Consider the following 56561-nt stretch of genomic DNA (forward strand, 5'->3'; position numbering starts at 1 on the left):
GGGGGGCGCTCCGGGTTCCGCGCGGCCCCCGCGTGGGCTGTGGTTTCCCGGGAACGCCACCCGCGTCGCGGGCGGCGCCTCTACACGGTCAAAAGCTACCCCTCCCTAGCCCTCCCCTTGGCCTTCGGCCAAAGGGAGGGGACTAAAGCTTTGCCCCTCCCCTTTGGCGTAGCCAAGGGGGAGGTTGGGAGGGGGTTGGTTTTGCTTTGGGCTTTTGAGGCTGCTGCTTAGAGCCCCCCTCCCCAGCCCTCCCCTGCACTTCGTGCAAGGGAGGGAGCCAAGCTACAGCCCTGCGCCGAAGCGGTAGGTCACGCCCAACATCGGGCCGGACAGGGACACGTCCAGGCGCTTGCCCTTGTCGCGGTAATCCAGGCTCTGGTGGCGGTAGCCCATCGATACGAACACGTTGTCCGTTGCCTGGTAGTTGGCCAACGCCAACAGCTGCCAGGTCGAATCCGAACCCACACCGAAACCGCCCACATCCACATAGGCAATGCTGCTCCAGCGCGGGCTCAGCGTCTGCCGCCAGCGCACGCCGGCAATCGGGTCGACGAAGGTGGAATCCGAACGCGCCGACACCAGGCCGGGCACATTCACCGCAGCGTTGATGTCCCAATAACGCGCACCGGCCAGCAGATCGATGCCGGTACGTTCGTTCGCCAACCAGGCATAACCCGCAGTCACCGTTGCCGAGGTCTGCTTCACTTTCACGTTCGCTGCCACGCCAATCGGCAGCGGCGTCGAATCGGAAGTGGATGCATGGGTGAAATCGGCCTGCAGCACGAAGTTGCCACGGCGCGCGGTGCCGGTGACGAAGGCTGCAGCGTCGAGGTTGTCCATCAACTCGGAGAAGGACTTGTGCACGTCCGCCATCGGGGCGCTGCGGAACGGCCTCACCTGCCCTTCCATGCCGCTCATCCACACATAAGGGGTGGCCTGGAAGCGCCAGCTGTCGTCGTTGTCGTTGCTCTGTGCGTGCGCGAGCGGCATGCCGCCCATTGCCAGCAGCAGGCACAGGTAGTTGCGGGTGAATCGGGTTTTCATTGAAGCTCCATATGATGCGTGCCCGCTTGCACGGGCACGCCGATTGCTCGCCTTATACGCCCAGGAAACGGAAGGGCTTGGCGTCCTTGAACTGGGCGTTGGCTTCACCCGAGTAGATGGTGCGCTGCTGGTTGCCAAGGTCCAAACGCTTCACCTTGCCACGCTCGCTGAAATCAATCTTCTTCAGATCCACCCAGAACACATTGGGTGCCAGCGCGGATTCGAAGTAATAACGCATGCGCGACTGGTCCGACACCGTGCGCCAGCGCGTCGAGGAAATATTCGGCTGGTCCGGGGTGGTGATGCCGTACGGCACCGATACATTGCGGATCACGCCGAACACGCTGGCGGTGGATTCCACCGGGTCGGTCGACTTGGGAATGGCGTCGATATAGAAGGCAGCGCGCGCGAAGCGGTCCGAAGCACGGTTGGTGCCCGGCAACATCACCGTGCCGCCGATCTGCCGCCAGTAGGTTTCCAGTGCCAGCTGCTCTTCGAAGATCGGCGAGTTGGTCATCACCTTGTAGTCGCGGCTGTGATGGATGACCTGCTTGCCCTTGATGTACTCGATGATGGCGCTGTCGCCACTGGCGTCGGAGATGGACAGGTGCAAGGTGGCCAGGCGCTGCTCGCCGGGCGCTGCATCGCTGACCAGGGTGAAGGGCTCGGCGCTCAGGACCTTCACCGCTTCCTCGACGGTGGCGAAGTTGTCGAGCATGTACTGCGTCCACACCGAGATGGCCAGGCCGGGCTTGCTGCTGTTGCGCTCGGGGTATTCGGACTCGGCCAGCCACAGCAGGTTGGCGACCAGGCCGGCTTCGTTCATGCCGTCGGTGGTGGAAATATCGTAAGCGCTGGCAATGACGCTGCCGTAGCGCGAGGTCCACTTCAGCGTGTCCGGGCCGGTCTCGCCGCTGCGCTGCATGCCACGCGGGAACATCCACAGATGGGTACCGGTATCGATCTTGTAGTCCATCGAACGGCCAGTGAAGATTTCATTGCCAGCACCGTGGTACACAAAACGGGTGCAGGCATCGGCCTCGGTCTGCACACCCGCCATACCGAAAAGTACGGTGGCACAGGCGGCAATGATGGATCGCTTGGCTGATTTCATGGGGTTAGCTTCCTTTGCTGGATCAGATCAGAGATGCAATCGGAATGATCCTAACAGCCATTCATTGTCCTATCGCGACTTGGTTGGCAGTCCTGAAAAACCGCAACCAGACAATTGGCCGCTGCTATGCTCAGCGCATATTCGAACGGAGGAACTGCCCCATGCCTCAAATCACACCACATCACACCGCTGCCTTCCTCCGCCCCTTGTTGGTTGGTGGCCTGTTGAGCATCGCCTTGAGCGGCTGCCTGAGTGCACCGCCGGTTTCCGATGATCCCAACTTCGGCCGCTGCAGCGACGCCTCGCTGCAATGGGCGGTGGGCACGGTGAATGACGAAGCCACCGTGCGTCGCCTGAAGACCGAGAGCGGTGCAGGCCTGGTCAATCCGATCAGCCCGACCACGATTGTTTCCCGCGATATCCGCCAGGACCGCCTGCGCGTCTACACCGATGCCAACAACGTCATCACCAAGGTGCGTTGCGAGTAACACCAGCGCGCTGCGGCCTGCCGCACAATACGCGCACAAACACGAACGGCAGGGTTTCCCCTGCCGTTCGTCGTTTCACACGCTCACAAGTGCGAGCGCTTGTTTCAAGCCCGCTTACTTCAAACCGCGGTTGTGCAGCAGCGGCTCGACGCTCGGGTCCTTGCCGCGGAAGTCGCGGTAGGCCGTCGCCAGATCACGCGTATTGCCGATCGACAGGATCTTGTCGCGGAACACCTGGCCGTTCTCACGGGTCAGGCCGCCGTTCTCCTTGAACCACTCGAAGGCGTCATGGTCGATCATCTCCGCCCAGAAGTAGGCGTAGTAACCGGCCGAATAACCGCCACCCCAGATGTGGTCGAAGTAGCTGCTGCGGTAACGCGGCGGCACCTGCGCCAGATCCACCTTGTAGCGCTTCAGCGCATCGGCCTCGAACTTGTCCACGTCCTGCAGCGGTGCGTCAGCGCCCTGCGTATGCCAGGCCAGGTCGAGCAGTGCCGCCGACAGGTATTCGGTGGTCATATAGCCCTGGTTGAAGGTCTTGGCCTTGGCGATCTTGTCGACCAGCTCCTGCGGCATCGCTGCCTTGGTCTGGTAGTGCTTGGCGTAGTTGGCGAACACCTTCGGGTCCGAAGCCCAGTGCTCGTTGAACTGTGACGGGAACTCGACGAAGTCACGCGGCACGCCGGTGCCGGCCACGCTCGGGTACTTGGTGTTGGAGAACATGCCGTGCAGCGCATGGCCGAACTCGTGGAACATGGTGGTCACGTCGTCCCAGCTCAGCAGCGCGGGCTGGCCGGCGGCAGGCTTGGTGAAGTTGCTGACGTTGTAGACCACCGGCTTGGTGCCGGTCAGGCCGTCCTGCTCGACGAACACGTCCATCCAGGCGCCACCGGACTTGCTGTCGCGCTTGAAGAAGTCGGCGTAGAACAGCGCCAGCGGCTGGCCGTTGGCGTCGGTGACTTCAAACACGCGCACGTCCGGGTGATACACCGGCAGGTCCTTGCGCTCCTTGAAGGTCAGGCCGTAGAGCTGGTTGGCGGCGTAGAAGACGCCGTTCTGCAGCACGTTGTCCAGTTCGAAGTAGGGCTTGATCTGCGACTCGTCCAGGTCGTACTTGGCCTTGCGCACCTGCTCGGCGTAGAAGTCCCAATCCGATGCCGCAGCCTTGAAGCCGCCCTTCTGCGCGTCGATGACCTTCTGGATCTCGGCCAGCTCGCCGCGTGCCTTGGCGGTGGCCGCCGGCACGGTGTCGGTCAGCAGCTTGAGCGCGTTGGCCGGCGTCTGCGCCATCTGGTCGGTCAGGTTGTAGGCGGCGTAGTTCGGGAAGCCGAGCAGCTTGGCCTTGGCCGCACGCAGCTGGGCCAGGCGCTGGATGATGGCGCGGGTGTCGTTGGCATCGCCGTGCTCGGTACGGGTTTCCGAGGCCTGCAGCACCTTGGCGCGCACGTCGCGGTCCTGCAGCGAGCCGAGTGCCGGCTGCTGGGTGGTGTTCTGCAGGCTCAGCACCCACTTGCCGTCCAGCTTGCGGCCCTTGGCAGCGTCTTCGGCGGCAGCGATGTCGCCATCGGACAGGCCGGCCAGCTGCGCCTTGTCATCGATGACCACCGCACCGGCGGCGGTGGCCGCGACCAGCTTGTTGTGGAAGTCGTTGGACAGGGTGGCTTCTTCGGCGTTGTACTGCTTCAGCGTTTCCTTGTCGGTATCGCTGAGCTCGGCACCGGCCTTGACGAAGCCCTTGTAGGTTTCCTCGACCACGCGCAGCTGCTCGGCGTCCAGGCCGGCTTCGGCGCGGCCGTCATAGATGCTCTTGATGCGTGCGAACAGCTTGGCATCGAGGTGAATGGCATCACCATGCGCGGCCAGCTTGGGCACCACGTCTTCCTGGATCTTCTGCCGCTCCGGGTTGGTATCGGCCTGCACCACGCTGAAGAACACGCGGCTGACGCGGTCCAGGATGGCACCGGACTTCTCCATCGGCAGCAAGGTGTTGTCGAAGGTGGCCGGCTGGGTGTTGTCGGTGATCTGCTTGATCTCCGCCAGCTGCTGGCGCATGCCTTCCTCGAAGGCCGGCAGGTAGTCGCTGTCCTTGATCTTGTCGAAGGCCGGCGCCTGGAACGGCAGCGAGCTGACAGTCATGAACGGATTGGTGGAGGCATCGCCCGGCTTGGCGGCCTCCGCAGGTGCATTGGCGGTCACGGGGGCAGTGGACTCCTTGCCAGAACAGGCGGCCAGCGCAAGGCTGATGGCGGCGGCCAGAACAACGGTACGCGACATGAAACGGCTCCTTGGGAACGGGCTTCGAACAGCCCATCACCCTACTCCGTTCCCCTGTGAGCGGCATGTGCCGATGGTGGCGCCGGCCAGCGCCGGATCTGTCGGCTGGGCGCTCAGCTGGAGCTGTGGTTTTTGCCCTGCCACTGCCGGTACCACTGGCGGATCGCGGCCATGTCGGCCACATCGTCGCCGCTGGTGTGGAACACAGGGCCGAAGCCGATGACCTTTTCCGGGTAATGGAAATAGGCCGGAATGACCGGTACATCGGCCATGCGCGCGATTTTGAGGAAACCGCCCTTCCATTCAGTCACCTGCTTGCGCGTGCCTTCCGGCGCCAGCGCGTACCAGATCTGCTCGCTGTCACGGATCATCGCCACCGCCTGGCCCACCGTGCCCTGCGGCGAACTGCGGTCCAGCGGCACCACGCCCATCCGCCGCAGCACCAGGCTCAGCGGCCACCAGAACAGCTTGTCCTTGCCGAGGATGCGCGCTTCAAGGCCCAGCGCCATCTTTGCCGCCAGTCCCCACAGGCCATCCCAGTTGGACGAATGCGGCGCGGCGATCACCACCGCCTTGGCCAGATCGGGAATCGGTCCACGGATATGCCAGCCACCCAGGCGCAGCACGCTGCGCCCAAGCCAACGGCTGAAGGCGGCGCCTTTGCGCTGCGGGACGGCGGCTGGAACAACCGGAACGGTCGGTGGCGTGCTGCTCAAGCATTACTCCCAATTACGTGTTGAACGGCCGCGCTTGACCTGCGCGCGTTCTTTTTTCTGATCCAGCCTGCGCAGCTTGGAGCCATACGAGGGCTTGGTAGCCACCCGTGGCTTGGGCACGCTCAGGCTGGCCTGGATGAAACTGGCAAGACGTTCGCGTGCATCCTGGCGGTTGCGGTCCTGGGTGCGGAAGCGCTGCGCATCGATTACCAGCACGCCTTCGCTGGTCACCCGGCGGTCGCGGCGGGCGAGCAGGCGCTCGCGCAGTGGTTCGGGCAGGGACGGCGAGCCGGCGATATCAAAACGCAGTTCCACCGCGGTGGAGACCTTGTTGACGTTCTGCCCGCCCGCGCCGGACGCGCGCACGAAGCGCTCGACGATCTCCGTTTCCGGTATCGCCAATCGTTCCGAGATTTCAATCTGCTCCGTCGCCATCGGCGCATTGTAAGGGCTGTTGCCCCCTCCCTTGCGCGCAGCGCAGGGGAGGGTTGGGGAGGGGTGCCTTTCGCGACTGACGTTGCGTGCCTGCGCTGGTTCTGGCTACAGCGGCTTGCGGGCTGGTTTTTGCTGGGCGGCTGGGGCTTTACAAGCACCCCTCCCCAACCCTCCCCTTTGCTACGCAAAAGGGAGGGAGCTCAAGCAAGAGCACCCCTCCCCAGCCCTCCCCTTTGCTGCGCAAAAGGGAGGGGGCGAAGCGTGCACTCGCTACCTCTGCGGGCGCGCAACCATCTGCCCCCTCCCTTGCGCGTAGCGCAGGGGAGGGTTGGGGAGGGGTGCCTTTCGCGCCTGACTTTGCGTGCCTGCGCTGGTTCTGACAACAGCGGCTTGTGGGTTGGGTTTTGCTGGGCGGCTGGGGCTTTACAAGCACCCCTCCCCAACCCTCCCCTTTGCTACGCAAAAGGGAGGGAGCACAGCCTGCGCGAGGGAGGGTTCCATTCATCACTCCCAGTACTGCCCAGCCCAACGCCGGTAGGCGCGGTAGTGATGGATCGCGAAACCATCAAACGAGGGCTCGTTACGCAGCGCACGTTCCACCTTGCGCACTTCCTGTTCGAATACCTTCGGCCCTTCTTCATGGAAGGTGACCTTGTCGATGTCGTTGGACGAGACCTCCAGCCCTATCACCACCTTCTTGCCAACTTCATTGGCATAGGCGATCTCGCTGGCCGCATGCGACAGGATGCTGTCCCGGCCCTCGGCCTTGTCGCGGTAGTCCATCAAGGCCACGTAGTCGTAGATGTTGATGGTGTGCTCGCTGACCGGACGATGGCGGCCATTCCAGTCCACCTCGATGCCGTCCAGCCAGAACGGAATTGCCGGGCCAACCGCCAGGGTCGCGCCGCTCTCCTGCTTGATGCGCATCACCCCCGCGCTCATGTCGAGGAAACCAATCAGCAGGTCCGCACGCGTGTCGTCGTCCCACTCGTCGAGGATATGCGGCTCGATGTCCAGATTCGCGCCGTCAAAACGCGCCGCTTCCGGCACCGAGGCGTTGTAGTCCACCACCCGGCGGAACATCGCCTCGGCCTCCTTGCGGTGCGCCGGCAACACGTACTTCTGCGTGCTCAGGTACCAGGAACCCAGCAAGGCGTAGACCTTCATGTTCTTGCCATGCAGGCGCTCGATGAAGGCGCGGTACAGCTGCGGCTGCTCGACGATGAGGTTGCGGTCCTTGTAAGCATCGGCATACAGGTACACGGTGTCGATGCGCTGCGACTTGAGATACGCCACCGCCTCATCGGCGACCGCCGGATCCTCGATCATCGCGTACGACTCGGCTTCCCAGGTCCAGATCGCGCGACTGGCTGCCGCCGCATGCATCGTCGGCAACAAGCACAACACAGCCAACAAACCGAGGCTCAAGCTCCGGCTCATTGCGACTTCTCCACGCCTGCCGCAGCATCCACCGGCAGGTGGTAACGGCCCTGCCCGATCGCCTTGCCGCTGTCCGGATCGGACGGGAACACCGATACGTAGCAACGGCCACCGCAATCCTGCGGCAGGCGCAGCTGCAGCTGCACCTGCTGGCTACCGCGCGGCGGCAGCTGCATTGCCTGCCCATACACTTCCTGCAACTCGCGGCCATCCTCGCTGGACAGCACGGCCAGTGGCACGAACAAGCGGCTTGGCTTTGGATCGCCACTGCTGAAGACCGCGGTCAGCTGCACCCCACTGGCAACGGTCGCAACTTCGGCCGAGGCCAACGACAACCCATGCGCCACCGGTGCAGCAACCACGTCGGCAGCGGCTGCCGGTGCGGTATACGCGACCAGCTTCGGCGTCGCACCTTCCGGCGTCAGTGCGTTCTTCTGCATGAAAATCGCATTGGCCTGGGTGTAGCGCTGCAGGCGCTGCGTGGCCCAGGCGCGCACGCTGACATCGTCGGTCTCGGCCAGATGCATACCGTCCTGCAATTCGTACAACTTGCCGTCATGCAGCCACCAATGCCCGGCCAGGTATTCCGGCGCGCTGGTCTTGGTCTGTTTCAAGGGGAATTGCTGGTTGCTGCGGAAGCTCTCGGCCATGTCCAGGCCGGTGCCTAGCCACGCAGTCTGCGCCGGCCGTTTCAGCCCATAGGTATTGGACAGCAAGGCCATCAACGATGGCGTCACATCCAATTGCGAGGACACCGCGCGGATGCGCTTTGGCTGCTTCAGCAGCGGCGAGAACACGATCAAGGGCACGTGGTAACGGTCCACATGCTCGCCCATCGGGATCTCCGGCAGGCGATGGTCGCCAGTGATGACGAAGATGGTGTTGGCATACCACGGGGTCTTCTCCACCGAGGCGAAGTAGCGGCGCAGCTGCTCGTCGGTGTACAGGATGGTGCTGTAGATGTCGGTACTGGCGCGGTAGCTCGCACGCTCGGCCTCTGGCACCTGCAACTGCTGCAGGCGCTGCTCGAACTGCTTGCGGTACACGTCCTGGTCCGGGAACTCGTAGCTGGTGTGCATCGAGATGGTCTGGATCGCGGTCAGGAACGGTGACTGCACGCTGTCATTGTCGGCCAGCACCCGCGAAATCAGCTCCTTGTCCGGGTAGCCCCAGGCACTGAAGGGATTACGTTGATAACCCTCACCGAAATTGTTCATGTCGACCAGCGTCTGCACCTGCTGGCCCTGCATGTAGGCGCGCTCGTTGTCGAAGCTGGTGTCAGTGCCGTTGTAGAAGGCGGTGTTATAGCCTTGCTGGCTCAGCACACTGAACAAGCCGGGATGTGCCGGCATGCGATCGCCGAGACCGGTGAAGCCTTCGTCGGCGAACGGTGCCGAACCAATCAGGGTCGGCAGCACCCCGAAGGTGCGGCCCTGGTTGGCGAGGAAGTTGTCGAAGTACAGGCTGCGCCCGGCCAGCTCATCAAGGAAGGGGGTGAAACTGCCCAACGATGCCTGCGGACCGGAGAACGAGCGGCCCAGTCCTTCAACCACGATCAGCACCACGTTCGGCGGCCGGCCATCACTGGTCGGCGCGAAGTTCGGGCCCAATGTGTCCGGCGTCTGCTCCTGGCGCAGGAACGGGAAGTTGGGATCCAACGGCGCCTCGGTGCTGGCAATCGCGCTCGGCACCACTGCCACATCCGACTCACCCTTGAACCAGCGCCACACATCACCGCTGAACCAAGCCAGCTTGTTGCAGGCCAGGTCGCGCGAGGCGACATCCTTCAGCGCGACCGCACCGCTGGGCAGCGGCAGGATCCAGGCAATACCGGCAGCCACCAGCCAGACCGTGCTCCACACCGTGGAGCCGCGCGCATCGCGTCGTGCCAGCCACAGCAGGCCGGCCCACAGCACCAGCAACGGCAGAGCCATCGCCAGCACGGCGCGCATTCCAAGCGGCGCGCCATCGGCCAGCGTGGTGCGGATCTCAGCCACGCTGTAGCCGAACAGGTCTGCACCCAGCGGCACATGTGCTACCTGGAAGTACTGGTCCAGCAAGACCTGCACCACGATGAACAGCGACCACAGCACACCAAGCGCGATGAAGCGCGGCATCGCGCGTTTGATCATCAGCAAGGGCAGCGACAACAGGATCAGCAACGGAACCGCACGCAGCAGCATCAGCAGCGCCTGCGCGCTGGCAATCCCGGCAACCGCGCCGGTCTGCATGCCACCCCCTGCACCTGCAATGCCGTTGCTCACCGCCATCGCGACCAGCACCAGCTGCGCAAGCAGCAACACCGGGAAAGCCGAAGAAAAGCGCGCCCAGGCGCCGCCGTCATGCGTGGAGATCATCGTCAGCTGCTCCGTTACCAGCGCGTATAGATCGAGCCGGACAGGCGCTGCTCATCAAAGCCAGCATCGTCGTCGGCATAACCGGCACCCAGCTTGAAGCCCCAGTGCGGGCTGAGCTGATGCCGCCAGGCGACGCCGATGGCCGCATTGTTGTCGCGCACCACGCTGCCGAAGCGGTCGAGGTCGGTGCTGCGGCCACTGCTGACGCTGACTTCCAGATAGTCGTCGGCGTCGCCCTTGTAGTAATTGCGCAGCAGCACGCGGTGGCTCCAACTGCCCGAGCCGACACCCGGTACGTGCTGCAGCTTGTAGCGGCCATACCAGTTGCCAACGTAGCGGCCAACACCAACGCCATAGAACTCGGTGTCATCGGAGAAGCGCAGATGGTCGACGCTGGCCGATAGTTCCCAGCCATTGCCCACGCCCTGGAACACTTCCACGCGCCAAGCCTGCTTGGGCAGCACGCCACTGGACGGACCGTGCTGGTAACGCAGGTTGGCGTAGGCGCGCGTCCACAACGGCACGTAGCCATCCAGCGCCCAGGCGGTGTCGGAGGTGTTGAAGTGGTCGGCGCGCAGCAGCTCCAGCCCCAGCGAACCGCGCGGGAAGTAGCGGCGCAGGGTCAGGTCGTTGTCGTTCCAGCTATCGCGGTCACCACTGAAGCGGGTGTGGTCCCAACCCACGCTCGCGCCCCAGCGGTAGCCATCGGCGGCCACCGCATCGGGGTTGGCCATGCGCGGCAGCAGGCTCAGGCGCAGCTCGGCGATTTCCTTGGGATCGGCGCCAAGACCGGCGGCAGCGTCGAAGTCGGCACGTGCCGCGGCAATCTGCCCAAGCGCACGCAGCTCGCGGCCACGCGCGATGCGTGCCGTCGGATCCTGCGGCGCCAGTTCTATCCAGCGCGAATAGGCATCGGCGGCCTGCTGTGGGCGATCGCTCCAGCGGTACATATCGCCCAGCGCCGACCAGGCGTCGGCATAGGTCGGGCTGTTCTTCACTACCTGCTGCAGATCGGCCTCGGCGGCAGCGTACTGGCCATCCCAGGCATAGGTGCGGCCACGTGCCAGCAGCACGTCGCCATTGTCGGGATGCTCGCTCAGCAGCGCGGTGTAGCGTGCGATGGTAGCGGCGCGGTTGTTGGCGTCGGACTGCTCGCGGATCTGCTGCAGTTGCAGAGTCAGGCTATCGGGCGCTTCCTGCGCAAGCGCCAGCAACGGCGTGGCGGACAGTGCCAACAGCAGGCAGCGCGCCAGCACGTGACGGGAAACGCGGGCGGAGAGGTGCTGGGTCATGGAGCGGTTCCTGGAAATCATTTGTTGATACTCGATTCGCTGATGACCGACGACACTGCCACCGCCATCGGCACGTCTTCCTTGTTGCCTTGCTGCCACGAGCCATCGCGGCTGATGCGTCCCCAGCTATGCCGCTTGCGGCGGGTGAACATCCAGCGCAGCGTGGCGGAGAAGCGCCAGATGGAGTTCAACTGCCGGTAGCCGAAGTTCTCCAGGATCGCGACCAGGAACAACCGCAGCTGCTGCGTTGGACGCGAGTACAGGCCGAAGGAGAGTTCTTCCAGCAGCATTGCGTTGACCGAGAGCAGGATGCCCATGCCGACTGCGGCGGCGAGGAAGATCAGGAACACGTCCAGCTGCACCAGCCCGCACAGCGCCAGCACGATCATCGAGACATAGCCCACCACCTCGATGATCGGGCCGAGGAACTCGAAGAACAGCATGAACGGGAAAGCAACCCAACCTGCAGCACCACTGCGGCGGTTGAACAGCATGCCGATATTGGTCCACAGGCTTTCGGCCAGGCCGCGCTGCCAGCGCATGCGCTGGTTGCGCAGTGAACCCAGATCGGTCGGTGCTTCGGTCCAGCACACCGGATCGGGCACGAACACGATGCGGTAGTCGCGTTTCTCTTCGCGCAGGTTGCGGTGCAGGCGGATCACCAGATCCATGTCCTCGCCGACGGTGTCGGTGCGGTAGCCGCCAATGGCGATCACCCGCTCCTTGTAGAACACACCGAAGGCACCGGAAATGATCAGCAGCGCGTTCATTGGCGACCAGCCCATGCGCCCGAACAGGAAGGCGCGCAGGTACTCGACCAACTGGAAGCTGGGCAACCAGCTGTTCGGCAGGCCGATCTTGTCGAGCATGCCGTCGCGCACGGTGCAGCCATTGAGCACGCGCACCACGCCGCCGCTGGCAACCACGCGGCTGTCTTCCAGGAACGGCCGTACCACCCGCGACAGACTCTCCGGCTGCAGGATGCTGTCGGCATCGACCACGCAGAACAGCGGGTAGCGCACACAGTTGATGCCGGCGTTGATCGCATCGGCCTTGCCGCCATTGGCCTTGTCGACCATGCGCACCTGCGGGCAACGTGCCGATGCGTAGACGCCATGCACCGGCTCGGTCTGCAGGCGCGTGCGATAGGCCTCGGGCACCTTGACCAGGCCGAACGCCTCGATCAAGGCATCGCGGGTGCGGTCGCTGGAACCATCGTTGACCACCACGATCTCGAACTCGGGATAGCTGGTCTTCAGCAGCGAGCGCACCGAGGAAACCACCGAGGTTTCCTCGTTGTAGGCGGGCAGGATGATGCTCACCGGCGGCTGGTAGTCGCGCAGCCCGGCCGGCAGGTAGTTGGCCCGGTACTCGCGCATGTAGCGCACGATCTGGTAGGCCGAGACGTAGTTCAGGAACAGATAGGCCAAGTTGATCGCGACGAAATAGATCATGAAGAACCATTGCATCGAGTCGGCGATCTGGACCCAGGGGATCTGCTGCACGTAACTCACAAGCATCTGCCAATAGGTGCTCATGTCGCACTCCTCAGTGCATGCTCGGACAGCACCTGTTCGATGATGTCGCGGCCATAGGTATCGGCGTGGCGGGTCTGGATTTCGCGCAATGCTTCGGCGCCCATGCCGGGCAGCACCAGCAAGGCCTGCGCGGTGCGATAGCGCACCCACCAGACACTGTCGGACAGCAAGGCTTCCAAACGCACCCTGTCGCCATTGCTGCCGATGCGGCCAAGCGCAGCGGCAGCGTGCATGCGCACGTGCCAGCGTGAAGCACTGAGGAAGCCGATCACGCGCTCACGGTCCTGGCGGTCGTTTATCAGCTGCAGGCAGACCGAGATGATGTGGTCGTCGACGTGGCCGTCGAGCAATTGCCGCACCACTACCGCCGCACGTTGCGGATCGATGTCGGCCAGGAACCGCACCAGCTTGACGGTGGAGTCGGCATTGGCGCGCAGCAAGGCATTGCTGATCTCGCGTGCGGCGCTGCCATCCACGTTCTCGGCCAGGATCCGCGCAACGCTGCCCGGCACCCAATCCTCGCGTTCGGCGATCATCGGCACGAACGCCGACATGGCACGCGGTGGATCCACCTGCGCCAACGCACGCGCCGCGCAGAGCGAGACGATGGGGCTGCGATCGTCGAGGAATTTGACCAGTTGATCGTAGAGATGACGATCACGCAGATGGCCGAGCGCGATGATGGTCATGGCGCGGTCGTGGTAGCTGCCGCGCAGCATGCGCTGCGACGCCTCGGCCAGGCCGACCCGATGACCCAACGAGGCCAATCGTCGCACCGATGCATCGGGCAGGGTTTCGCAGAGCGCGTTCCAGGCCTCGATGAAACCAATGACCTCGTCGCGCTGCAGTTGCTTCACCGGCACGGTTTCACCGGCAAGCTCGCGCTGCAATACCTCGACCCAATATTGCCGGGCCTGCTGATCACGTCGATCGCGGCGTTGCGCACGTATGCGCAGGAACACAATTATCGCCAACAGCACGCTGGCCAGCAGCAACGTAAAAATCGCCACCCCACTGGCTACGACCAGAACTGTCGGTCCCTCGGTCAGACTGTCCATCGCATTTCCTACTGTTACGGGTACACGGATTGCGAATCCGTGTACTCCCCCCTGAGTACAGCATCGGATCAAAGCATAGACAAAACCGTGAACTGTGTCTCTATTTTATTCGCATCCTGTAATGCTTTATTCATCTAGTTATGTTAGCGATGCGCCATAAGGCGTAAATATTTCATTAAAACAAAGACTTGCAGTGCGAGCGAGTGAGATCTGGCAGCGCCGGACGCCTGCAGTTCCACCCCAAGCAACTGACTTCGGGCCTGGCAGTGCGCCGGTTATGCTCAGGGCCTACCCACCGCAAGGACGACCCATGCAGCGCCACCACTACTTCCGTTCCCGTTGCAGCCGTTTGCTGGTGGCTGCCAGCTTGATGTTGGCCAGCATCGTCCCGGCCTGGGCCGCGCCCGCCACCGATGCCGACGTCAACCGCCTGCTGGCGGCGTCCCGCGCCCAGAACATGCTCGACGCGATGCTGCCGCAGATGGAAGCGATGCAGGCGCAGCAGTTCGCCGAAATCGCCCAGAAGCAGTCACTGACGCCCGAACAGAAGGCGGGATTGCAACGCATCCAGCAACGCACCTCGCAGACCCTGCGGCAGGCGCTGGCCTGGTCGCAGATGCGGCCGATGTATGTGGACCTGTACAAGCAGTCGTTCTCGAAGGAGGACGTACTGGCGATGGCCGAGTTCTACGAGAGCCCGGCCGGCCAGAGCCTGCTCGACAAGACCCCGGCACTGATGCAGAACCTGATGGTCGCCATCCAGCAGAAGATGACCCCGCTGATGGCCGAGCTGCAGAAGGACCTGGAAAAGATCAACAGCGAAGTCAAATAAGCGCCCAGCTGTAGTGCCGAGCCATGCTCGGCAAGGGGCGTTACCGGTGAAGCCGCCCCAGCTTTTTTTGTGGGAGCGGCGTAAGCCGCGAAGCTGGCAATATCGGAATCACCGACATCTCTGCAATCTGATGGTTTGTGGGCTTCGCGGCTTATGCCGCTCCTACAGGAGCTGATGGACCTTCTGGAAAGCCTCTGCCGAGCATGGCTCGGCACTACAACTGCGGGGTGCGCTCTGGTTTTTGTGGGAGCGGCATCAGCCGCGAAGCTGGCAATGTTGCAATCACCCACATTCCAGCGATCTGATGGTTTGTGGGCTTCGCGGCTTATGCCGCTCCTACAGGAGCTGATGGACCTTCTGGAAAGCCCCTGCCGAGCATGGCTCGGCACTACAACTGCGGGGTGCGCTCGGGTTTTTGTGGGAGCGGCATCAGCCGCGAAGCTGGCAATGTTGCAATCACCCGCATTCCAGCGATCTGATGGTTTGTGGGCTTCGCGGCTTATGCCGCTCCTACAGGAGCTGATGGACCTTCTGGAAAGCCCCTGCCGAGCATGGCTCGGCACTACAGGTGAGGCTGCTGCCGAGCATGGCTCGGCACTACCTTCAGGCTGGTAGCTTCCAGTTGAACAGGTCCATCGCTTTCTGGAACTCGCGGTCCAGTGGAGCACGTACTTCGACGCGGTGGCCGTCCTGCGGGTGCGGGAAGGCCAGGCGTTCGGCGTGCAGCAGCATGCGGTGTACGCCCTGCATGCGGAACGTGCGGTTGTGCCGCCCGTCGCCGTGGCTGGTGTCGCCGATCATGTGATGGAACATGTGCTTGAGATGCCGGCGGATCTGTCGAAAACGGCCGGTCTGTGGCTGGCAACGCAACAACGCATAACGCGAGGTCGGGAAGCCCGTCGAGGGAATCGGCAACTCGCCTTCCAGCAGTTTCTGGAAGTGGGTGATGGCCTGCTTCTTGACCGGCTTGCCGGGGCCGCCATCCAGATCGTGATCGACGGTGAACGCATCCTCCGCCGGCCAGCCGCGACACACCGCGAGGTAATCCTTCTCCACGTCGCCGCCCATCAGCGTCTTGCCCAGCACGCTGGCGCTTTCGCGATCGAAGGCCAATAGCAGGCAGCCGCTGGTGGCACGGTCCAGACGATGAATCAGGAAAATGGGCTTACCCAGCTGCTCACGCAGACGGTCAGCGAGGAAATCATCTTCGCCACGCGCCAGCTTGCTGTCGTGAACCATCAAGCCCGCAGGCTTGTTGACCACCGCCAACCACTGGTCTTCGTACAACAGCGGCAGCGGTTCAAAAACAACCGGCACTTCCACTGCGTCATCAACAACATCACTCATCGGCGCAACCACGCCGAAGCCACCGCAATCGAACCAACCACGCCGGTCACCCACGACCACAGCGGAACCGAAGCGAACTGTGGGCCGCCCGCTTCCAGTCCGTACAACAACGCCGATACCACCATCAAACCGGCACCAGCAACGGCGGTCACCACGCGCCGCTGCATGCGCTGCAGCGTGCCTTCGAGGTTGACGATGTCCTGCGAGCGCATCGCCAGCTCATGCTTGCCTTCCACCTGCTGGCGCAGCCAGCTGTGCAGCAGCGCCGGCATGTCCGGGGCCTGGGTCATGATTTCCGGCAGGCGCTTGCGCAGTTCCTTCAGCGCGCGGCGCGGGCTGTAGCGCTCGCGCAGGATGCGCTCCAGCACCGGCTTGGCCACTTCCCAGATGTCCAGGTTGGGGTCGAGCTGGCGGCCGACGCCTTCGATGTTCAACAGCGTTTTCTGCAGCAGGATCAGCTGCGGCTGCAGGGTCAGCTGGTAGCGCTGGGCGGTGCGGAACAGCTTCATCAGCACTTCGGCCAGCGAGATCTGCGACAGCGGCCGGGTGAAGTACGGCTCGCAGACCGCGCGCACGGCGGCTTCCAGTTCGTCGATGCGTACCGTATTCGGCATCCACTGCGCCTGCAGGTGCAGCTCGGCAATGCGGCGGTAATCGCGGTTGAAGATGGCCATGAAGTTTTCGGCCAGATAGAACTGATCCTCTTCGGAGAGCTGGCCCATGATGCCGAAGTCCAGCGCGATGAAGCGCGGGTTGTCACGGCGCGCCGGATCGATATCGACCCAGATGTTGCCGGCATGCGCATCGGCGTGGAAGAAATTGTCGCGGAACACCTGCGTGTAGAACACGCGCACGCCCTTGGCGGCCAGCGCCTTGCGGTCGATGCCAGCCTTGTCCAGCGCGGCGATGTCGTCGGACGGAATGCCCCAGACGCGCTCCAGGGTCAGCGCGCGCTCGGCGGTGTGGCTCCAGATCACTTCCGGAACGTACAGGTCGTCCGAGTTTTCCCAGAAGCGGCGCAGCACGCTGGCGTTGGCGCCTTCGCGCTGCAGGTCCAACTCTGCCGCCAAAGTGGTTTCGATCTCGGCCACCACTTCGCGCGGGCGGATCTTGTCGGCCCGCGGGTGGGTGCGCTCGACCAATGCAGCCAGCGACTTGAGCAGGGCGATGTCACCGGCAATCTGCTTTTCGATATCCGGGCGCAGCACCTTGACCACGACCTGGCGGCCATCATCCAAGGTCGCCGCATGTACCTGCGCGATCGAGGCCGAGGCCAGCGGCGTGGTGTCAAAACTGGCAAAGGCTTCGGTGATCGGCAGGCCCAGCGCCTGCTCGACGATCTGCAGCGCATGCTCGCCGTCGAACGGCTTGACCCGGTCCTGCAACAGAGTCAGCTCGGCGGCGACGTCCGGCGGCACCAGATCGCGGCGGGTGGACAGGATCTGCCCGAACTTGACGAAGATCGGGCCCAGCTCCTGCAGCGCCAGGCGCAGGCGCGCACCGCGCGACTGCGAGGCGATATCGGCACTGGCGCGCGGCACGAACGGCTTGGCAACGCTCAGCCAACGTTCGACCGGGGTGTCATCCAGCAGGTCATCCAGGCGGTAACGCAGGATCACCCGGCCGATGCGGCTGGCACGGAACATGGCGCGGAGCAGCTTCATGCGGCACCCCCGGCGCGCTGACGCAGGCGCGCGATGCGCGCGGCCATGCGTTCGACGTCATCGCGGATCACGTCCACATCATCATGGAAGGCATCCAGCTCGGCACGGGCAACGACATCACGTGACTCCTCGGTAACGTATTCGGCGGCGGTCTCGGCCAGATCCTTGGCGCTGCGCCTGGCCTGCAGCAAGGCTGCACGCAGGGTCTGCGCGATCTGCACGCCGAGGATCTCGCCAAAGGCTTTGACAAAAGGTTGCTGCCAATCCGGATCAAAACGGGTGGCCAGCTGCTGCAGGCGGCGCGCCAGCTCGGCATCGCCGGACACCTTGACCCGCCCAGCAGGCGCACTGTTGCCACGCCGTGCATTGGCCAGGAAGGGAAGCTGCGCCAGCACCCCACCCAGCGTGCTGCGCACCGCCAGGTCCGGCTCCAGCGACGGGTCCACCGGGCCAACGGTCAGGCGTTCGCCGGCGACACCGATCTGCATCGCCAGCGATGGCGATTCCAGGGTCAGGGCGATGCGTTGGCCATCCAGCGAAGCCAGCGCGGTGCGGGTGTCCGGGTCCAGCGCCAGCGCGCGGTTCAAGGCCACTTCCAGCGCACGGCCGGCCAGCGGCTTGATCATTTTGAAGGGGGATGCAGGCATGCCGGGCATTCTACCGGAGGGGCGGGATCGGAGATTGGATGGCGGCGGGGAGCTGATGCCCCACCAGCACAGGATTTGTTCATGTAGCGGCGCTCCGTGCGCGAACCAGCGCTTTCGGCGACAAGCCACGCCAACCGGTCACCGCGATCAGTACATTGCCAATCCCTGGTCGCCCATTCCGGCTTGAAAGCAAGCGCCAATCCCTATTCCCGAATCGCGGCGTTTGAGTTCATGCTATGCAGACACCACCAAACACAGCGTCAGGAGCACACAGGCAATGGGCAAGACCCGGGTTGGCATCATTTTCGGCGGTCGTTCGGCCGAGCACGAGGTCTCGCTGCAGTCGGCGAAGAACATCTTCGATGCGCTGGACAAGGAACGTTTCGACGTCAGCCTGATCGGCGTGGACAAGCAGGGCCTGTGGCACCTGTGTGATGCGGCCGGCTTCCTGCTCAATGCCGATGACCCCAAGCGCATCGCGCTGGATACCTCCGGCCCGGTGCTGTCGGTACTGCCCGGCGCCGAGCGCGGCCAGCTGCTGGCTGCCGATGGCCGCGAGGTGCCGCAGCTGGACGTGGTGTTCCCGATCGTGCACGGCACCCTCGGCGAAGACGGCACCCTGCAGGGCCTGCTGCGTACCTTGAACCTGCCCTTCGCCGGCCCCGGCGTACTTGGTGCAGCCGCGGCGATGGACAAGGACATGGCCAAGCGCCTGCTGCGCGATGCCGGCCTGGCGGTGGCGCCGTTTGCCTGCTTCAACCATGTCACTGCTGCACGCGCCGACTACGCTGCACTGGTCGCACAGCTCGGCCTGCCGCTGTTCGTCAAGCCGGCCAACCAGGGTTCCTCGGTCGGCGTGAGCAAGGTGCGCAATGCCGAAGAGTTCGCCACCGCGATGGCATTGGCGCTGTCGTTCGACCACAAGGTTCTGGTGGAATCAGCGATTGTCGGCCGCGAGATCGAATGCGCGGTGCTCGGCAATGACGTGCCCGAAGCCAGCGTCTGCGGCGAAGTGGTGGTGCATGACGACTTCTACGCCTATGACACCAAGTACATCAGCGCCAGCGGCGCGGAGACGGTGATTCCGGCCGATATCGCCGCCGATGCGCAGCAGCGCATCCGCGAGATCGCCGTGCGCGCCTATCAGGCGCTGGACTGCATCGGCATGGCGCGCGTGGACGTGTTCCTCACCGAGGCCGGTGAGGTCGTCATCAACGAACTGAACACCCTGCCTGGCTTCACCAAGATCAGCATGTATCCAAAGCTGTGGGGCGCAAGCGGGCTGGGCTATACCGCGCTGATAACGCGCCTGATCGAGCTGGCGCTTGAGCGTCACGCTGCAGACAAGAACCTGCGCAGTTCGATCAGCACTTCGGCCTGATCAAACGTGCTGAAACGACACGGCCCGCACCCTCGACGAGGATGCGGGCCGTTCTGTTTCTGGCGTCAGGAAGAATCAGCCTTTCTTGCGGAACATCGACACCACCGCAAGGATCAGGAAGACGACGAACAGGATCCACGCGATATTGCTTGCCGCACCGGCAATGCCACTGAAGCCGAGCACGGCTGCAATGATGGCGATGACGAAGAAAACGACGGCGTAATGCAGCATGGGCTGGGTCCTCGGTTGGAATCAGGGTTCCATCCTCGGCAATCGCCGGTGGTCAGACAGTGATGGGAGCGTTAGCGTCGCATGATGACGACGCTGTCCATTCAGGAAGCGGCGGCCAATCGGCGCAGGCCCTCCTCGACGGAGACCTTGGGCTCGTAGCCGAAGTCGCGACGCGCCGGTTCCATTGAATACCAATGCGGCGTACACAGCTGCTCGGCCAGGAAACGTGTCATCGGCGGCTCGCCGGACAAGCGCAGCAGCGGCCACAGCTTTTCGCAGACCGAGCCGATGCGGTACGCGGTCTTGAACGAGATCGACTTCTCTACTGCCGGCGCACCAACAGCGGCGAGCAGGCGATTGAGCAGTTCGCGCATCGGCAGCGGTTCGCCGTTGGAGATGAAGTAGGCCTTGCCAGCGCAGGCCGCCCCCACCACCAGATGGTCGAAGGCATCGAAGTGCGCCTGCGCGGCGTTGTCGATGAAGGTGGTGTCGACCTTGTTGCTGCCATCGCCGACAAAACGCAAACGGCCGGCGCGGGCGCGTTCGGCCAGGCGCGGCACCAGCTGGTTATCGCCCGGGCCCCAGATCAAGCGCGGGCGCAAGGCAATGGTTGCCAGATCGGCGCCATTGGCGGCCAGCACTTCCTGTTCGGCGATGGTCTTGGTGGCGGCATACGGCGCCTGGAAGTCCTCGCCGTAAGGCACTTCATCTGCCCCCAGACCTTCAACCGGATGGGTGGCGCGGTGGGTGACGCTGGGTGTTGAGGTGTAGACCAAGCGGCGGATGTCATGCGCCTTGCAGGCGGCAAGCACATTGCGGGTGCCGACCACATTGGCCTGGAAGTAGCTGTCGTAGCTGCCCCAGGCACCGGCCTTTGCGGCGTTGTGGAAGATGGCATCGACACCGGCGGCGGCATGGTGCACGGCATTGGCATCGGCCAGGTCACCGCGGATCTGGCCGACGCCGATCTCCTGCAGGGACGGGTAATGCCCGCGATTGAAGCTCAGTACCTGATGGCCGCGTTCGACCAGGCCACGGCATAGCGCCTGACCGAGAAAACCACCACCACCGGTAACCAGAATCTTCATTCGTTTGATCGCTCTGCTGCTGGGCTTCCGCGCCGACGGGCGGGGTCGGAAGCATTGAGATTTGTCCGTCAGTATCGCAGTAGTGGCAGTCAAGTTGGTTTGCCCCGAAGGGCTGTAGTGCCGAGCCATGCTCGGCAGGGGCGTTACCGACAAAAAGCAGAGGCACTCCTTCTGTTCCGAGCCTTCCGCTTCAATCCCTCACCCCAGCCACCGCTGCATCACCCCAACTGCGCCTGCGCCCACATCGCCAGCTTCTCGCGCCCGATCTTGGCGTTGTGGCGGATATCCACCGGGAAGCCCGGGTGACGCAGGAAGTGTTTGATTCCGCCCAGCTGCGGTTGCTGCAATGCCAGCGCTCGCAACCGACCCTCAACCTGCTGGAAATGCTGGTCAGGCAACAACTCGTAACACAGCACCGGCACCTGCTGACCCAAGGCACCAACACCCACCAAGGCCGTGCGCCGCACACCAGCTACGGTGTTGAATACCGGCTCCACCTGCTCGGTATACAGCGGCCCTGCCGCCGTCTCGACGCGATGGGTCTTGCGCCCACAGAACCACAGGCGTCCTTCGGCATCGAACCAACCCACATCGCCCATGCGATGCACGATGCGCTCGCCGCCATCGGCCAGTACTTCACGGATCTTGGCTGCCGCCGTCGCCTGTGGTCGGTTGAAATAGCTGTCGGTGGTGGTTGGCCCAACCACGGTGATCTCACCCACCTCACCAGCCGGCAGCTCACGCACGCCATTCCAGTCAGCGATGGGCTCGTCGGTTATGGCAATGATGCGCACCTCATTCGGCGCGACCACGCGGCCCACGCAGGTGCCCGCGCCGGCCTCGGTGGCCTCACGCGTATCAACCAGTTCACGGCCTTCAATCACCGCGACCGGCAGGCATTCGGTGGCGCCATACGGCGTCCAGAACTGACCGTTTTCCGGCATCAGCGAACGTATCTTCGACACGATCTCCGGCGGCACAGGTGCGCCAGCCGAGGTTGCGCGGGTCACCGTTGGCAGCGGCTGGCCGTGCTCGGCCAGTACCCGCATCAGGGCCGGCGAACCAAACAGCTGGGTCACGCCGAAACGGGCGATGGCGTCGTGCAGCTTGCGCGGATCCGCGCTACCCGGCCGGGTCGGGTCCATGTCCGGGATCACCGAGGTCAGGCCCAGCGCCGGGTCGAACAGGGCGAACGGTGGGAAGGTCGGCAGGTCGATGCCACCGGGCTGCATGCCGAAGGCAGTGCGCAGCAGTTCCACCTGGCCGACGAAATGGCGGTGGCGGTAGACCACGCCCTTGGGCACGCCGGTGGAGCCGCTGGTGAACAGGATCGCGGCCACATCATCGGGAGCGGTCGCGGCCAGTTGGCTGCCCGCACCGGCGCCATCGGCCTCGATCTTGGCCAGCGTGATGCCGCCCCAGCCCCAGCGCCGGCCGACGGTGACCTTGACCCTGGCCGCTCTCGCCCAGCCCAGCAGCACCCGCGCAAATTGCGCCAAGGGGATACCGATGAAGGCCTGCGACTGCGCCTCGTCCAGGCACTGCTTCAGCGCGCGCTTATCAATGCCCGGGTCGACCAACACCGGCACCGCGCCGATCTTGAACAGGGCGAACATCAGCAGGAAGAACTCCGGCCCCGGCCGCACCATCACCACCGCACGCACCCCACGGCCGATGCCGTTGGCCGCCAAACCGGCGGCAATGGCGTCGCTGCGGGCGTCCAGCGTGCGGTAATCCAAGGTCACGTCATAGGCGGCCATGCCATTGGCGCCAGGCTTGCCGGGGCAACGGATGGCGATCTGGTCGGGTCTCTCACGTGCCAGATCGGGCAGGCGCGCAGCGATATTGCAGGTTTCGTTCATCTTCCTATTGTCGCCAATGCAGAAAAATCTTGCGCGCAGCCCGTCTCCGTGGAAAATTCCGCACCTTCCTTTTGTCCTATTCCTGCCGCCAAGGCCGGTATCCCATGCCCCATCCCTGCCTGACCTGCGGCGCCTGCTGCACCCAATACCGCGTTGCCTTCCATTGGATGGAATCGGACGAAGTCACCGAAGGCGGCGTGCCCCACCAGCTGACCCAGCGCCTGGACCCGCACCGGCTGTGCATGCAGGGCACCTATTCGGACCCGATCCGCTGCGTGGCTCTGGACTCGGAAATCGGCGTGTACTCCCGCTGCACCATCCACCCGAACCGGCCCAGCGTGTGCCGCGAGGTGGACGCTTCCTGGGAATACGGCAAGGCCAGCTCGCAGTGCGACCGCGCGCGCATCGCCCATGGCATGCCGGCACTGACCCTGGCCGACTGGCGCTGGCGCGATGGTGCCGACAATGATGACGACCATCCGGACGACAACGGCAACAGCCCGTCCTCGCCACCGAATACGCCGATTGCGGCTTGAGGATTTGGAATAGTCACTCCGGCAAGGGCGGGAGTGACCTCGACGACACCGCCACTGCGTAGCCTCAAAGCGCCTTGTACCGCCCCCACAGCACCTCGAACTGCTGCGCGAAGCTGCGCACCAGATTGCGGTCATTGCTGACCACCAGGTTCTCATCGTTGTGCTCGGTGGCAGTGCGCGTCCAGTTGAAGCTGCCATTGGCCAGCTGCTTGCCATCGAACAGCGCGAACTTGTGGTGCATGTGGTATTCGCTGTGGTCCACCCGCACCGGAATGCCGCTCTCGTTCAAACGGCGAACATCGTTGCCGTCGTCGTAGACCTTGTCGTTGTCACTGATGATGCGCACCACCACGCCGCGCTTGTGCGCGTCCAGGATGACCCCGCTGAGGCGGTCATCGGAGATGGTGAACACGCAGATATCCAAGGTCTGTCTGGCGCTGGCGCAGAGCGCGCGCAGGCGTTGCATGCAGGCGTCACCCGGCGAGAAATAGGTACTGGTCAAGGTTTCGACCGGGCCGGCGTTGACGTCCAGGGTGCGCACCACCTGTTCAACCCACTTCAGCATCGGCAGGGCTTCAGCCGGATTGGCAGCAACCTGCTCGCGGGCGATATCGAAGGCGCGATTGCGCAGGAAGCGCAGGCGGTCGGGCGCAAGCTCCGCACCGAGCTCGCGTAGCGCGGAGCGCTCTTCGTTGCTCAAGGCAAGGTCCTGCGCGCTGTCACGCAGCTGACGGTCCAGGCTGTCGAAATCCATGCTTCACTCCCTGTGCAAAGAAACACAGAGCTTCGCACACCCTCGCGTGTCTGTAGGAGCGGCGTAAGCCACGAGGCTGGGGCAATGGGAAGGGCCACAAAAGCTCCCCCCTCCCCAACCCTCCCCTCCGCCTTCGGCGCATGGGAGGGGGCAGAAGCAGGCATCGCGCGCGCGCAGGGTGTTTGTGGGAGCGGCGTAAGCCGCGAGGCTGGGGCAATGGGAAGGGCCACAAAAGCTTACCCCTCCCCAACCATCCCCTCCGCCTTCGGCGCAAGGGAGGGGGCAGAAGCTGGCCTCGCGCGCACTCAGCTCTTTGTGGGAGCGGCGTCAGCCGCGAAGTTGGCAATGCTTCAGTCCGCGAGAAATCAATCATCGCGCGCGGTTTGCGCGAAACGCCAGGCAGCGGCGTGCAGGATGCAGAGGTAGCCGTAGCGGATGTATCCCTTGCTTCGCGGCTTACGCCGCTCCTACAAGTGCCCGCGCTCCCACCAGCCCCGGCTCACCCCAGCGGGTTGCGCTCCAGGAACGCGCGTACTGCCGGCACGATGACTTCGTGCTTGTCTTCCAACACATAGTGGTTGGCATCTTCGAACTCCGTCACTTGAGCCTGCGGCAGCGCCTTGCGGAAGCCGGCCAGGAAGTGATGGTCGAAGCAGATATCACGCAGACCCCAGGCGATGTACACCGGGCGATCGGCGAACGATGGCAGCGCTTGCGCCGCGCGCTCCAGCAGCGACCAGGCCTTGTCGGCCGGCGACAGCGGGATGTCCTGCATGAAGCGGATGGTGGAAATGCGGTTGGCCCAATTGTTGTACGGCGACACATAGGCGCGGCGCACATCGGCCGGCATGCGTCGGCTCACGCCCAGCCACGAGGCACCAGACGAGAATGCATTGAAGGTACGGATGAACCACTCGCCCAGCTTCCAGTGCCGACCCATGGCGATCTGCCAGGGCATCGGCTTTTCCGGCGGCAGCGGGAAGGAGGCGGTATTGGTGATCACCAGGCGCTTGACCTGCTCGTGGTGCGACAAGGCCCAACCGAAGCCGATCATGCCGCCCCAGTCGTGCACGGCCAGGGTCACCGGGCCGGTGATGCCCAGGTGCTTGAGCAGCACGTCCAGATCATCCACCCGCGACTGCAGGGTGTATTCGTAGCGGCTGTCATCGGGCTTGTCGGACAGGCCCATGCCGATATGGTCCGGCACGATGCAGCGGTACTTGTCGCTGAGGCCGTTGACCAGGTGCCGCCACAGATAGCTCCACGATGGATTGCCGTGCAGCATCACCACCACCTCGCCATCGCGCGGGCCTTCATCGATGTAATTCATCGACAAACCGGGGCGGACTTCGAAACGGTGGGTCTTGCTGGGGTAACCGGGGAGTTTGTTCATCGGGTCGCACCTGCGGCTGCTGAGCCCCTCTCCCGCCGGGAGAGGGGTTGGGGAGAGGGTTGGCCGGAGTGGAGGAGCCTGAACAACTGCTCCAACTCCCGGCGCTTGCGTGCTGCGCACGCTTCCCCTCTTCCGCCCTTCGGGCACCTTCTCCCGCAAGGGGAGAAGGGAAAAACCTGCGAACTGACAATTGCGCCTCCTGCGGAAGCGAAGCCGTCAGGCCACGGCCTGGTTACCAGACCACCTCGGCCATCGTGCAGTTCAAGCCCGAGCCAATACCCATCAACGCGACACGGTCGCCCTTCTTGAGCTTGCCCAGCTGACGCAGCTTGCTCAGCACGATCGGTACCGAGGCCGGGCCGATGTTGCCGTGCTCGCCAAAGATGGTCATCACCTTCTTCGGGTCGATGCCGAAGGCCTTGATGAAGGCATTGGTGTGCGGCTGGCTGACCTGGTGGATCACGAACTGGTCGATTTCCTCCACTGCCCAGCCCAGCGCGACGCGCGTGGCTTCAAAGGTCTTGGTGGCCAGCTTGATGCCTTCGATCAGCAGCATGCGGGTGTCGGTGACCATGCGGTCCAGGTTGCCCACGCACAGCTTGTTCCACTGGTTGGCCGCACGGGTCACGCCGCCCTTGTAGCGCGGGGCGTCCGGCACCAGCTCAGAGCGCGCCATCACCATTGCCGCCGCACCGGAACCGGTGGTCAGCGCGGCGACTTCGTCACGCATCTGCTGGGCGGTGATGTCCGGGGACATCATGCGCTCCAGGGTCTTTTCATAGACCAGGTTGGAGGTTTCGCCGTCAACGATCAACGCATAGTCGATGTCGCCGCGCTCCAACATCAGCGCCGCCATGTCCATGCCATTGATGAAGGCAAGGCAGGCGTTGGCGATGTCGAAGGTGACACAGTCTTCGCCGATGCCGAGGTTGCCGGACACGATCGAAGCGGTGGACGGTTCCAGGTAATCACGGCTGACCGAGGTGTTGATCAACAGGCCCACCATGTCGGCGGTGATACCGGCATCTTCCAGCGCCTTGCGGCCAGCCAGCGTGGCGACGTCCGAGGCCTGCGTACCCTGGTCCCAAAGGCGGCGCGCATGGATGCCGGCGATATCGCCAAGCACGTCGGCACGAATGCCCAGGCGTTCCAGCGTGGGCTGGAGCCGCTCGTTGATTTCCTTTGAGGTCAGCGTATGCGGCGCATCAATGTGCGCCAGTCCCGCGATCGAGACATTTTGAAAAGGCATCAGAAAGCGCCAAGACTCAGGCGAAGGGGTCGTCATTCTAGCGCCTGCGCATTTTTACCGCATCTTTACAAATCGGCGGCCCGGCGTATGGAGCCGCCGGGGCCGTCAGTCGGCCTGGAGCCTCAGCGCGGCGGGCACTGGAAGGCAGCGAAACGCTGGCTGCCATCGGCCGGCTGGCCGCTGGCCTGTACGGCATTGGCACCGGCACTGGGGGCTTCGTTGCGGGCCAGGGTTTCCAGTTCTTCCTGCACGCGCAGCGGGTTGCGGTTATAGAAGCCAACCTTGCTCTTTACCGAGACCACGATCTCGCCCTTGGTCACGCAGCCCGGCGCAACCGGACCGGCAGGCAGTACGCGCACGGTCTTGCCGCTGGATTCAATCGGCACCCAGGTGCAGGCGGCGGTGCTGGCGATCAGGGCGGACAAAAGCAGGACGCGCATGGACTATTCCTTGTGAAGATCAGCAGGGATTGTGCCGGGAATGGATGAACAGGTGGTGATCCCTGTGATTGGGCGGCGTCGTCCTGTAGTGCCGAGCCATGCTCGGCAGGGGCTTTACCGGCCAAAGCTGAAAGCTGCCCTCACCCCAACCCCTCTCCCGTAAACGGGAGAGGGGCTCAAAACAAAAACTACCCCTCCCCAGCCCTCCCCTTCGCTGCGCGAAAGTGAGAGGGCGGAAGCGTAGTGCCGAGCCATGCTCGGCAGGGGCTTTACCGGTGAAAAGCTGCCCTCACCCCAACCCCTCTCCCGCAGGCGGGAGAGGGGCTTAAGCCGAGGCGGTGGGTTGCGCCCTGCCGCTTACTTCTTTTCCACCGGCTTGCCATCGGCGTCGATCACGGTCACTTCGCCCAGCTTCAGTGCGCGCACCGGAGCTTCGGTCTGCTTCAGGTCACCTACCACTACCCAGGTCAGCTTGGACGGGTCGAGGATCTTGGCGGCCTCGGCGACCTGCGCCGGCGTCATCGCTTCAATCTCGGCCTTGCGCTTGAACACGTAGTCGTCCGGACGGCCGTAACGCACGATGCCGCCAATGGTGCTCATCACCGCCGACGCGGTTTCATAGGCACCCGGCAGGCTCAGCGTCTGGATGTTGCGGATGCGGTTGACCTCCGCCTCCGTCGGCGGACGCTGGCCGCTGGCGAACTGGCTGATCTCGGCGTTCATTTCCTTCATCGCCTCACCGGTCTTGTCGATCTGTACCGGTGCAACCGCCATCCACGGGCGCTGACCCAGTGCATTGGAAGCGCTCGAACGCGCGCCGTAAGACCAATGCTTGTCCTCACGCAGGTTCATGTTCAGGCGCGAGGTGAAGTCACCACCGAGCACGCCATTGGCGATGTCAAAGCGGGTGGTGCCCGGGTCCATCGTCGACGGCGCCACTTGACCTGCGAACAGGTTGGCCTGCACCGCGCCCGGCTGGTCGATCAGGAACACCCGCGATGCCTGCGGGCGATCCACATTGGTCAGGGCCTCAACCTTCGGCCGCGCACCCTCGCCCTTCCAGTCACCGAAGCTGCGCTCCAGCAGCGGCACGAGGTCCTTCAGGGTGGTGTCACCGACCACGATCAGGGTGGCGCCTTCCGGACGAATCCACTGCTTGTGGAAGGAGGTCAGGTCGTCGCGGGTCAGCGACTGGATTGCCGCTTCATTGCCACTGCCGGTGAACGGAATCGCATACGGGTGGCCGGCGCCGTACAGCAGCGGCGGCAGCACGCGCATCGCCACCGCATTCGGCTGCGCCTTTTCCTGCTGGATGCCAGCAATCCAGGTGGCCTTGATGCGGTCGATCTCGTTCTGCTCAAAGCGCGGTGCACGCACCACGTCGGCGTACAGCGCCAGCGACGGCGCCAGGTTTTCCTTCAGCGCCGACAGATACACGCTGGAACCATCCAGCGAGGCGCCCGCGTTGACGCTGGCACCCAGGCGTTCCACCGCATCGGCGAAGGCCAGCGAACCGAGCTGGCCAGCGCCTTCGTCCAGCATGCCCATGGTGAAGTTGGCGGTGCCCGGCTTGCGGCCACGGTCGGCGGTGAAGCCACCCGGGAACTCATAGCTGAACTGCACCACCGGAACATCATGGCGCTCGGCCAGCACCACCTGTGTGCCGTTCTTCAACGTAGCGCGCTGCAGCTGCGGGAACTTCAGTTCCGGGAAGCTGGTGGTCTTGGGCACGCCGGCGCTGCGGTCGACCTGGCTCGGCAGGGTTTTGTACTTGCTGTCCACGGCCGGCACGTTGAACGGCGCCGGCTTGACCGACGGCAGCTCGGCCAAGGCAACGCGCTCGCCCGGTTCGACCACCAGGGTGTGATCGCCCACGCCCAGCCACTTGGCACCGGCTGCCTTGACGTCTGCAGCGCTTGCAGCGTCCACATTGGCCAGCGAGGTGCGGAAGCAACCCGGGTTGCCTTCGTAGACGGCGCACTGTGCCAGTGCGTCGGCCTTGCCGCCGAAGCCACCAATACGCTCGATGCCACGCACGAAACCGGCGCGTGACTGCACCTTGGCGCGCTCGAGTTCATCGGCGGTCGGGCCTTCGGCGATCAGACGCTTCAGCTCCTCGTCGATGGCCGCCTCGACCTTGGCCGGGTCCACGCCCTGCTTGACCGTGGCCATGATCAGGAAGTTGGAGCCCAGCTGCGAGGCATCGGTCATCGCGCTGATGTTGTCGACCAGCTTGTCCTTGTGCAGCAGGCGCTGGTCCAGACGCGAGGACTTGGCGCCGCCCAGCACGTAGGAGAACAGGTCGAGCTGATCGATATCGGTGGTGCCAACCTGGGCCACATTCCAGGCACGGTAGATGCGCGCCTGCGGCACCTTGTCGGTCATCACTTCGCGGGTGGTAGCGGCGCGCTGCGCAACGTTCACCGCCGGCTGCGCCATGGTCGGACCAGCCGGAATGTCGCCGAAGAACTTGGCGGCCTTTTCCTTGGCGGTGGCCACGTCGATGTCACCGGCCAGCACCAGCACCGCGTTGTTCGGGCCATACCAGGTGTGGAACCAGGTTTTGACGTCGTCCAGCGAGGCGGCGTTGAGATCGTTCATCGAGCCGATCACGCCGTGGTGGTACGGGTGACCTGCCGGGTACATGGCGCGGGTCAGCTTGTCCCAGACCTGGCCGTAAGGCTGGTTTTCGCCCTGGCGCTTTTCGTTCTGCACCACACCGCGCTGCTCATCCAGAGCAGCCTGGTCGATGGCACCGACCAGATGGCCCATGCGATCCGATTCCATCCACAGCGCCATGTCCAGCGCGGTGGTCGGCACGTTCTGGAAGTAGTTGGTGCGGTCGGTATTGGTGGTGCCGTTCTGGTCGGTGGCGCCAACCTGCTTGAAGGGTTCGAAGAACTCGCCGTCGTGGTTTTCGCTGCGCTGGAACATCAGGTGCTCAAACAGATGCGCGAAGCCGGTGCGGCCGGCCGGTTCGTCCTTGGCACCAACGTGGTACCAGATGTTCACCGCGACGATCGGTGCCTTGCGGTCGGTGTGCACCACCACGCGCAGGCCGTTGGGCAGGGTGAATTCTTCATACGGGATATCGACCGACGCAGCGGCGGCGGCCGGCTTGGCCTCCGCAACCAGCGGGGCGCCAACGAATCCGCCCAGGGCGGCACTCAGGGCCAGGGTCAACAAGGCGGTGCGGGGCATAGCTGCGTTCATTCCATTTCCGTTTGGGTATGAAGGTGAACGCAGATCCTACCCGGGCGCCGTCACATCGGCATACGCCATGCGTCATGGGTAACGAAGCAGCTGCACCGGTGTCCGTCCGGTCACTGCAGACGCGGTGAGTGTCCGGACAGCGGACACTTTCCAAAAACAACAAACCGTTATTTATCAATCAGATGTGATTGGCACGCATCCTGCTGCCTATTACTCGCAGCCAGATCGCTTCAGACGATAAATGACTGATTGCTGAACAAATCAAAAAAAGTAAAGAAAGTTCTTGCACTACGAAATTCACTGTACTACCTTACTACCACACCACTGCCCACACACACCAAACAGGTCCCGCCATGAACGCCAAGTCTCTCGCCCTTGCCATCGCCCTCGTCGCCAGCACCGGCTTTGTTTCTTCGGTCCAGGCTTCGGATATCGTCACCCTGGACACCGTGCAGGTTCGTCCGTCAGCTGATCAGCTGGTGCAGGCCCAGCACGAAGCCAGCAGCAACATCCCGACCCTGGCTGCGGTGCAGGTCCGCCCGACCGTCGGCCAGATCGTCGAGCTGATGGCCGAACAGACCGCCAGCCAGCTTGCCTCCGCCAGCCCGGTCGCCATCGGCACCCGTGCCGGCAACTGGATGGTCTCGCTGCCGGCCATCACCGTCCGCCCGGACGTGGAGCTGGTGCAGTCCATGGCTGCAGAAGCTGCTGCTGAAGCCATCGGCAAGGTCGTCGCGCAGGGCATGGTTTCCAACTAAGCCAGCCATGACGCGACACCCGGCGTAAACTGCGCCGATGACTTCTGCCCCTGTTTTCGATGTAGTGCTTTACCAGCCCGAGATCCCGCCGAACACCGGCAATGTGATCCGGCTCTGCGCCAACACCGGCGCGCGGCTGCACCTGATCGAGCCTTTGGGTTTCGACCTCAGTGACAAGCAGCTAAAGCGCGCCGGCCTGGACTATCACGAGTACGCACAGATGCAGGTCCATCCGGACCTGGAAACCGCCTTGGCGCGCATCGCCCCGAAGCGTTTGTTTGCATTGAGTACCCGCTCCAGCGTCCGCTATGACACCGTACAGTTCGCCGATGGCGATGCCTTCCTGTTCGGCCCGGAAACCCGCGGCCTGCCGCAGGATCTGCTTGATTCCCTGCCCGATGGCCATCGCCTGCGCCTGCCGATGCAGCCCAACAACCGCAGCCTGAACCTGTCCAACTCGGTCGCCGTAGTGGTGTATGAGGCGTGGCGGCAGCAGGGGTTCCCTGGCGGCGCGTGATTGGCGCCGACCTGCTTTTGTATTGTTGTGGGAGCGGCGTCAGCCGCGAAGCTATGAATCTGTCCGATTGCTGGCATGCCGGTGATTCCGGTGCTGCCAGCTTCGCGGCTCACGCCGCTCCCACAGGTTTGATGCTGCACCGGTAATGCCCCTGCCGAGCATGGCTCGGCACTACCAACTCCGCCGGGGAACCTTGATTGCGTTTGTGGGAGCGGTGTGAGCCGCGAAGCTGGCAATACGTCGGCCGAAGGTCAACCGCCAAGAGCACCCCTCCCCAACCCTCCCCTTGGCTGCGCCAAAGGGAGGGAGCAGAGCGGTTCGCGGCGACCCGACAGATTGCAGGCATGCGCCCCCTCCCTTTGGCGCAGCCAAGGGGAGGGTTGGGGAGGGGTAACGCTTCTAGCTCTTAGCTTCCCCAGCAAACCCAACCACCCTCAGCTCCCGTAACACCCGCAATCGCTCACCATCAACGGCAAGCACCTCTCCCAACACCTCGGAGGTGTGCTGCCCCAGCACCGGCGCCGCCTGCTCATAACGCAACGGCGTTGCCGAGAACTTCAGCGGATTGCGCACCATCGCCACACTGCCACCATCGGCATGGGGTAGTTCTATCCGCAGGCCACGCGCCTGCACCTGCGGGTCGGCAAACACCTGATCAATCCGGTTGACCGGATTGGCCGGCACCACCGCCTTCTCCAGCGCCGCCAACCACTCGGTCGTCGACCGCGTGCGCAATACCTGCTGCAGATGCGGCACCAGCAGCTCTCGATTGGCAACCCGAGCGTTATTGCTGACATAGCGCGGATCGCGTGCAAGCTCGGGCTCACCGATCACTTCGCACAGGCGTGCGAACTGGCCGTCATTGCCCACCGCCAGCATGAAATAGCCATCAGCAGCCGGCATCACCTGATACGGCACGATGTTCGGATGCGCCGTGCCCTGCCGGGTCGGCACCACGCCGCCGATCAGATAGTTGGAGGCCTGGTTGGCAAGCCACGCAACCTGCGTATCCAGCAAAGCGAGATCAATCTGCTGACCTACGCCAGTACGCTCGGCATGGCGCAGCGCGGCCAGGATCGCGGTGGCCGCATACATTCCGGTCATCAGATCAGTAGCGGCTACGCCAACCTTCTGCGGGCCGGCCCCGGGCGCGCCATCCGGTTCGCCGGTGACGCTCATCAGCCCGCCAATGGCCTGAATCGCCGCATCGTAGCCGGCACGCTGCGCGTAAGGACCGTCCTGGCCGTAGCCGGTGATCGAGCAATACACCAGCTTCGGGTTGATCGCCTGCAGGCTGGTGAAATCCAACCCGTACTTCTTCAGCCCACCGACCTTGTAGTTCTCCACCAGCACGTCGCAATGCACGACCAGCTCGCGCAGCAGCGCCTGCCCTTCCCCGGTGGTGAAATCAATCGCCACCGAGCGCTTGCCGCGGTTGGCGCACAGGTAGTACGCCGATTCGCTGCTGTCATTGCCATCGGCGTCCTGCAGATACGGCGGCCCCCAACTGCGGGTGTCGTCACCCGCGCCGGGGCGTTCGACCTTGATGACATCGGCGCCGAAGTCGGCCAGTACCTGCGTGGCCCAGGGACCGGCGAGGATGCGCGACAGGTCAAGAACACGAACACCATCGAGCAGCTTCATTTCGGCCACCAGGTCTTGCAGGCTTGCGGCAGCGCGGGCTGCCAGCCAATGGCGCGCTGGAAGGCCTCCGCCAGCGCAATCAGCGTGAGTTCGTCGCCGATATTGCCGATCAGCTGCATACCTGCAGGCAACTCGCCCGCAGCTATCGGCAGCGGTACCGACAAGGCGGGATTGCCGGCAAGGTTGGCGTAAGCCGTGAGATCGGCCTGGCTGGCCGGCGCCGGGGTGCCGAAGGCGAATGCACGCTGCGGCGCAGTCGGCATCACCAGCACGTCGCAACGCGCCAGCCACTGCTGCAGCTGCACCTGGCCGCGATCGGCGAGTTGCGAGGCGGCAGCCAGTTCCGCAGCGCTGCGCCCTTCTGCCCAGGACATCAGTTTGACCAGCAACGGTGAGAATTTGCTGCGGTCACCGGCCCAGGCATCGGCATGTTCGACCAGCAGCTCGGCTTCGCTCATCAGCAAACCGGCGCGGCGCGCGCGCGCCGAAGCGAAGGCTGGTGCGGGCAGCGGTTGCAAGCTGTGACCCAAGCCAACCAGCACGCGCAGGCCATCCTCGAATGCCGCCTGCACGTCGGGCGCGATATCGGTTGCGTCAAACAGATCCACCACGCCAATGCGCAGGCCCTCCGCATCCGGCGCTGCGTATTGGATGAAACGCGACTGCGCGCAGTCCGGATCGAAGCCGGACATGATCTGCAGCAACAGACGCAAGTCGCGCGCCGAACGCGTCAACGGACCGATGTGATCCAGCCGCCGGCACAGGGCGACCGTGCCGCGCGTACTGATCGCGCCCCAACTGGGCTTGAGCCCGACCACACCGCAATAGCTGGCCGGGATACGCACCGAGCCCATGGTGTCGGTGCCCAGTGCCGCCGCGCACAAACCAGCGGCTACCGCTGCACCACTGCCGCCGCTGGAACCGCCCGGCGTATAACCGTGCCGATGCGGGTTGTGGCAGGCACCGTAGAACGGATTGTCGTTGTCGGCGCCCATCGCCGCTTCATGCATGTTGAGTTTGCCGACGATCACCGCACCGGCCGCACGCAATGCGGCCACGGCCGGATTGTCGGCGCTGGCCGGCGCGCTATGCCGGCGGGTCTCCATGCCGGCAGTGGTGACCATGCCGGCCACGTCGATATTGTCCTTGACCGCGATCGGCAGCCCTTCCAAGGGCCGCACCAGACCACGTTGGCGACGTTGCTGTGATTGCGCGGCTGCAGCCAGCGCGCCTTCCGCATCGATGTGGATATAGCTGTTGATCTGCGCCTGGCTGGCGGCGATGGCCAGCAACTGCTGCTCGATCAGCTCCGTACAGCTGACCTCGCCTGCCGCCAGCAAGGCCGCCTGCGCCGTCATGTCCAAGCTCAACATCTGCGCATCGGCCTTGCTCACGCGGTCTTCCTCAAGCGAAACGTTTGTCGATCAGGCGTACCGGCTTCTGCCGTACCTCGATACCGGTCAATGCCGCCAACGCACCTGGCGCGGCCAGCACGATGCTCATTTCAACACCGAGGCGCTGCCGCAGCAACGCGGCGAACTCCGCTGCCAGTTGTGCGTCATCCAGTGCGCCACGGGTTTCCACGTGCACGGCCAGATCATCGCGACCACCTTCGTCGCGGCTGGCGACGCAGATGAACTCACCGGCAAACGATGCATGTTCTTCCAACACCGGTGCCATCGCCTGCGGAAATACGTTGATGCCGCGGATCTTGACCATGTTGTCGCTGCGGCCAAGGAAGCCCTCGATACGGCGCAGGTTCATGCCCAGCGGCGACGGCGTGGTCAGCACGCGGGTCACGTCATGGGTGTTGAAGCGGATGATCGGGTAGATATCGTCCTTGTACAGGCAGGTGACCACCATGTCGCCGGTTTCGCCATCGGCGACCAGTTCACCGCTGTCCACGTCGAGGATTTCGACGTATTGCGCGTCTTCCATCAGATACAGACCATCCTGGTCCGGGCCCTGCCCGGCAATCGCGCCGGTGTCACCCACGCCATACCAGTCGTACAGCTCGACCCCGCCCCAGGCCGCCGACAGCGACTCGCGCGATTCCCGGCCAAGGTGACCGCAGATCATCCGCACCGGGATGTCCTTGCCCGGCACCAGGCCGTTCTCGCGGGCCACGTCGGCCAGCTTCTTGATGTAGTCGGCAAAACCAACAATCACGTTGGCACCCATGTTCTTCATCAGCTGCACCTGCTGCGCCGAACGCATCTCGATACCGGTGCCGGCCGAACAGAACAGCGCCTGCGTGTAATGCGTCACCGCCTCACGCACATAATGGCCGCCGTTGATCATGCCGTGGCCATAGACCGAGTGCACCACGTCGCCGGGCTGCATGCCTTGCCAGCGGTACAGACGGGCAAGCAGCAGGCTCTGCACTTCGCGCGAATGCGGCGAGAACACCAGCGGCTGCGGGCGACCGGTGGTACCGGAGGTGGTGTGGAAAACCAGCGGTTTGTTGCCAGCTTCGGTGCCGTCCTGCCAGCCGTGGAAATCACCCAGCGGCGGATTGGCTTCCACCGAGGCCATGATTTCGTGCTTGCCGAATACCGGCAGCTTGCTGATGTCATCCAGACTCTGGATATCTTCAGGCTTGATGCCTGCATTGCCCCACAGGCGCTGATAGAACGGAATCTGCCACGCGCGGGCCACGCAGCGCAGGAACATCGCGTTCTGCTCGGCGCGCAGCTCCTCGCGGCTGATGTTCTTGAACTTGTCGGTAAAGGCCTGGTCCAGCGGGAACTGCTTGAGCAGCTCCTTGACATCGAAGGATTCGAAATAGGTGGCGTAGGTCATGGGGTCTCGACAATCAGCAGGTCGACCAGCTGCCTGACATCGTCGATGTCCTGCAGATGGTCGAAGTGGGAGATCAGGGCAGCACGGTGGCCGGCATCGAAGGGACGCGCGGCGTGGTCAAGGCAGTGGTGGAACTTCTCAAGCTGCTGGGCGCGCGACAGCGGCCGTTGCGGTGAACCGATCGCGGCATCGCGGTGGTTGTGCAGGACGCGGCCGTCACGCAGGGTGACCGTCATCGATTGCGGCACCAAGGCATTGGGATCGTCGCACTCGTTCGGCACCAGCCTGACCTGGTTGGCGAACGCGGCCAGCTGCGCATCGGCCAGCTTTTCCGACGCATACGCGAACAAGCCGACTTTGCCATCCAGCAACACAGTGCCCAGCAGGAACGGCAGGCACAGCCGCGCGTAGCTGGTTTCCATTGCGGGCTGATAGCTGCGGCCAACCAAGCGACGCACTAGCGGTGGTGCCTGCAGCTCGATGCTGGCGACGTTGTCCAGGTTCAGACCGTGTTGCTGGCGCAGCTCCATCAGCATGTCCTGCGCGGCATGCGCGGCACCACCGGTGGGGAACACTTTGTGGCTTACGGTAAGTATCTGCGCTTCACGCTCCGACAGCTTCTGTAGCGACGGAGCGGTATCGAACTCGCCCTCGATCAACGGCAGATAGCCGAACGACCCTTCCAGCATTTCGCGCGGTGCCGGAAAGCCATTGCGTGCAAGCTCCCAGCAGCTCAAGGCCGCGCGCGAGTTCAGTGCGACCTGCAAGGCCAGCGTCGGCGAGCCTTCCACATGCGCCTGCATGGTGCCGGACAGGTGGCTATAGGTCAGGCCAAGCGCGCGTCGCAGCAGTTCCTCGTCAGCACCATGCAGGTGGGCAATGCCAGCTGCTGCGCCCAGCGCGCCACACATCGACGGACGGAAGAAGCGCATCGGTGCGCGGCCACTGATGCCAATCAACGTAGCTACATCGACCGCCACATTGAGCGCCGCGATCAAGGCCTTGCCATCGACCGGCACACCATCGGCGTTCGCACGTTGCTCGGCTGCGGCAAACAGCGCCGACTGGATCACCGCTAGTGGATGCACCACCGCCGGCATATGTACGCAATCAAATTCCTGGCTGTGGATCTGATAGCCGTTGACCATCGCGGCGCTGGCCGCAGGCATGGCTTCACCGGTCACCCAGATTCGCGCGGCATTGCCGCTGCCATAGCTGGCGGCGCTGCGGCGCACCGTCTGGGTCAGCGGTACCTGCGGACCGGAGCCGGAAAGCCCTACTGCCGCCGAATCCATCACGAAGACCTGCGTTGCCGCCACCGCTTCAGGCGACAGATCTTCAAAACGCAGCGTGCTTGCATGCTGCAACAGTGCTTCGGTCAATCGCATCAGGCCACCCGCGCCAACATGGCGTTCAAGGCGTCCAGACTGCCGCCATTGGCCAGCGCCTGCACCTGCCCAAAGAGGGGTTGCGCCAGGCCTGCGGATACGCCACCCCATTGCGCCAGGGCCAGCGCCTTGGCCAGTACATCGTCGGCCGACATCGGGTGTTCCGGGTCGCCCCAGGCATCGATGCGCTCGGCCTGCACGCTGCGGCCACCGGCCAGCCACAGCTGGATGCTGGCGCCGTAATGCACCGGGAAACGCTGGCTACAGGCCGCATCTTCGATCAACGCGATACGCTGCCGCCACGGCGCCAGTTCGGCATCGCTGCAGGCTTCGGCGGTGTAGTGATCAAGTTGCGGATGGCCATTGACCAGAATCGATGCCAGCGCGTGCTGCAGGCTGAATTTGGCCTCCAGCTCGGTCTGCGGCAGGGCGCGGTCGCAGAAGCGCAGGGCTTCGGCATAGGTGCGTACTTCGATGCGTTCAATCTGCGCGATGTCAGTGGCATCGAGCTGCGCCACCGCTTGCAGCATCGCATCGATTGCCGGATGTGCATGCCGACAGGCCGGCCACGGTTTCAAACTGGTGCTGTGGATCAACCAATCGTCTTCGTCGGCAACCACCAGTTCCGGCACGGCATCCGGCGCGGTGGCGGCAAACAGGCCCTGCTCGCCTTCCAGTATCCTGCGCGGCCCACGCATGCCAGCCAGCGCCAACTGCGCCGCCAGCCAGCCACTGCGTGCGGCTTCAGCGTTATGCAATGACTTGGTAGGCACCGGCTCGTGGCGCATCTGCCACAGCCCGCCAGTGCGACTTCCGGCATTGCCCAGCGCATCGGCCAGCGATTCGGTTGGCAGATTCAGCACCGATGCCGCAGCAGCCGCCGCGCCAAACGCGCCCGCGGTCGAGGTGGGATGCCAATAACGGTAGTGCGCCTTGCCCAGCGCTCGACCGACGCGGATGGTGGCTTCGTAACCGCGCACGATCGCATCCAGCAAGGCCGTCGCATCCGCAGCTTCGGCCTGCGCCGCAGCCAGCGCTACCGGGATGACCACCGGACCGGGATGCAGGATGGCGCCGCGGTGCACATCGTCCATTTCCAGCACATTGCCGAGCGCGGCATTGAGCAGCAAGGCATCGGCAGCAGTGCGCCGGCCCGCACCCAGGGCGATCACATTGCCACTGGCCTGTGCCTGCACCACCGCACGCAGCTGGTTGGCAATCGGGTAGCGCAAGGCCGCCAGGGCACAGCCCAGCCAATCGACCAGCAGCAATGCGGCACGCTCGCGGGCGGCGGCATCCACCGGCCGTTGCAGGCGCTGAGCAAGCTGTTCGGTAAGGCTGGCAGCAGGCGTGGTCATCGCGCGATGAGGTCTCGGTGCGGGCCCGCAACAGCGGGATTCGGGGTGGTGGGAACAGCAGCCGCGTGAAAGGAGCATAACCGACTTTGTCCGGACATATCATATGATCCGTTTCCCGAACGCCGCAATCAGCCCATGCCCCGAATTCTGGATGCCGACACTTTCTTCGATTACCTCGCGCAAGGACCCGACGTCTTCGCACCCGGCTGTGCCGGCCATTCCCTGTTGTTCGAACACTGGCTGCGCGGTGGCGCCGAGCGCTGCGGCGGACTGCGCTTCACCGGCGTGCACATCCCCACGGTCAACACCTTCGACTTTGCCGGGCTGCACCCGCAGGCTCGCCAGCGCACGATTTTCCTGAGCGGCGATCTGCGCAGCTCGTGGCTGGATGGCCGCGTCGACTACCTGCCGATGACCTATACCGCGACCTGGCGCTGGCTGCGCGAGAGCGTGGCTTTCGACACCGTGCTGGTGCAGGTGGCACCGCCGGACGCGGACGGCAACTGCTCGTTGGGCATCGCCTGCGACTTCACCCCGGCGGTATGGCCACGCGCGACCCGCATCCTGGCGCATATCAACCCGCGCATGCCGCGCACGCGCGGGCCGTCGATCCCGCTGTCGCGGATCACCGCCGCCATCGAGCAGGATGCGCCGCTGCTGGCGATTCCCGATCCGCCAGCCGATGCCGCAATGGACGCGGTCGCGGCACAGGTCGCTACCCTGGTGGAAGATGGCGCGACCCTGCAGCTCGGCCTGGGCCGCCTGCAATCGGCCGTGCTGCGCGCGGTGCGCGAGCGACGCAATCTGCGCATCCACAGCGGCATGGTCTCCGATGGCCTGCTTGGCCTGCTCGAATCCGGCGCGCTGTCGGCGGCACCGGATGCGGTGGTGGCAGGCGTCGCGCTGGGTACACAGGCGCTGTACGACGTCGCCCCGCGCAGCATCAGCTTCCGCGATGTTGGCCATACCCACGACCACAACGTACTGGGCGGTATCCCGCGCCTGACCGCCATCAACAGCGCGTTATCGGTGGATCTGCTGGGCCAGGTGAACGGTGAGTTCCTGTCTGGACGCCAACTGAGTGGCGTGGGCGGCCTGCCTGATTTCCTGCAAGGCGCTCGCCAATCGACCGCTGGTCGCGGCATCATTGCACTCCCTGCCAGTACCCCCAAGGGCGAAAGCAGGATCGTGCCGATGCTAGCCGCCGGTCCCGTAAGCCTTGCCCGCGTGGATGCCGACTGCATCGTCAGCGAACATGGCGTAGCTGATCTACGCCATCTCGACGTCCATGCACGGGCCCAGGCCCTGATTTCCATCGCCGCACCCGAACACCGTGAACCCCTGCAGCGCAGCTGGCAGGAACTCTCGCTCAGACTTTGAACAAGGATCTGTACATATGACTGGTACGCGACGCAGCAAGCCCCGCTATGCCGAACTGGGCGATCTACTGCAGGCGGCAATCGAAAAGGGCGAGTACGCCGTTGGTACCTTGCTACCCACCGAGCTGGAGCTGTGCGAACGCTTCAGCGTGAGCCGCCACACGGCGCGCGCGGCGCTGGCGCAGCTGATCAGCGCTGGCCTGGTACAGCGGCGGCCCGGCGCTGGCACGCGGGTGATCGCGCAGAACTCGGCAATGCGTTACGAGCACGAGATCGACACCGTCGACCTGCTGATGCAATACGGCAACAGCACCCGCCTGCAGGTGTTGGAGGCCGAACGCAAGCTGGCCGACGGCGCGATGGCGCAGCGCCTGGATATCCACGAAGGCAAGGAATACCTGCGCCTGCACTGCCTGCGCCTGGAAGAACAGACCCGCGAGCCGATCGCCGTCACCGAGATGCTGATCCCGGTGCGCACCGGTGTACCCACCGACAAGCTGCTGGAAGTGGCAGGTGCCGCCCGCGCACTGGCCAAGTTCCTCGACCCGACCAAGCTGTCACGGGTTGAACAGGTATTCGACGCCGCCTCATTCGAAGCAGCCGATGCCAAGCTGCTGGACATCAAGAAGAGCGAACCGGCAATGCGCGTACAGCGCCGCTACCGCGATGCCAACGGCCGCCTGCTGCTGATCGCGACCAGCCTGCATCCGCCGGGCCGGTTTGCGTACTCGATGGTGCTTTCACGCAATCACCGCTGAGCGCCGTAAAACCTGCGTTTGAGTCACCCAACGCCCGATGCCAGACCGCTGCCATCGGGCTTTTTGTATGCCGTTGCCGCTAAATTGACGGCCCGGGCAAGCCAGCCAACGTCAATAACCCGCAACGACGGCTTGACACCCCCGCGCCGAGAACAGACGCTTAAGCAATGAGTATCGATCTAACCCCTCTTGATCTTCGAGAGCTCAACACTCTCATCCGCGCCGCACAGGACAGGCACAAAGCGCTCACCCAACGTCAACCTGTGGAAAAGGTCAGGCGCAAACTCACCGCATTGGCCAAGCAGACCGGCTATACGATCGAGGAACTGTTCGGGCCTGGCGCAGACCTCGTCGCAGCCAAGAGCAAGCCTGCCCGGCGCAAGGGGCCCAAGGTCAAACCCAAGTACCGCGACCCCGAGAACCGTTGGAACACCTGGACCGGCCGCGGCAAGATGCCGCTCTGGCTGGCCTCCAAGATCCGCTTCGGTCAGACCGCCACCGACTTCCTGATTCCCGGTGTGGCCAAGCTTACCCCCTCGGAAAAGGTGCTCACCGGCAAGCGCAAGCTGTTCAAGCAGAGCTGAAAGCAATAAGCAAAACCGGGGTCAGAGTGGGGTTTCCTATCCAAACCCCACTCTGACCCCGGTTTTGCCGCGTTAGCTGTTAGATTCCAAAGCTCACTCCGAGCTTGGACATGCCCGCCGATGCGCAATCGCCTGCTGTGGATGTTGCTCTGCCTGGTCGCCCCTGCCAGCAATGCGGAGGTGCTGGTGCACTCCGTCAGTTACCAGGGCAACGATCTGAAAACGCCGCTGGCAGCCGGCAACTACCGTAACCCGATCCTGCCCGGCTTCTACCCGGACCCGTCGATCGTGCGCGCTGGCGACGACTTCTACCTGGTCAACTCCACCTTCGGCTATTTCCCCGGACTGCCGATCCACCACAGCCGCGACCTGGTGAACTGGACGCAGATCGGCAACGCCATCGATCGCCCGAGCCAGATCAACTACGGCAAGGATGAGCTGACCCGTGGCCTGTTCGCTGCCTCCATCAGTCATGACGGTGGCCGGTTCTACATCGTCAACACCTGTTTCTACTGCGACGGCGGCAACTTCCTGATCCACGCCGACACTCCGGCCGGGCCATGGTCCGACCCGGTCTGGCTGCAGGTGCGCGGCATCGATCCTTCGCTGTTCTTCGATGATGATGGCAGCAGCTGGGTAGTCCACAACGATGTACCCGATGGCGAACTGCGCTATGACGGCCACCGCGCGATCTGGCTGCAGCAGATCGACCTGGCCACTGGCAAAGCCGTCGGTGGACGGCGCCTGCTGGTCGATGGCGGCGCCGACCCTGCCAGCAAGCCCGAGCACATCGAAGGTCCGCATATCTTCAAGCACGACGGCTGGTATTACCTGACCGCCGCCGAAGGCGGCACCGGCGAGCAGCATGCGCAGATGATCTGGCGCAGCCGCAGCCTTGCTGGCCCCTTCCAGGCAGGCCCCACCAACCCGGTGCTGACCCAACGCGACCTCGACCCCAAGCGCGCCAATCCGGTGACCTCGGCCGGACATGCGCAGTTCGTGCAGCTGGCTGATGGCAGCTGGTGGACGGTATTCCTCGCCACCCGCCCGTATCGCGGCAATCAATACAACCTCGGGCGGGAAACCTTCCTGCTGCCGGTGCAATGGCACGAAGGCTGGCCGCAGGTGCTGCCGCGCGGCGCCAAAGTACCGCTGCAGCTGCCGCGCCCGCAGATTGCCGGCGCGAATGCGACTGTCACCGATAGCGCTGTATCCACCTGGACGGAAAACTTCAGCGACGCGAAGCTGCCGCCACAATGGCTGACCTTGCATCCGCCAAAGAACGCTTGGTTCAGCACGGGCGCTGGTGGCTTGAAGTTGCAAGCCGGCACGACGCCGCTGGGCGCCGAGGGTGCTGAAGAACAGGCCCACTATCTGGGACATCGCCTTCAGCACCATCGCGCGACCCTGGATATGCAGTTGTCGGCCGAGTCTGTGGCTGATGGAGAGTTGGCGGGATTGGCCTTGCTGCAGAACGAGCGCTATCACTATGTGCTGGGCGTTGAAGCCAGCAACGGTGTGCGCCGGGTGGCTCTGTATCTGCGCGCTGGCAAGGATTCACCGGAGACAGGGACGCTGTTGGCGCAGAAGGAACTAAGCGGCACGGGCGACAATACGGGCCTGCGATTCACCCTGGATGGCGCGCGCGCGCAAGCATGGTTCTCGCCACAACCCGGGCAATGGCAGCGCATAGGCGAAGCGCTTGATGCCAGCCTGCTCAGTACCGACACCGCAGGTGGATTTATCGGCAGCACGTTTGGTGCGTACGCATTGAAGCGGTGAGCAGAACTGGAGCTGACCGCAGCGCGCCTCAGCCCCCTCCCTTTGCCGAAGGCAAGGGGAGGGTTGGGGAGGGGTGCTGTTCGCGGTTGATCTGCAGTTGATGCATTGCCGGCTTCGCGGCTTACGCCGCTCCTGCAGCATTGCTTGCAAGGCCCCTGCCGAGCATGGCTCGGCACTACGCCTTAGCCCCTCTCCCGCGAGCGGGAGAGGGGTTGGGGTGAGGGCGGTTTTTCGCTTGTAAGGCGTCTGCCGAGCATGGCTCGGCACTACAGGTTCATGCCGCTCCTGCAAATGCGTTGGGGGCATCTACCAGCTGGTTGATGCGGCGCAGGGCGCTTTGCAGTTGACGGCGGTTGCTTGCCTGCCCCAGTGACAGGCGGAAGCCGCGGCTGCGTTGTGCGCCGTCCGGTCTGAATGCCGATGACGGCGAGATCGCCAAACCCTGCAATTGGGCGGCGCGCACAAAAGCTGCATCGGTCCAAGGTTCGGGCACGCTGCACCAGGCATGCAATCCGGCTGCCCGCACTTTCAATGAAGGCACCAGCAGGTGCATCGCGAGTGCGGTGCGTTCGCGCGCCTCATCCAACACCTGATTCAACAATGCGGTTGCCGATCCATCCAGCAACAGCTGGCTGACCAGCGCCATCACCAGCGGGTGGCCCATCAGGCAGATCGACCGCAACGCGGTCGCCAGCGCTTCCGCATGCTGGTCCGAAGGACATCGCACGAATGCCGTGCGCAAACCTGGACTGATCGCCTTCGACAAAGTTGATACGTAATACACATGCGCCGGTGCCAGCGCCGCAATCGGCGTTGGCTTTTCCACAGCGTGATGCCAATACGGATCATCTTCGATCATCAACAAATCCAGCCCCTGCAGCACACGCGCCAACTCAATCCGACGCTGCGGCGGAATCGTCAACGCGGTCGGGTTGTTGCAGGTGGGATTGAGGTAAACCACACGCGCCCCACTCTGCCGCGAGGCACGCTCAAGCGCATCCGGGCACATCCCCTCCGCATCGTCATCGACCGGCAGCAAGCGTCGCCCCAACGACTTGGCGACCTGCAGCAGACCCGGATACACAAGGTGATCACAAAGAATCACCTCGCCCTCCTGGGTCTGGCTGATCAGGATTGATGCCAGCGCCGATTGCGCGCCCTCGGCAACTACCAAACCTGCATCAGCAACATCGCCCAGCATTGGTTGCAACCAGCTGATCGCTGCATGCCTGTCGGTCGGGCTGCCGCCGGCGAGGTGATACGTCATCAGGTTGGGCGCATTGCTGCGCGCAAGCACGGCGGCTGCACCACGTCGCAAGGCATCGTTCAAGGCCAACGCATCCGGTACCGGCGGCACGTTCATGCTCAGGTCCACCGGTTGGCCGAAGGCTGCTTTCGGCGGTGCGATGAAACTGCCCTGCGGCCCCCGCGCTTCGATCAGGCCGCGCCTGCGTGCTTCATCGAAGGCGCGTGTCACCGTGGTCAGGTCGATGCCGAGCTGCTTGGCCAATGCGCGCTGCGATGGCAGGCGATGGCCGGGCACCAGCTCGCCGGTGTTCATGCTGCGCTCGATGCTGTTGACGATACGCAGGTAGATCGGGCCATTGCTGCGCAGCGCGCTGTCCATCCAGTTCATCGCCAAACCCCCTGTTTACCGGCAAAAACTGCGACATCCTGTCGCACCATGTATGGACGATGTAGCCACGTATTGTTTGCATCAGCGGCGGGTGCCTGCTCACAACCATCGGTCGGTTGGAGCGGGTGCCCGCTGTTTTTTGTGCGCGGACAAAACGTCCGCACACGCTGGCATGCACGCAGGTTCATCAGCAGCGGATCAAGGCTTGCCTTGCCAAGCGCAGTAACATCCCACCGCCAGCAGTCCACGCGGGCGCACCATCTGTCCATCGACCAGCTTGTCGAGAATCGGCTCGACAAAACTATTGGCCGAATTGCAGACCATGCCGATGCTGTACGGGCCTGCGTAGGCCAGATGCCCTTGCCTGTCCCAGATCGCAACTGCAGGGCTGGCCGGGATATGTTCGGCGCCTTCAATCGTCGGCAGTTCCGTCAGACGACCACGCAGATACTCGGGCAGCTCACCCGTCGTGCCCGGGCGGCGCACCGCGTAGAAATCGATGTTGGCGCGGCGGTACATGCTGATCAGATAACTCAGATGCGCGCCGGTTTCGCGGTTGCAGACCTTGCAGGCTGGGTCCCAGAAATGCACGACGCGGATGCGCCCATTCGCGCCAGCCAGTTCCGGCGGCAGCTTGAGTTGGGTGTCGTCGAAGACGATGGCCTGCTCGGCGAACGTGGCCTGCTCACTGAAGCCGAAGTACTGCCACAGCGCTATCGCAATACCGGCCATCAGCACGCAGCCGGCTGCAATCCACAGCCGCATCCCGCGCCTGCGCGACGATGCGCCGTTGGGCGGGCTCACGAGGCGGCGTCCGCGCCGAACTTGTGCTCGTACTGTTCCTGCATCTCGGCGCAGGAATCGGCCTGGGCGCGGCGGTAGATCTCGGTGCGTTCCGGCGCGCGGCTGCGTTGCAGGCACTGGTCGATGGCCGCGCGCTCACTGGCCTGCACGTCGGCGGTCTGCGGCCGCGAGCAGACATAGACCAGCGACGCCAGCGCCAGCACCACGAAACCGGCGCAGCCCAGCATGACCAGATGAAACTTCAGCTTGTCCCGACGCACAGCAGCTACCCGCATATCCATACAAGATATGCAATGTATCACTTTTGTATGGATATGACCGGAGGCCGGTTAAACGATGGCCTGTGTCCGCGTCTCAGGCGCAGCCGAGATGACCTCGGTCAGCTTGGTCAACGCCGCCGCCAGGCTGTGCTGGTCCACCGCCCCGCCCAGCGACAGACGGATGGCATTGCCGGCCTGCTCCTCGATGCTGAAGGACTCCGAGCTGGCGATGCCCAGGCCCTGCGCCTGCGCGGCCTGGATCAGCCGGTACTGGTCCAACCGTGGCGGCAACGGCAGCCACACATGCAGGCCGGACGGGTGCGCCTGATACGGCTTGGGCAGGATGCGCGCGGCAATCTGCTGGCGCTGGCGCAGTTCCTGCTGGAAGCGGCGCACCATCTCATCGGCCTGGCCGCTGCGGATCCAATGCGAGGCCACCGCCACCATGGATTGGGTCGGCATCAGCGCGATCGAACGCAGGGCGTCCAGCAGCGGCTCCATAGGCTCGCCCGGCGGCACCACCAGATAGGCGGTGCGCAGGCCCGGCGCCAAGCACTTGGACAGGGTGGACACGTAATAGACCGGGGCGTCCGGGTGGCTATCCACCGCCAGCGGCGGCGCCGCATCGGCGGCCAGCAGCCAGTAGGGATCGTCCTCGACCACCGCCACGCCATGGCGGCGGGCAATGGCCAGGATGGCGGCGCGGCGGGCCTGCGACATGGTCGCGGTGGTCGGGTTCTGGATAGTCGGGATCAGGTAGATCAGGGCCGGCTTGCGCTGCTTGCAGGCGGCTTCCAGCGCGTCCGGCAGCATGCCCTCGGCGTCCATGGCGATGGAGACGATGCCCCGCTGCAATACGCGGGCGGCGGCCAGCAGGCCCGGATAAGTGAGCTGTTCGGCGGCGATCAGGTCACCCGGCTGGGTCTTGGCCAGCACGATGGCGCATAGCGCGGCCTGCGCGCCGGGGCAGATCACCACCCGCTCGGCGGAGACGTTGCCGAGGATAGGCGCCAGCCACTGCACGGCGGCGGCACGGTCATCGCGGGAGCCGGCGCCTACGTGGTAACTCATCAACTCGCCCTGCCCGAGCTGCTGGCTGAGCTGCTGGAAGCCGCGCTCCATGCTCTGCGCGAACGGGCTGCTGCCCAGCAGCGGCGGGATGTTCATGCTCAGGTCCACCGATGTGGCGCTGTTGCCGGCGGACATGGCGATGAAGGTGCCACCGGCGCCCTGCGCGTCGAGCAGGTCGGACTGGCGCAGCTCGGCGTAGGCGCGGGTAACCGTGGTCAGGTCCACGCCCATCAGCTGGGCCAGGTCGCGCTGCGGCGGCAGGCGGTCGCCGGGTTGCAGCACGCCATCGTCCACGGCATCGCGTACCTGCTGGGCAATCTGCAGGTAGAGCGGACCGCTGCCCTCGGCGAAGGGACGGACCCAGGTCCGGTTGGGCTTTTTCAGGCGTCGGCCTGCGGCTGGCTGCTGCATCGGGTGAACCTTCCCTGCTTTGTACGTGCACCAACCCATACAATGATGTATCTTGTATGGACTTGACTGGATCGGCAATCCTTTTGTAGGCACCGCCGTACGGACAGTGTAGCCGCTCCCGGCCCATGCGCCGGGCATCGGCGGTCCCCGCTCAAGAGCTCCTTCAACAGGGTCGACCTTCAATGAATATCTGCTGGAAACGCATCCGCCCAGCGCTGGCCGCTTTGGCATGCGTGGGCCTGTCTGGCTGCAACTGGGTACTACTGGACTCCAAGGGCGACGTGGGCATTGCCCAGCGCGACCTGATCATCATCTGCATCGCGCTGATGCTGATCGTGGTGATACCGGCCATCGTGCTGACCTTCGTCTTTGCCTGGCGCTACCGCTCCGGCAATACCAAGGCCAGGTACATGCCCGATTGGGCGCACTCCACCAAGGTGGAAATCGTGGTCTGGGGCGTGCCCCTGATCATCGTCGCCGTGCTGGCGGTGATCGTGTGGAAATCCACCCACGAGCTTGACCCTTACAAGCCGCTGGATATCCCCGGCGAGCCGCTGCATGTGGAAGTGATCGCCACCGACTGGAAGTGGGTATTCGTCTACCCGGACCTCGGCATCGCCACGGTCAACCAGCTCAACTTCCCCGCCGGGCAGCAGCTGGCCTTCGACATCACCTCCAACTCGACGATGAATACCTTCTTCATCCCGCAGCTGGGTGGGCAGATCTATGCGATGGCCGGCATGCGCACGCAGCTGCATCTGGTGGCCAACGAGCAAGGCAAGTTCGACGGCATGTCGGGCAATTACAGCGGCCATGGCTTCTCCAACATGAAGTTCGTCGCCACCGCGATGAGCCAGCCGCAGTTCGACGACTGGGTTGCGCAGGTGCGGAAGTCGCCGGATCAACTGAGCTTCGACGAATTCAAGCGTCTGGCCGCTCCCACCCGCAAGGAACCGGTGCGCCACTTCGCCAGCGTCGAGCCGCTGCTGTTCAAGAAGGTCATCGACCAGTTCATCGGCGTGGGTGAGAACACCGCGGCCACGTCGGGCCACAACGCAGAACCCAAGGCCTCCCAGGAGTAATGAGCATGTTCGGTAAGTTGACGTGGGACGCCGTGCCGTTGCACGACCCGATCGTCGTGGTGACATTGGTGGGCATGGTGCTGGGCGGCGTTGCGCTGCTCGGCGCGGTGACCTACTTCAAATTGTGGGGCGTGCTGTGGCGCGACTGGTTCACCACGGTTGACCACAAGAAGATCGGCATCATGTACATCGTGGTGGCGCTGGTGATGCTGGTGCGCGGCTTTGCCGATGCACTGATGATGCGCGCGCAGCTGGCTGCGGCCGGCCCGGGCAGCGATGGCTTCCTGCCGCCCGAGCACTACGACCAGATCTTCACCGCGCATGGCGTGATCATGATCTTCTTCGTGGCCACACCGTTCGTGGTGGGCCTGATGAACATCGTGGTGCCGCTGCAGATCGGCGCGCGCGATATGGCCTTCCCCTTCCTCAATGCCTTCAGCTTCTGGATCTTCGTGGTCGGCGCTGCGCTGATGATGATCTCGTTGGGCCTTGGCGAGTTCGCGATGACCGGCTGGGTGGCGTATCCGCCGTTGTCCGGTATCGAGTTCAGTCCAGGGGTAGGTGTTGACTACTACATCTGGGCATTGCAGGCCTCTGGTGTCGGCACGTTGCTGACCGGCGTCAACCTGTTCATCACCATCCTGCGCATGCGTGCGCCTGGCATGACCTTGATGAAGATGCCGGTGTTCACCTGGACCGTGCTGGTCACCAGCGTGATCATCATTGCTGCGTTCCCGATCCTGACCGTTGCCCTCGGCGCGCTCACCCTGGACCGCTACCTGGACTTCAACTTCTACACCAATGATCTTGGTGGCAACCCGATGATGTACGTCAACCTGGTGTGGGCTTGGGGCCACCCGGAGGTGTACATCCTGGTATTGCCGGCGTTCGGCATCTTCTCCGAGATCACCGCCACGTTCTCGCGCAAGAAGCTGTTCGGCTACAAGTCGATGGTGGGTGCAACGCTGGCGATCGGCATCCTGTCGTTCGTGGTGTGGCTGCACCACTTCTTCACCATGGGCTCCGGTGCCAGCGTCAATGCCTTCTTCGGCATCATGACGATGATCATCGCAATCCCGACCGGCGTGAAAATCTTCACCTGGTTGTTCACCATGTACGGTGGCCGCGTCGAGTTCAGCGTACCGATGCTGTGGACCATCGCCTTCCTGGTCACCTTCACCATCGGCGGCATGACCGGCGTGCTGCTGGCCATCCCGGGCGCGGACTTCCTGCTGCACAACAGCCTGTTTCTGGTGGCCCACTTCCACAACACCATCATCGGTGGCGCGCTGTTCGGCTACCTGGCCGGCTTCGTCTACTGGTTCCCGAAGGTGTTCGGCTTCACCCTCAACGAGCGTCTGGGCAAGTGGTCGTTCGCCTGCTGGATCATCGGCTTCTACCTGGCCTTCATGCCGCTGTACATGCTCGGCTTCATGGGCATGACCCGGCGCATGAACCAGTACGACAACCCGGCGTGGACGCCCTACCTGATTGCCGCCTTCGTCGGCGCGCTGTTCGTGCTCGCAGGCATCGTGCTGATGCTGGTGCAGATCTACGTCAGCGTCCGCGACCGCAAGCAGAACCAGGACATCACCGGCGACCCGTGGAATGCACGCACGCTGGAATGGCAGACGCCCTCGCCGCCGCCGTTCTACAACTTCGCCGTGGTGCCCAAGGCCGACACCCTGGACGCCTTCCACGAAGCCAAGAAGCAAGGCCTGCCCAAGCCGCCCAAGCACTACGCGCCGATCCACATGCCGCGTAACACCGGCGTGCCGCTGATCCTCAACATCTGGATCCTGGCGCTGTGCTTCGCCTTGATCTGGCACATCTGGTGGCTGGCCGGTGCGAGCTTCGTGGCGATGATCGTCACCTTGATCGTGCGCTCCTACGACGAGGACGTGGATTACTACGTCAGCGCCGAAGAAGTGGCCGCCATCGAGAACCAACACCAGAACAAGCTCAAGCAGCACAGGGTGATTGCATGAACATCATGTCCAATGTCGCCGTAGACAACGCGCTGGCGGCCGAGCACAGCCATGACGACCATGGCCACGACCAGGGTGGCATGAAGGTCTTCGGCATGTGGGTCTACCTCATGTCCGACCTGGTGCTGTTCGGCTCGCTATTCGCCTCCTACGCGGTGCTCAGCAACGCGTACGCAGGCGGCCCGACCGGTGCCGAGCTGTTCTCGCTGCCGTTCGTGCTGGTGGAAACCTTCCTGCTGCTGGTCTCCAGCATCACCTACGGCCAGGCCGTGCTGGCGATGCACCGCCAGGACAAGCGCGCGGTGCTGACCTGGCTGGGCGTGACCTTCGCACTCGGTGCCGGCTTCATCGGCATGGAAGTGTATGAGTTCAACCACCTCATCCACATTGGCGCCGGCCCCACCACCAGCGCCTATCTGTCCGCGTTCTTCGCACTGGTTGGCACGCACGGCCTGCACGTGGCCAGCGGCCTGATCTGGATGGCGGTGGTGATGCACCAGGTAAAGCGTCGCGGCCTCACCCCGACCAATGTCACCCGCATCTCCTGCCTGAGCCTGTTCTGGCACTTCCTGGACCTGGTCTGGATCTGCGTCTTCACCTTTGTCTATCTGATTGGAGTGTTCTGACCATGTCCGACAACGACACCTCCCGCGCCGGCAGCGGACATGGCTCCACCAAGTCCTACCTGATCGGCTTCGTGATCTGCGCCGTGCTCACCGTCATCCCCTTCCTGCTGGTGATGAACCCGACGCTGTCGCGGCCACTGACGATGGCCCTGCTGGTCGGCTTTGCCGTCGTGCAGATCATCGTGCAGCTGGTGTATTTCCTGCACATGAACCGCTCCTCGGAGGGCGGCTGGAACCTGGCCAGTTTTGTTTTCACCCTGGTCATTCTTTTCATCGTGGTAGCGCTCTCCATCTGGATCATCTGGAGCATGCACTTCCACATGATGGTCAACTGACGCACGCAACGGGCCGGCACACCATGCCGGCCCGTCGCATGTAGTTCGGCTGTCCGTCCTTCATCGACCCTAGCCATGTCCCGCACCAACACCCCCGCCACCGGCCTCGCCGAACTGGCCCGCAAACTGCACCTGTCCACCATCGCGATAAGCGCCGCCACCCTGCTACTGGTCGCCTGCGCCGCAAAACCCAAGGTGGATTTCTACGGCAAGGACATCGCCTGCGAAGCACTCGGCGAGCAATGGACGATGCCCGACAGCACAGGCGTAAGCCGCAGCCCGGCCGACCTCAACGGCAAAGTGACCTACCTGTTCTTCGGCTTCACCAGCTGCCCCGACGTCTGCCCCACCACCATGGTGGAGTTGAACCGCGTCAAGCACCTGATGGGCTCGGACGCCGACAAACTGCAGGTGATCTTCGTCACCGTGGACCCGGCCCGCGACACGCCAGCTGTTGCCGAGACTTATGTGAAAGCGTTTGACCCGACTGCGACAGCGCTGGTTGGTGACGATGCGCAACTGGCCGCGATGGCAGCATCGTTCAAAGCCTTCTACGACCGCGAAGAAGGCAAGCACCCCGGCGCCTATTCGATGAGCCACACCGCAGGCGGCTACGTATTCGACCGGCAAGGGCGGCTGCGCTTGTTTGCGCCCTACGGCATGCCGGTGGAGCAGCTGTTTTCGGATGTGCAGCGTTTGACGCTGGAGCCGACGTTGCCAGTTGGCCACAAGAGCCCAGCAACCTGTCAGGTCACCGGATAGCCCCGACCCCGCATGACCAAAGCCCCTCTCCCGCCCGCGGGAGAGGGGTTGGGGTGAGGGCAGATCGAAGGCAGCAATGCCTCACCCCCAACACCCCAACCAAACTCACCAACAAGACCAAAAACCCTCACCGCTCAACACACCCACCACCAACCTCCCCACCCTTCACAAACGCCCCAACCGCCTCAACAAAACACCCAGGCGCAAAGTAAGACAGCAAATGCGCCCCACCCTCCACCGTACTGAAGCTCACCTCCCCAGCCTTCCCCAGCACCGCTGCATGCTCCACCGCCCCCGCATACGCCGTATTCGGATCCAAGGTCCCATGCACAACCAAAGTCCTCGGTAGCACCCCAGGCGACTTCCCAAACCAAGCATCCTTGGCATAAGCAGGCACAGGCGCCCCCACCAGAAACCCCGGGATCGCACTGACAAACAAAGCCCCAGCAGCCTCCTGCTCCACCAGCTCGCGCGTAAGCCCCGGCCGCGCATTGTTCTCCGACGCCGAGATCAACATCACCAGCGGTAGCGAAGGCTGGTTGTTACCGCCCTGCCCCATCCCGGCCATCGCCGTCTTCAACTCCGCCACCGTCGCCAGCAGCGCGGACGTATCGTCCACCGCCAGCCCATCAACGATGTCCGGAATACGCGCACGCAACGCAGGGAAGTTCAGCAGCGAGCCCAGCAACCGACGCAGATCACCACCCGGCACCTCGTCCTTCCACGGCGCCGTCGGCGCAGCGGCCAGCACACGCTGATAGACCGCCACCTTCTGCTCGCCCAGCACCGCACGCCCCACTGCATCCACCAGCGCCGTGCGCCGGCTCAGATCCCACTGCTCGGTGGTCTCCAGCGGCACCAGCCCGTCCAGGATCAAACCGTCCAGCGGCATCGACGCCACCTGCAGCGCACGCAAGGCCAGCTGCGTGCCATACGACACCCCGTACAGATAGGTCGGCCCACTGCCGCGATAGCGCGACATCAGCAGCGCAAGATCCTGCGCCGCCTCGGTCACCGAGAACGCCTGCGTGCGCGCCGCATCCGCATACATCGCACCAATGCAGCCACCCCACTCGTCCCCCGCCAGTGCAACACCATCGGCGCTGTCCGCCGCCTCCTGCACCGGACAGATGCGCTCCGACCGGCCCACGCCGCGATGGTCCGGAATCACCAGGTCATAGCCGGGAAACGCATGCCGGAAGGTCGCAACCACCGGATACAAGGACGCCCCGGACTCACCAGGCCCACCGGCCAACAACCAAACCTCCCCGCGCCGCTCCACCGTCTCGGCAGGAAACCACCGCACGAACAGCTTCAGCGAACCCTCGGCCGGCGATTCATGGCGCAGCGGAACATTGGTGGTGACACAGAGGCTGCCTTTCAGCGCAGGTGACGAATCCGCATCGGCGCAGGCCACCGGCGCCTCGAAAGCCAGCTCCGCGCGCGCGGGAAGGGCTGCAAACAACGCGGCCGCAAGAACAACAGATCGAAACATCGACTTTCATCCCCTGATGAGCAGGCGACAGCATGCCAGTGTGTTGGGTACGCGGGAATGTCCATCGGTAATGGGTGATTGCGGGCTGAGTGCGCCTAAGTGCTGCCTGGTGCCGCAGAGCTCTTATGGGCAGCGGAAATGATTGCAGACTGGCCTTCCTCGATCGCGCTGAAACACCCGAGCTCGTCCCCAACAAGGCCCAATATTCCCTGGCCCAAGCGATAATCCACACCAGAGACAATCAATCGAATCAGCCGGAGAGCAACATGCGGTTTGTTTACCTACTTCTCTGCATCGCAGGCACCGCTCTGCCCCTCGCCCAGTTTGTGCCATGGCTGTCCGCCCACGGCCTCAATGTTCCGCTACTGCTTCAGCAGGCCACGTCGAGCAAAATTGCTGCGTTTGCTTGGGCAGATGTCGTTATTTCAGGGCTTGTGACCATTGTATTCATATGTACTGAGGGACGCAGACTGAGGATGCGTCACCTTTGGCTGCCACTGTCTAGCGTCGTGGTTGGCCCATCGCTAGCGCTGCCGCTTTTCCTATTGTTTAGGGAGCGCCATCTCAAGGACACAAAATAATAAGGCTCAATAGCTTGCACAAACCGGAATCCAAGTTAACAAGGGGGATTGATTTAACATTGCGATCTGGCTGCAAACATTTCCAAAGAAAGAATCGGCACAGGGAGGCAAGATGGCAAGGGGATATACAAAATTTTTAGGGTGCAAGCTTTCACGCAACCAAAGACAGATGCAGCTATATTTGCAATCACAACCGCTTACATGAAAGGAACTACGATGGGACTGTACGATCAAAGGGGATACCTTTTTTCGGATATTGACCTGCATGCAACTATAGAACGCCAACGTAGTGCGTTACAGAAGGAAGTTGATGCGTTAGAACAAAACCGCCTGCTCAACACATCAGAACAAGACCTAATAGACTACTTCGTTGAAAAATATAAGATTGAGCCACCCATTTTGCTTCGTGATGAGATGACGGCAGATCAGCACGAAACGAAGGTGGACGCACGCTATCACGGACACCGTTGGATAAGCGACTCAAGTCGTCCCCACTACATCCCTGGGCAGCAGATAGACATCGAGATCCCGTTTACTGGCGAAGCCGACCTCTTTAAAGCTCAGGCCAGCACATTCTCCAGCGCTCCCCCGCGAGGCCGTGTATCCAATCAAGCGTTGATCCTTTCCTATCAAATCCCCCATGATGAGGACCAGGACATAAAGCCACAAATGGAGCGCCAGCTGCAAGAAATCGAAAATCACCTCGACTGGATAAAGAACGACATACTTAGCTATAACAACTCAATCAACGCCCTCGCTGAAACGACAATCAGAAAGCGTCGAGAGCGGCTCCTAGCCAATCAAGGTCGTATTGCGGCGCTGGGAATTCCCCTAAAGGTGCGATCGGATGCACCGAAGACATACGCTGCACCTGCTATTCGCAAGAAATTAACTCCGGCGCTCCCGAAGGCTTCCACGACGCCTTTCCAGCCGGAGCCTGCCATGAATATGGAGCATTATGAGCACGTACTAACGGTGATTCAGAACATGACTCAAATGATGGAGCGCAGCCCGTCGACGTTTGCAACTATGGGTGAAGAAGTTCTGCGTGACCACTACCTTGTGCAACTCAATGGTCAGTTCGAGGGACAAGCAACAGGCGAAACGTTTAACGCCGCAGGCAAGACCGACATCTTGCTTCGTATTGACGGAAAGAATTCTTTCATCGGCGAATGCAAGTTCTGGAAAGGAGCTAAAGGTTACAGCGAAACTATTGATCAACTACTAAGCTATCAATCGTGGAGAGACACAAAAACCGCAATCCTCGTCTTCAATCGCAATCGAGATACATCCAAGGTCCTAGAGGAAGTCAAAACCACTACGGAAGCGCACCCGAACTACAAGCGAACACTAAATTGGAAGCATGAGTCCGGCTTTCGCTTTGTGATGCACCACCCGACCGATGCAAACCGAGAGCTCACGATGACGGTGCTAATTTTTGATATTCCGCAGGCCGATAAAATGAAAGCGCCAGCCAACAAAACTGCACAGAGCGCGCCATCCTGACGGCCCATCTTCCTGTCGACAGGTCGGCAATCTTCCCTTGCGACTGGATACCCTCCGGGGAAGATCCGACTCGTGGCTATTCCTTCGGAAGACTTTCACCTGTGTCACGACCATCCCTCCAGGCAGGTGAGGAAAATATCTAGCCCAGCTTTCCTCGAATAATTTCCGGATCGACTTTAAAGAGAATCGGCACGATCATGTCGTCGACGAAGCTCCGCCACAACCGCGTCACATACATCTCGCGCCTGCATAGTATTGAGCTCAGAAATGGCGCCGATTAGTAGAGACAAATGGCTCCGACGAGAAGCGAGGCGCTCATCAAGCGCTCGCCTCTCCAACTGCACCAAGGCATTTAGCTCCAGAGCGCGCAGCATCCGGCGGCCTTTCCACGTGAGCCACCCAAAAACCCAGTTACGTCGAACGGTAATATTCGCAGAGTAGTCATCCCAGTGGGGGTGAACCCAGCGATAATCCGAAGCCTGCGCCGGGTATGCCACGAGCCCAACACCAGATGAAACCAAACTAGGGCATCTTGGAGTTATCGGTGGAAGCTGTCCCCGTCGCTTCGCACGTGTATGCAGTACTCTTCGAAGGCGTGCAAAGGCCATATTCTTCTTTGAATTACATGTTGCACAAGCCAA

Annotated in this window: 49 protein-coding genes (1 of these 49 running past the window's edge); 17 read left to right on the plus strand and 32 right to left on the minus strand. The window is 63.4% G+C overall.

All coding sequences use genetic code 11. The features are described from left to right. Positions 1-282 precede the first annotated feature (282 nt). Positions 283-1044, minus strand: coding sequence for a porin family protein (locus ACVOLV_RS05945; protein ID WP_481553589.1), 762 nt, complete (start codon positions 1042-1044; stop codon positions 283-285). A gap of 52 nt (positions 1045-1096) precedes the next feature. Beyond that, a complete protein-coding gene (locus ACVOLV_RS05950) occupies positions 1097-2158 on the minus strand; it encodes a linear amide C-N hydrolase (protein WP_481553590.1) in 1062 nt (353 codons plus the stop codon). A gap of 161 nt (positions 2159-2319) precedes the next feature. Between ACVOLV_RS05950 and ACVOLV_RS05955 the strand changes: the two genes are divergently transcribed. After that, positions 2320-2646: a hypothetical protein gene (locus ACVOLV_RS05955; RefSeq protein ID WP_481553591.1), complete on the plus strand. Its 327-nt coding sequence runs from the start codon at positions 2320-2322 to the stop codon at positions 2644-2646. A 114-nt stretch (positions 2647-2760) separates the two neighbouring features. Here the strand turns inward: ACVOLV_RS05955 and dcp are convergent, their stop codons facing one another. The 8 genes from dcp to ACVOLV_RS05995 form a co-directional block, all read right to left on the minus strand. After that, entirely contained in the window at positions 2761-4920 is a 2160-nt protein-coding gene (gene dcp, locus ACVOLV_RS05960) for a peptidyl-dipeptidase Dcp (protein ID WP_481553592.1), read from the minus strand. A gap of 113 nt (positions 4921-5033) precedes the next feature. Next, positions 5034-5636, minus strand: coding sequence for a lysophospholipid acyltransferase family protein (locus ACVOLV_RS05965; RefSeq protein WP_481553593.1), 603 nt, complete (start codon positions 5634-5636; stop codon positions 5034-5036). Between the two features lie 3 nt (positions 5637-5639). Beyond that, on the minus strand, positions 5640-6071 hold the full coding sequence (gene arfB, locus ACVOLV_RS05970; protein WP_057630429.1) for an alternative ribosome rescue aminoacyl-tRNA hydrolase ArfB: 432 nt from the start codon (positions 6069-6071) through the stop codon (positions 5640-5642). 504 nt (positions 6072-6575) lie between these two features. Next, complete coding sequence (locus ACVOLV_RS05975) at positions 6576-7511, minus strand: hypothetical protein (RefSeq protein WP_481553594.1); 936 nt, start codon at positions 7509-7511, stop codon at positions 6576-6578. Further along, on the minus strand, positions 7508-9868 hold the full coding sequence (locus ACVOLV_RS05980) for an LTA synthase family protein (protein WP_481553595.1): 2361 nt from the start codon (positions 9866-9868) through the stop codon (positions 7508-7510). The genes ACVOLV_RS05975 and ACVOLV_RS05980 overlap by 4 nt, the downstream gene beginning before the upstream one ends. Positions 9869-9882: 14 nt before the next feature. Continuing rightward, positions 9883-11160 carry a YaiO family outer membrane beta-barrel protein gene (locus ACVOLV_RS05985; protein ID WP_481553596.1) on the minus strand — a complete coding sequence of 426 codons (1278 nt, stop codon included), beginning with the start codon at positions 11158-11160 and terminating at the stop codon, positions 9883-9885. Positions 11161-11177: 17 nt separating this feature from the next. Continuing rightward, positions 11178-12698 carry a glycosyltransferase family 2 protein gene (locus tag ACVOLV_RS05990; protein WP_481553597.1) on the minus strand — a complete coding sequence of 507 codons (1521 nt, stop codon included), beginning with the start codon at positions 12696-12698 and terminating at the stop codon, positions 11178-11180. Continuing rightward, on the minus strand, positions 12695-13756 hold the full coding sequence (locus ACVOLV_RS05995; RefSeq protein WP_481553598.1) for a HEAT repeat domain-containing protein: 1062 nt from the start codon (positions 13754-13756) through the stop codon (positions 12695-12697). Before ACVOLV_RS05995 ends, ACVOLV_RS05990 begins: the two co-directional genes overlap by 4 nt. Before the next feature lie 310 nt (positions 13757-14066). On the opposite strand from ACVOLV_RS05995, the gene ACVOLV_RS06000 reads away from it, so the two are divergent. Further along, a complete protein-coding gene (locus tag ACVOLV_RS06000) occupies positions 14067-14588 on the plus strand; it encodes a DUF2059 domain-containing protein (RefSeq protein ID WP_481553599.1) in 522 nt (173 codons plus the stop codon). A gap of 603 nt (positions 14589-15191) precedes the next feature. Here the strand turns inward: ACVOLV_RS06000 and ACVOLV_RS06005 are convergent. From ACVOLV_RS06005 to ACVOLV_RS06015, 3 genes are read right to left on the minus strand one after another with little or no spacing between them, the layout of a single operon-like run. Then, the gene (locus ACVOLV_RS06005) at positions 15192-15935 is read right to left on the minus strand and encodes a pseudouridine synthase (RefSeq protein ID WP_481553600.1); all 744 of its coding nucleotides are present in this window, start codon (positions 15933-15935) and stop codon (positions 15192-15194) included. Then, positions 15932-17599, minus strand: coding sequence for a ubiquinone biosynthesis regulatory protein kinase UbiB (gene ubiB, locus ACVOLV_RS06010; protein WP_481553601.1), 1668 nt, complete (start codon positions 17597-17599; stop codon positions 15932-15934). The genes ACVOLV_RS06005 and ubiB overlap by 4 nt, the downstream gene beginning before the upstream one ends. Beyond that, positions 17596-18246 (minus strand): ubiquinone biosynthesis accessory factor UbiJ, encoded by a 651-nt coding sequence (locus ACVOLV_RS06015; RefSeq protein ID WP_481515874.1) that lies wholly within the window; start codon positions 18244-18246, stop codon positions 17596-17598. The genes ubiB and ACVOLV_RS06015 overlap by 4 nt, the downstream gene beginning before the upstream one ends. A 277-nt stretch (positions 18247-18523) precedes the next feature. Between ACVOLV_RS06015 and ddlA the strand changes: the two genes are divergently transcribed. Beyond that, positions 18524-19627 (plus strand): D-alanine--D-alanine ligase, encoded by a 1104-nt coding sequence (gene ddlA / locus ACVOLV_RS06020; RefSeq protein WP_481553602.1) that lies wholly within the window; start codon positions 18524-18526, stop codon positions 19625-19627. A gap of 75 nt (positions 19628-19702) precedes the next feature. Here ddlA and ACVOLV_RS06025 read toward each other — a convergent pair whose 3' ends face one another. The 3 genes from ACVOLV_RS06025 to oleC all read right to left on the minus strand — a co-directional run bounded on the left by ACVOLV_RS06025 (position 19703) and on the right by oleC (position 22808). Beyond that, on the minus strand, positions 19703-19858 hold the full coding sequence (locus tag ACVOLV_RS06025; protein ID WP_282269396.1) for a DUF1328 domain-containing protein: 156 nt from the start codon (positions 19856-19858) through the stop codon (positions 19703-19705). Between the two features lie 101 nt (positions 19859-19959). Further along, positions 19960-20946: a 2-alkyl-3-oxoalkanoate reductase gene (oleD, locus tag ACVOLV_RS06030; RefSeq protein WP_481553603.1), complete on the minus strand. Its 987-nt coding sequence runs from the start codon at positions 20944-20946 to the stop codon at positions 19960-19962. A gap of 218 nt (positions 20947-21164) precedes the next feature. Next, on the minus strand, positions 21165-22808 hold the full coding sequence (oleC, locus tag ACVOLV_RS06035; RefSeq protein WP_481553604.1) for an olefin beta-lactone synthetase: 1644 nt from the start codon (positions 22806-22808) through the stop codon (positions 21165-21167). Between the two features lie 104 nt (positions 22809-22912). Here oleC and ACVOLV_RS06040 point away from each other — a divergent pair, with 104 nt between their 5' ends. After that, positions 22913-23344 carry a YkgJ family cysteine cluster protein gene (locus ACVOLV_RS06040; RefSeq protein ID WP_481512410.1) on the plus strand — a complete coding sequence of 144 codons (432 nt, stop codon included), beginning with the start codon at positions 22913-22915 and terminating at the stop codon, positions 23342-23344. Positions 23345-23408: 64 nt separating this feature from the next. Here ACVOLV_RS06040 and ACVOLV_RS06045 read toward each other — a convergent pair whose 3' ends face one another. The 5 genes from ACVOLV_RS06045 to ACVOLV_RS06065 form a co-directional block, all read right to left on the minus strand. Further along, complete coding sequence (locus ACVOLV_RS06045; protein WP_481553605.1) at positions 23409-24098, minus strand: phospholipase D-like domain-containing protein; 690 nt, start codon at positions 24096-24098, stop codon at positions 23409-23411. A 499-nt stretch (positions 24099-24597) separates the two neighbouring features. Next, positions 24598-25491, minus strand: a complete 894-nt coding sequence (locus ACVOLV_RS06050; RefSeq protein ID WP_481553606.1) for an alpha/beta fold hydrolase — start codon at positions 25489-25491, stop codon at positions 24598-24600. Positions 25492-25723: 232 nt separating this feature from the next. Further along, on the minus strand, positions 25724-26740 hold the full coding sequence (locus tag ACVOLV_RS06055) for a 3-oxoacyl-ACP synthase III (protein WP_481545938.1): 1017 nt from the start codon (positions 26738-26740) through the stop codon (positions 25724-25726). Positions 26741-26862: 122 nt separating this feature from the next. Then, positions 26863-27180 (minus strand): DUF4156 domain-containing protein, encoded by a 318-nt coding sequence (locus ACVOLV_RS06060; RefSeq protein ID WP_303748722.1) that lies wholly within the window; start codon positions 27178-27180, stop codon positions 26863-26865. Between the two features lie 357 nt (positions 27181-27537). Next, complete coding sequence (locus tag ACVOLV_RS06065; RefSeq protein WP_481553607.1) at positions 27538-30393, minus strand: M16 family metallopeptidase; 2856 nt, start codon at positions 30391-30393, stop codon at positions 27538-27540. 353 nt (positions 30394-30746) lie between these two features. On the opposite strand from ACVOLV_RS06065, the gene ACVOLV_RS06070 reads away from it, so the two are divergent. After that, on the plus strand, positions 30747-31151 hold the full coding sequence (locus tag ACVOLV_RS06070; RefSeq protein ID WP_481553608.1) for a hypothetical protein: 405 nt from the start codon (positions 30747-30749) through the stop codon (positions 31149-31151). 37 nt (positions 31152-31188) lie between these two features. Beyond that, the gene (gene trmL / locus ACVOLV_RS06075) at positions 31189-31668 is read left to right on the plus strand and encodes a tRNA (uridine(34)/cytosine(34)/5-carboxymethylaminomethyluridine(34)-2'-O)-methyltransferase TrmL (RefSeq protein ID WP_057627589.1); all 480 of its coding nucleotides are present in this window, start codon (positions 31189-31191) and stop codon (positions 31666-31668) included. 399 nt (positions 31669-32067) lie between these two features. On the opposite strand, the gene ACVOLV_RS06080 is transcribed toward trmL, so the two are convergent. Genes ACVOLV_RS06080 through ACVOLV_RS06100 form a run of 5 tightly spaced genes read right to left on the minus strand, consistent with a single transcriptional unit; the run spans position 32068 to position 38860 of the window. After that, entirely contained in the window at positions 32068-33312 is a 1245-nt protein-coding gene (locus tag ACVOLV_RS06080; protein WP_481553609.1) for a CaiB/BaiF CoA transferase family protein, read from the minus strand. Next, positions 33309-34706 carry an amidase gene (locus ACVOLV_RS06085; RefSeq protein ID WP_481553610.1) on the minus strand — a complete coding sequence of 466 codons (1398 nt, stop codon included), beginning with the start codon at positions 34704-34706 and terminating at the stop codon, positions 33309-33311. The genes ACVOLV_RS06080 and ACVOLV_RS06085 overlap by 4 nt, the downstream gene beginning before the upstream one ends. A 10-nt stretch (positions 34707-34716) precedes the next feature. Beyond that, on the minus strand, positions 34717-36114 hold the full coding sequence (locus ACVOLV_RS06090) for a phenylacetate--CoA ligase family protein (RefSeq protein ID WP_481553611.1): 1398 nt from the start codon (positions 36112-36114) through the stop codon (positions 34717-34719). Next, positions 36111-37502, minus strand: coding sequence for an MmgE/PrpD family protein (locus ACVOLV_RS06095; protein WP_481553612.1), 1392 nt, complete (start codon positions 37500-37502; stop codon positions 36111-36113). Before ACVOLV_RS06095 ends, ACVOLV_RS06090 begins: the two co-directional genes overlap by 4 nt. After that, the gene (locus tag ACVOLV_RS06100) at positions 37502-38860 is read right to left on the minus strand and encodes an MmgE/PrpD family protein (protein WP_481553613.1); all 1359 of its coding nucleotides are present in this window, start codon (positions 38858-38860) and stop codon (positions 37502-37504) included. The genes ACVOLV_RS06095 and ACVOLV_RS06100 overlap by 1 nt, the downstream gene beginning before the upstream one ends. Before the next feature lie 135 nt (positions 38861-38995). Here ACVOLV_RS06100 and ACVOLV_RS06105 point away from each other — a divergent pair, with 135 nt between their 5' ends. From ACVOLV_RS06105 to ACVOLV_RS06120, 4 genes are all read left to right on the plus strand, one after another. Further along, positions 38996-40240: an acetyl-CoA hydrolase/transferase family protein gene (locus ACVOLV_RS06105; RefSeq protein ID WP_481553614.1), complete on the plus strand. Its 1245-nt coding sequence runs from the start codon at positions 38996-38998 to the stop codon at positions 40238-40240. 16 nt (positions 40241-40256) lie between these two features. After that, positions 40257-40997, plus strand: coding sequence for a GntR family transcriptional regulator (locus tag ACVOLV_RS06110; RefSeq protein WP_481553615.1), 741 nt, complete (start codon positions 40257-40259; stop codon positions 40995-40997). Between the two features lie 167 nt (positions 40998-41164). Beyond that, complete coding sequence (locus tag ACVOLV_RS06115) at positions 41165-41581, plus strand: H-NS histone family protein (RefSeq protein WP_481553616.1); 417 nt, start codon at positions 41165-41167, stop codon at positions 41579-41581. 120 nt (positions 41582-41701) lie between these two features. Beyond that, positions 41702-43363 carry a glycoside hydrolase family 43 protein gene (locus tag ACVOLV_RS06120; protein ID WP_481553617.1) on the plus strand — a complete coding sequence of 554 codons (1662 nt, stop codon included), beginning with the start codon at positions 41702-41704 and terminating at the stop codon, positions 43361-43363. A 274-nt stretch (positions 43364-43637) separates the two neighbouring features. Here ACVOLV_RS06120 and ACVOLV_RS06125 read toward each other — a convergent pair whose 3' ends face one another. The 4 genes from ACVOLV_RS06125 to ACVOLV_RS06140 form a co-directional block, all read right to left on the minus strand. Beyond that, a complete protein-coding gene (locus ACVOLV_RS06125) occupies positions 43638-44999 on the minus strand; it encodes an aminotransferase-like domain-containing protein (protein ID WP_481553618.1) in 1362 nt (453 codons plus the stop codon). Between the two features lie 198 nt (positions 45000-45197). After that, positions 45198-45764 (minus strand): DUF6436 domain-containing protein, encoded by a 567-nt coding sequence (locus tag ACVOLV_RS06130; protein ID WP_481553619.1) that lies wholly within the window; start codon positions 45762-45764, stop codon positions 45198-45200. A gap of 35 nt (positions 45765-45799) precedes the next feature. Then, positions 45800-46084 (minus strand): hypothetical protein, encoded by a 285-nt coding sequence (locus ACVOLV_RS06135; RefSeq protein WP_481553620.1) that lies wholly within the window; start codon positions 46082-46084, stop codon positions 45800-45802. A gap of 48 nt (positions 46085-46132) precedes the next feature. Beyond that, positions 46133-47545 (minus strand): aminotransferase-like domain-containing protein, encoded by a 1413-nt coding sequence (locus ACVOLV_RS06140; RefSeq protein WP_481553621.1) that lies wholly within the window; start codon positions 47543-47545, stop codon positions 46133-46135. Positions 47546-47727: 182 nt separating this feature from the next. Between ACVOLV_RS06140 and cyoA the strand changes: the two genes are divergently transcribed. The 5 genes from cyoA to ACVOLV_RS06165 all read left to right on the plus strand — a co-directional run bounded on the left by cyoA (position 47728) and on the right by ACVOLV_RS06165 (position 52338). Then, complete coding sequence (gene cyoA / locus ACVOLV_RS06145; protein ID WP_481553622.1) at positions 47728-48627, plus strand: ubiquinol oxidase subunit II; 900 nt, start codon at positions 47728-47730, stop codon at positions 48625-48627. A 5-nt stretch (positions 48628-48632) separates the two neighbouring features. Continuing rightward, the gene (cyoB, locus tag ACVOLV_RS06150) at positions 48633-50615 is read left to right on the plus strand and encodes a cytochrome o ubiquinol oxidase subunit I (protein WP_481553623.1); all 1983 of its coding nucleotides are present in this window, start codon (positions 48633-48635) and stop codon (positions 50613-50615) included. After that, positions 50612-51241, plus strand: coding sequence for a cytochrome o ubiquinol oxidase subunit III (gene cyoC / locus ACVOLV_RS06155; protein ID WP_481553624.1), 630 nt, complete (start codon positions 50612-50614; stop codon positions 51239-51241). The genes cyoB and cyoC overlap by 4 nt, the downstream gene beginning before the upstream one ends. 2 nt (positions 51242-51243) lie before the next feature. Next, entirely contained in the window at positions 51244-51576 is a 333-nt protein-coding gene (cyoD, locus tag ACVOLV_RS06160; protein ID WP_312368997.1) for a cytochrome o ubiquinol oxidase subunit IV, read from the plus strand. 75 nt (positions 51577-51651) lie between these two features. Beyond that, positions 51652-52338, plus strand: coding sequence for an SCO family protein (locus ACVOLV_RS06165; RefSeq protein WP_481553625.1), 687 nt, complete (start codon positions 51652-51654; stop codon positions 52336-52338). Between the two features lie 127 nt (positions 52339-52465). Here ACVOLV_RS06165 and ACVOLV_RS06170 read toward each other — a convergent pair whose 3' ends face one another. Beyond that, positions 52466-53833 (minus strand): alpha/beta fold hydrolase, encoded by a 1368-nt coding sequence (locus ACVOLV_RS06170; RefSeq protein ID WP_481553626.1) that lies wholly within the window; start codon positions 53831-53833, stop codon positions 52466-52468. Positions 53834-54099: 266 nt separating this feature from the next. On the opposite strand from ACVOLV_RS06170, the gene ACVOLV_RS06175 reads away from it, so the two are divergent. After that, positions 54100-54414, plus strand: coding sequence for a DUF2834 domain-containing protein (locus tag ACVOLV_RS06175; protein ID WP_481553649.1), 315 nt, complete (start codon positions 54100-54102; stop codon positions 54412-54414). Positions 54415-54630: 216 nt separating this feature from the next. After that, positions 54631-55920 (plus strand): hypothetical protein, encoded by a 1290-nt coding sequence (locus tag ACVOLV_RS06180; RefSeq protein ID WP_481553627.1) that lies wholly within the window; start codon positions 54631-54633, stop codon positions 55918-55920. A 176-nt stretch (positions 55921-56096) separates the two neighbouring features. Here the strand turns inward: ACVOLV_RS06180 and ACVOLV_RS06185 are convergent, their stop codons facing one another. Then, positions 56097-56561: the 3' portion of an HNH endonuclease gene (locus ACVOLV_RS06185; RefSeq protein ID WP_481553628.1), read on the minus strand. It continues 270 nt past the right edge of the window; 465 of the gene's 735 nt are visible here — the last part of the coding sequence; the start codon falls outside the window, past its right edge; it ends in the stop codon at positions 56097-56099.

The sequence above is a fragment of the Stenotrophomonas sp. STEN023 genome (assembly GCF_056760135.1).

What these genes read in the sequence shown, in the direction of transcription:
- ACVOLV_RS05945 (WP_481553589.1), bottom strand. Translation starts at nt 1,044, where the DNA reads ATGAAAACCCGATTCACCCGCAACTACCTGTGCCTGCTGCTGGCAATG.
- ACVOLV_RS05950 (WP_481553590.1), bottom strand. Translation starts at nt 2,158, where the DNA reads ATGAAATCAGCCAAGCGATCCATCATTGCCGCCTGTGCCACCGTACTT.
- ACVOLV_RS05955 (WP_481553591.1), top strand. Translation starts at nt 2,320, where the DNA reads ATGCCTCAAATCACACCACATCACACCGCTGCCTTCCTCCGCCCCTTG.
- dcp (WP_481553592.1), bottom strand. Translation starts at nt 4,920, where the DNA reads ATGTCGCGTACCGTTGTTCTGGCCGCCGCCATCAGCCTTGCGCTGGCC.
- arfB (WP_057630429.1), bottom strand. Translation starts at nt 6,071, where the DNA reads ATGGCGACGGAGCAGATTGAAATCTCGGAACGATTGGCGATACCGGAA.
- ACVOLV_RS05975 (WP_481553594.1), bottom strand. Translation starts at nt 7,511, where the DNA reads ATGAGCCGGAGCTTGAGCCTCGGTTTGTTGGCTGTGTTGTGCTTGTTG.
- ACVOLV_RS05980 (WP_481553595.1), bottom strand. Translation starts at nt 9,868, where the DNA reads ATGATCTCCACGCATGACGGCGGCGCCTGGGCGCGCTTTTCTTCGGCT.
- ACVOLV_RS05985 (WP_481553596.1), bottom strand. Translation starts at nt 11,160, where the DNA reads ATGACCCAGCACCTCTCCGCCCGCGTTTCCCGTCACGTGCTGGCGCGC.
- ACVOLV_RS05990 (WP_481553597.1), bottom strand. Translation starts at nt 12,698, where the DNA reads ATGAGCACCTATTGGCAGATGCTTGTGAGTTACGTGCAGCAGATCCCC.
- ACVOLV_RS05995 (WP_481553598.1), bottom strand. Translation starts at nt 13,756, where the DNA reads ATGGACAGTCTGACCGAGGGACCGACAGTTCTGGTCGTAGCCAGTGGG.
- ACVOLV_RS06000 (WP_481553599.1), top strand. Translation starts at nt 14,067, where the DNA reads ATGCAGCGCCACCACTACTTCCGTTCCCGTTGCAGCCGTTTGCTGGTG.
- ACVOLV_RS06005 (WP_481553600.1), bottom strand. Translation starts at nt 15,935, where the DNA reads ATGAGTGATGTTGTTGATGACGCAGTGGAAGTGCCGGTTGTTTTTGAA.
- ubiB (WP_481553601.1), bottom strand. Translation starts at nt 17,599, where the DNA reads ATGAAGCTGCTCCGCGCCATGTTCCGTGCCAGCCGCATCGGCCGGGTG.
- ACVOLV_RS06015 (WP_481515874.1), bottom strand. Translation starts at nt 18,246, where the DNA reads ATGCCTGCATCCCCCTTCAAAATGATCAAGCCGCTGGCCGGCCGTGCG.
- ddlA (WP_481553602.1), top strand. Translation starts at nt 18,524, where the DNA reads ATGGGCAAGACCCGGGTTGGCATCATTTTCGGCGGTCGTTCGGCCGAG.
- ACVOLV_RS06025 (WP_282269396.1), bottom strand. Translation starts at nt 19,858, where the DNA reads ATGCTGCATTACGCCGTCGTTTTCTTCGTCATCGCCATCATTGCAGCC.
- oleD (WP_481553603.1), bottom strand. Translation starts at nt 20,946, where the DNA reads ATGAAGATTCTGGTTACCGGTGGTGGTGGTTTTCTCGGTCAGGCGCTA.
- oleC (WP_481553604.1), bottom strand. Translation starts at nt 22,808, where the DNA reads ATGAACGAAACCTGCAATATCGCTGCGCGCCTGCCCGATCTGGCACGT.
- ACVOLV_RS06040 (WP_481512410.1), top strand. Translation starts at nt 22,913, where the DNA reads ATGCCCCATCCCTGCCTGACCTGCGGCGCCTGCTGCACCCAATACCGC.
- ACVOLV_RS06045 (WP_481553605.1), bottom strand. Translation starts at nt 24,098, where the DNA reads ATGGATTTCGACAGCCTGGACCGTCAGCTGCGTGACAGCGCGCAGGAC.
- ACVOLV_RS06050 (WP_481553606.1), bottom strand. Translation starts at nt 25,491, where the DNA reads ATGAACAAACTCCCCGGTTACCCCAGCAAGACCCACCGTTTCGAAGTC.
- ACVOLV_RS06055 (WP_481545938.1), bottom strand. Translation starts at nt 26,740, where the DNA reads ATGCCTTTTCAAAATGTCTCGATCGCGGGACTGGCGCACATTGATGCG.
- ACVOLV_RS06060 (WP_303748722.1), bottom strand. Translation starts at nt 27,180, where the DNA reads ATGCGCGTCCTGCTTTTGTCCGCCCTGATCGCCAGCACCGCCGCCTGC.
- ACVOLV_RS06065 (WP_481553607.1), bottom strand. Translation starts at nt 30,393, where the DNA reads ATGAACGCAGCTATGCCCCGCACCGCCTTGTTGACCCTGGCCCTGAGT.
- ACVOLV_RS06070 (WP_481553608.1), top strand. Translation starts at nt 30,747, where the DNA reads ATGAACGCCAAGTCTCTCGCCCTTGCCATCGCCCTCGTCGCCAGCACC.
- trmL (WP_057627589.1), top strand. Translation starts at nt 31,189, where the DNA reads ATGACTTCTGCCCCTGTTTTCGATGTAGTGCTTTACCAGCCCGAGATC.
- ACVOLV_RS06080 (WP_481553609.1), bottom strand. Translation starts at nt 33,312, where the DNA reads ATGAAGCTGCTCGATGGTGTTCGTGTTCTTGACCTGTCGCGCATCCTC.
- ACVOLV_RS06090 (WP_481553611.1), bottom strand. Translation starts at nt 36,114, where the DNA reads ATGACCTACGCCACCTATTTCGAATCCTTCGATGTCAAGGAGCTGCTC.
- ACVOLV_RS06095 (WP_481553612.1), bottom strand. Translation starts at nt 37,502, where the DNA reads ATGCGATTGACCGAAGCACTGTTGCAGCATGCAAGCACGCTGCGTTTT.
- ACVOLV_RS06100 (WP_481553613.1), bottom strand. Translation starts at nt 38,860, where the DNA reads ATGACCACGCCTGCTGCCAGCCTTACCGAACAGCTTGCTCAGCGCCTG.
- ACVOLV_RS06105 (WP_481553614.1), top strand. Translation starts at nt 38,996, where the DNA reads ATGCCCCGAATTCTGGATGCCGACACTTTCTTCGATTACCTCGCGCAA.
- ACVOLV_RS06110 (WP_481553615.1), top strand. Translation starts at nt 40,257, where the DNA reads ATGACTGGTACGCGACGCAGCAAGCCCCGCTATGCCGAACTGGGCGAT.
- ACVOLV_RS06115 (WP_481553616.1), top strand. Translation starts at nt 41,165, where the DNA reads ATGAGTATCGATCTAACCCCTCTTGATCTTCGAGAGCTCAACACTCTC.
- ACVOLV_RS06120 (WP_481553617.1), top strand. Translation starts at nt 41,702, where the DNA reads ATGCGCAATCGCCTGCTGTGGATGTTGCTCTGCCTGGTCGCCCCTGCC.
- ACVOLV_RS06125 (WP_481553618.1), bottom strand. Translation starts at nt 44,999, where the DNA reads ATGAACTGGATGGACAGCGCGCTGCGCAGCAATGGCCCGATCTACCTG.
- ACVOLV_RS06130 (WP_481553619.1), bottom strand. Translation starts at nt 45,764, where the DNA reads ATGCGGCTGTGGATTGCAGCCGGCTGCGTGCTGATGGCCGGTATTGCG.
- ACVOLV_RS06135 (WP_481553620.1), bottom strand. Translation starts at nt 46,084, where the DNA reads ATGGATATGCGGGTAGCTGCTGTGCGTCGGGACAAGCTGAAGTTTCAT.
- ACVOLV_RS06140 (WP_481553621.1), bottom strand. Translation starts at nt 47,545, where the DNA reads ATGCAGCAGCCAGCCGCAGGCCGACGCCTGAAAAAGCCCAACCGGACC.
- cyoA (WP_481553622.1), top strand. Translation starts at nt 47,728, where the DNA reads ATGAATATCTGCTGGAAACGCATCCGCCCAGCGCTGGCCGCTTTGGCA.
- cyoB (WP_481553623.1), top strand. Translation starts at nt 48,633, where the DNA reads ATGTTCGGTAAGTTGACGTGGGACGCCGTGCCGTTGCACGACCCGATC.
- cyoC (WP_481553624.1), top strand. Translation starts at nt 50,612, where the DNA reads ATGAACATCATGTCCAATGTCGCCGTAGACAACGCGCTGGCGGCCGAG.
- cyoD (WP_312368997.1), top strand. Translation starts at nt 51,244, where the DNA reads ATGTCCGACAACGACACCTCCCGCGCCGGCAGCGGACATGGCTCCACC.
- ACVOLV_RS06165 (WP_481553625.1), top strand. Translation starts at nt 51,652, where the DNA reads ATGTCCCGCACCAACACCCCCGCCACCGGCCTCGCCGAACTGGCCCGC.
- ACVOLV_RS06170 (WP_481553626.1), bottom strand. Translation starts at nt 53,833, where the DNA reads ATGTTTCGATCTGTTGTTCTTGCGGCCGCGTTGTTTGCAGCCCTTCCC.
- ACVOLV_RS06175 (WP_481553649.1), top strand. Translation starts at nt 54,100, where the DNA reads ATGCGGTTTGTTTACCTACTTCTCTGCATCGCAGGCACCGCTCTGCCC.
- ACVOLV_RS06180 (WP_481553627.1), top strand. Translation starts at nt 54,631, where the DNA reads ATGGGACTGTACGATCAAAGGGGATACCTTTTTTCGGATATTGACCTG.